Source organism: Pseudomonas sp. 273, assembly GCF_029201425.1.
Taxonomy (GTDB): Bacteria; Pseudomonadota; Gammaproteobacteria; order Pseudomonadales; family Pseudomonadaceae; genus Pseudomonas; species Pseudomonas delhiensis.
On record NZ_CP116775.1, the window covers coordinates 6,428,351 to 6,485,246 of the forward strand.

The following is a 56,896-nucleotide window of genomic DNA, read 5'->3' on the forward strand; positions in this document are numbered from 1 at the left end:
CGCGCAACTGGCGAAGGTGCCGCTGCTCAACCGCCTGAGCGTGATCGCCGCCTGAGGCGCCCTCCGGAACCCCCGCCACGGCGGGGGTTTCCGTTATTCCTGGTCGTCGAGGAAGTGCAGCAGCTGGCGGCGCTGCTTCTTGCTCGGCCGGCCGTCGGTCTGCACGCCCAGGGCGCCGGCCTTGCGCAGGGCCGCGGCTTCCTCGCGGCGCTTCAGGCTCTCGGCGGTTTCCTCGTAGAGCAGTTGGGCGTCCGGCGCGCCACGGCGCACGCCCGACAGCGCCTTGACCACCACCGTGCGCTCGTCGAACCCCGTGCGCAGCACGTACTCCTCGCCGACCTTCGGCTCCTTGCTCGGCTTGCAGCGCTCGCCCCGGCAATGCACCTTGCCGCCCTCGATGGCCGCCTTGGCCAGGCCGCGGGTCTTGTAGAAGCGCGCTGCCCACAGCCACTTGTCCAGGCGTACCCTGTCGTCGTCTTTCTCGCTCACGGCCTCATCCACACGTCTGCAACCTGGCCAGTCTACCCTCGGCCCGGCGTTCCCGGCAGGCCCCTGGCGGGCGCCGATGGCCCTGCTAGAATGCCGCAAAACCCTGGGACGGCTCCTTTTGAAGACCTTCGACCACCTGTCAGTGATCGGCCTGCGCGAATGGATCGGCCTTCCCGACCTGGGCATCGTCGGCCTGCGCGCGAAGATCGACACCGGCGCCAGCACCTCCAGCCTGCACGCCAGCGACATCGTCACCTTCCACCGTGACGGCCGCGACTGGGTGCGCTTCACCGCCCACCTGGGCACCCAGGTGCAGCGCCGCCACCGCTGCGAGGCGCCGCTGGTGACGATGAAGACCATCCGCAGCTCCAACGGCCAGGCCCAGACCCGCTATGTGATCCGCACCACCCTGGCCCTGGGCGACCGCGCCTGGCCGGTGGAATTCACCCTGGCCTGCCGCAAGACCATGCGCTACCGCGTGCTGCTGGGCTCCAAGGCGCTGGTCCAGGGCCAGCTGGTGGTCAACCCGGCGCTGACCTACGTCCAGGACAAACCCCTCATCATGGTTACCCCCGCCCTTTCAGGTGCCCAATGAAAATCGCCGTGCTGTCGCGCAATCCGCGCCTGTATTCCACCCGTCGGCTGGTGGAGGCCGGGCAACAACGCGGGCATGAGATGGTGGTGATAGACACCCTGCGTGCCTACATGAACATCGCCAGCCACAAGCCGCAGATCCACTACCGCGGCCAGCCGCTGGAAGGCTTCGACGCGGTGATCCCGCGCATCGGCGCATCGGTCACCTTCTACGGCTGCGCGGTGCTGCGCCAGTTCGAGATGATGGGCGTGTTCCCGCTCAACGAGTCGGTGGCCATCGCCCGCTCCCGCGACAAGCTGCGCTCGCTGCAGCTGCTCTCGCGCAAGGGCATCGGCCTGCCGATAACCGGCTTCGCCCACTCCCCGGACGACGTGCCGGACCTGATCCAGATGGTCGGCGGCGCGCCCCTGGTGATCAAGCTGCTGGAGGGCACCCAGGGCGTCGGCGTGGTGCTGGCCGAGACGCAGAAGGCGGCCGAATCGGTGCTGGAAGCCTTCATGGGGCTCAAGCACAACATCATGGTGCAGGAATACATAAAGGAAGCCGGCGGCGCCGACATCCGCTGCTTCGTGGTGGGCGACAAGGTGATCGCCTCGATGAAGCGCCAGGCCGCCCCCGGCGAGTTCCGCTCCAACCTGCACCGCGGCGGCAGCGCCAGCCTGATCAAGATCACCCCCGAGGAACGCATGACGGCGATCCGCGCGGCGCGGATCATGGGCCTGAAGGTGGCCGGTGTCGACATCCTGCGCTCGCACCACGGCGCGCTGGTGATGGAGGTGAACTCCTCGCCGGGCCTGGAAGGCATCGAGACCACCACCGGCAAGGACATCGCCGGGGTGATCATCGAGTACCTGGAGAAGAACGCCGGGCCGCATATGGTCAGAACCAAGGGCAAGGGGTGAGCCGGGCGGCCACCTCACCACCTACGCCGTTTTCTGGGTTATTCCCCTTCGGGCCAGCACAAGCGTTGTTCGCGATGGAGCCGCGTCCCGCGTTCGCGGGAATGACGGGGTTTGAGGATGGTGCCAGCCTTCCAGGCCACTCCGAACGGCCCCCTCTCCCTTCAGGGCGGGGCGCGCAGCCGAGGGCTGGGGAGAGGGTACGGAGGTGACCTCATTCACCGCTGTGACCGGGAAACTCCGTTCGCGAGCAAGCTCGCTCCTACAATGTCGTTCGTCACGCCGTCCCGGATTTCGTTTATGCCCAAATCCCCCCGCCCCTCCGACCTGACCTGGTCCCCCTTCGAAGGCCGCGTCGCCCTGGTCGCCCCGGCATCCTCCATCGCCGAGGAGGTCTTCGAGGCCACCCTGCGCCAACTGGAGGTGCTGGGCATCGACTACCACCTGGGCGAGCACGCCGAAGCCCGCTACCGCTACCTGGCCGGCACCCTTGAGCAGCGCCTGGAGGACTTCCACCGGGCCTTCGAGCTGCCAGACGTCAGCGCCGTCTGGTGCCTGCGCGGCGGCTACGGCTGCGCGCAGCTGGTGCCCGGGCTGAATTGGGCGCGGCTGAGGGCGGCCTCGCCGCGGCCGCTGATCGGCTTCTCCGACATCTCCATCCTGCTCAGCGCCTTCCACCGCCACGGCCTGCCGGCGATCCACGGCCCGGTGGCCAGCGCCCTCGGCCTGCAGCCGCTGAGCGCCCCCAGCGAACAGCGCGAGCGCCTGGCCTCGCTGGCCTCGGTCAGCCGCCTGCTGGCCGGCGAGGACGACCACCTGCCCTGCGCCCACCTGGGCGGCCCGAAGAAAACCGTCGAAGGCGAGCTGATCGGCGGCAACCTCACCGCCCTGGCCAGCACCGCCGGCACCGTCGCCGCGCTGCACGCCCCGGCCGGCGCCATCCTGGTGCTGGAGGACGTGGGCGAGCCCTACTACCGCCTGGAGCGCAGCCTCTGGCAACTGCTCAACAGCATCGACGCGGCAAGCCTGGGCGCGGTGGTGCTGGGCACCTTCACCGACTGCCCGCGCAAGAACGTGGCGCACAGCCTGGAAGAGATTTTCGTGGAGTACCTGAAGCCGCTGGGGGTGCCGCTGTACCACGGGCTGCCGAGCGGGCATGGGGCGCAGAATAGGGCTTGGCCTTATGGGAAGGTGGGGCGGTTGGGGGTGAAGGGGTTGGAGTGGTAGAGCCTGCGTCAGGCTCAACAGATCGCGGACGGTGCTTGCTCGAGACTCTGGTGCTGAATTCGAGAGCGCCCTCTCCCTAACCCTCTCCCTGAAGGGAGAGGGGACCGTTCGGAGCGCTCTGATATTTCGGCGTTAGCCGGCCAGCACAGAGATTACCGACTAAAACCACCCCCTCTCTCGGCACGGACTAGCCCCAACGGCGGATAACGCTGGCGCGTTATCCGCCCTACGTAGCGCCCCCTGTAGGAGCGCGCCCTGCGCGCGAATCGCGGGCAGGGCCCGCTCCTACACCCGCCGGGGATACCGCGGCTCAGGAAGCCCCGCGCGGCAGCATCAGCCCCAGCGGTAGGCACACCCGTGCCTCCACCCCGCCGCCCTCGCGGTTGCGCAGTTCCACGCTGCCGCCGTGCTGCGCGGCGATGCGCTTGACGATGGCCAGGCCCAGGCCGGTGCCCTTGCCGCCGCGCGCCTTGTCGCCGCGGATGAAGGGGTTGAAGATGCTGTCCAGCTCCTGCGGGTCGATGCCGGCGCCGCGGTCCAGCACGCTCAGCACCACGTAGGGCGCGCCGTCGCCGCCGGCCAGGTGGCTGGCCACCTCGACGTTGCCGCCGCCGTGGTTGAGGGCGTTGCCGATCAGGTTGCCCAGCAGGCGCTTCATCGACACCCGCCGCAGCGGGAACGGCGGCAGCGGCTGCAGGCTCAGGCGCACGTGCTCCTCGCCCTGGTTGTAGGGCGCCACCACTTCGCGGGTCAGCTCGTTGAGGTCGCCCGCCTCCACCGGCTCGTCGCGGCCGTCGCGGATGAAGGCGAGGAACTGGTCGAGAATCTGGTCCATGTCCTCGATGTCACGCACCATGTCCTCGACCATCTCGCGCTCGGTCTCGGGCATCAGCTCCAGCGACAGGCGCAGGCGCGTCAGCGGCGTGCGCAGGTCGTGGGACACCCCCGCCAGCATCAGCTCGCGCTCGCGCGCGGCCTGCTCGACGTCGTCGGCCATCTGGTTGAAGGCGCGGTACACCTCGGCCATCTCGCTGGGGGTGTCCTGCCCCAGCGGCAGGCGCACGCTGCGACCCTTACCGAACTCCCGCGAGGCCACCACCAGGCGCTTGAGCGGCTGGCCGAGCAGGCGCACGAAAATCCAGGCCGCCGCCGTGGACAGCAGGCCGATGCCGAGGAACCAGCCCAGCACGCTCCAGATCTGCTGGCCGCGCAGCGGGTGCGGGTACAGCGGCACACCCAGCCAGCCGTCGCCCAGGTTGGGCGCGTGGACCCAGAGCATCGACGGGTGGTGGATGCGCAGGCGCGTCTCGGTGTCCGGGCCCAGCTCGGTGCGCATCTGCCGCTGGAAGATGCCGCTGTAGGGCCAGTGCTGCTCTTCCGGCTGGCCGTTCTCGTGGGGCACCCAGGCCAGCCCGGCGGACCTGGCGATGGCCTCGCGCGAGCGCTCGTCGGCGGCCCAGTAGGCGCGCACGGTGAGGGCCGCGCCGTGGCTGTACTGGCGGTCGACCAGCATGTCCTCGTTCATCAGCAGGTAGACCAGCGTCAGCGCCTTGGAGAAGAGCACGACGATGAGCACCAGCCAGAGGGTGCGGGCGAAGAAGCTTTGCGGGAACCAGGGCGGGGTTTTCAAGATGAACTACCAGAAAGCACGGAGCGTAGGAGCGAGCTTGCTCGCGAACCAAATCCGCAGCGGGGCTGGTTCGCGAGCAAGCTCGCTCCTACAGGAGGATCATTTGCGGGCATTACCGTCCGGCACGAACACGTAGCCCACGCCCCACACCGTCTGGATGTAGCGCGGCTTGGACGGGTCGGGCTCGATCAGCCGGCGCAGGCGCGAGATCTGCACGTCGATGGAGCGCTCCAGGGCGTCCCACTCGCGGCCGCGGGCCAGGTTCATCAGCTTGTCGCGGGTCAGCGGCTCGCGGGCGTGCTGCACCAGCGCCTTGAGCACGGCGAACTCGCCGGTGGTGAGCATGTGCACCTCGCCGCCGTTCTTCTTCAGCTCGCGGGTGGCCAGGTACAGCTCGTAGTCGCCGAAGGTGACCACCTCGTCCTCGCCGGCCGGGGCGCCCGGCACCAGCGGCGCCTGGCGGCGCAGCACGGCCTTGATCCGCGCCAGCAGCTCGCGCGGGTTGAACGGCTTGGCCAGGTAGTCGTCGGCGCCCAGTTCCAGGCCCTGGATGCGGCTGGACTCGTCGCCCTTGGCGGTGAGCATGATGATCGGGATCTGGTTGTTCGCCTCGCGCAGGCGCTTGCACGCCGACAGGCCATCCTCGCCGGGCATCATCAGGTCCAGCACCACCAGCTGGAACAGCTCGCGGGCCAGCAGGCGGTCCATCTGCTCGGTGTTCTCCACGGCGCGCACGCGGTAGCCCTGTTCGTCGAGGAAGCGCTCCAGCAGGCGGCGCAGGCGGGCGTCGTCGTCGACGATGAGGATCTTTTCACCTTCGGGCAGGGTGGACGGGTTCGACATAGAAACTCCAGGTTCGGGTCAGGCCGGCAATTATCGCCCAGCCTCGGTTGGCCACGAATTGTCCATTGTTAGCAGATTTTTCCCCGACCGACCGCCCTCCCGCTCAATTTAGCCTGGGTATAATGCGGCGCTTTTGCGGCGGGGCGTTGTCATAGACGCCTGCCGGACGCCCGAGCGAGCCGGCCGGCGCTAGCGCCACACCCCGTATTCTCGTTGGTTTCACCAGGTGGATTCATGGACAGCATCAACACCCGTATCGCCGAAGAGCTCTCCGCACTGCCCTCCGGCCGTGTTCAACCGCAGCAGGTGGCCGCCGCCGTGGCCCTGCTGGACGAAGGCAGCACTGTCCCCTTCATCGCCCGTTACCGCAAAGAAGTGACCGGCAGCCTCGACGACACCCAGCTGCGCCTGCTCGAAGAGCGCCTGCGCTACCTGCGCGAGCTGGAAGAGCGCCGCGGCGCCATCCTCGCCAGCATCGAGGAGCAGGGCAAGCTGACCCCCGAGCTGGCCCGCGAGATCAAGCTGGCCGACACCAAGACGCGCCTGGAAGACCTCTACCTGCCGTACAAGCAGAAGCGCCGCACCAAGGGCCAGATCGCCCTGGAAGCCGGCCTGGGCGAGCTGGCCGATGCGCTGTTCAATGACCCGAGCCTGACCCCGGAAACCGAAGCCGCGCGCTTCGTCGACGCCGAGAAAGGCTTCGCCGACACCAAGGCCGTGCTCGAAGGCGCCAAGTACATCCTCATGGAGCGCTTCGCCGAGGACGCCACCCTGCTCGACCGCCTGCGCGTGTTCCTCAAGGACAACGCCACCCTCACCGCCCGCCTGGTGCCGGGCAAGGAAACCGAGGGCGCCAAGTTCAGCGACTACTTCGAGCACGACGAACCCTTCAAGGGCGCGCCGTCGCACCGCGCCCTGGCGATCTTCCGCGGGCGCAACGAAGGCGTGCTCAGCGTGGCGCTGAAGGTCGGCGAGGAACTGCCGGGCACCGCGCACCCCTGCGAAGTGATGATCGGCGAGCGCTTCGGTATCTCCAACCAGGGCCGCGCCGCCGACAAGTGGCTGGCCGAGGTGGTGCGCTGGACCTGGAAGGTCAAGCTCTACACCCACCTGGAGACCGACCTGCTCGGCGAGCTGCGCGAAGGCGCCGACCTTGAAGCCATCAACGTCTTCGCCCGCAACCTGCACGACCTGCTGCTGGCCGCCCCGGCCGGCCCGCGCGCCACCCTGGGCCTGGACCCGGGCCTGCGCACCGGCGTCAAGGTGGCCGTGGTCGACGCCACCGGCAAGCTGCTGGACACCGCCACCGTCTACCCGCACGTACCGAAGAACCAGTGGGACCAGACCATCGCCGTGCTCGCCGCGCTCTGCGCCAAGCACCAGGTGGAGCTGATCGCCATCGGCAACGGCACCGCCAGCCGCGAGACCGACAAGCTGGCCGCCGAGCTGATCAAGAAATACCCGGCGCTCAAGTGCACCAAGATCATGGTCAGCGAGGCCGGCGCCTCGGTGTACTCGGCCTCCGAACTGGCCGCCAGGGAATTCCCGGACCTCGACGTGTCGCTGCGCGGCGCCGTCTCCATCGCCCGCCGCCTGCAGGACCCGCTGGCCGAGTTGGTGAAGATCGAGCCCAAGTCCATCGGCGTCGGCCAGTACCAGCACGACGTCTCGCAGCTGCAGCTGGCGCGCAGCCTGGACGCGGTGGTGGAAGACTGCGTGAACGCCGTGGGCGTGGACGTCAACACCGCCTCCGCCGCGCTGCTGGCGCGCATTTCCGGCCTCAACAGCACTCTGGCGCAGAACATAGTGGCGCACCGCGACGCCAATGGCGCTTTCCGCACCCGCGACGAACTGAAGAAAGTCAGCCGCCTCGGCGAGAAGACCTTCGAGCAGGCCGCCGGCTTCCTCCGCGTGATGAACGGCGACAACCCGCTGGACGCCTCGGCGGTGCACCCGGAGACCTACCCGCTGGTGCAGCGCATCGCCGCCGACACCGGCCGCGACATCCGCTCGCTGATCGGCGACTCGGGCTTCCTCAAGCGCCTGGAGCCGAAGAAGTTCACCGACGAGCAGTTCGGCCTGCCCACCGTCACCGACATCCTCAAGGAACTCGACAAGCCCGGCCGCGACCCGCGCCCGGAGTTCAAGACCGCCGAGTTCCAGGACGGCGTCGAGAGCCTCAAGGACCTCAAGCCGGGCATGGTGCTCGAAGGCGTGGTGACCAACGTCACCAACTTCGGCGCCTTCGTCGACATCGGCGTGCACCAGGACGGCCTGGTGCACATCTCGGCGCTGTCGGAGAAGTTCGTCAAGGACCCGTACGAAGTGGTCAAGGCCGGTGACATCGTCAAGGTGAAGGTCATGGAAGTGGACATCCCGCGCAACCGCGTCGGCCTGTCCATGCGCATGGGCGACACCCCTGGCGAGAAGGTCGAAGGCCCGCGCGGCGGCAACCGCGGCAACGGCGGCCAGCGTGGCGAGCGCAGCGCACCGCGGCAGCAGGAGAAGGCCCCGGCGAACAACGCCATGGCCGCCCTGTTCGCCAACGCCAAGCAATTGAAGAAGAAGTAAGGAAAACCCATGAGCGAGATGCCCGGCCGCGACCGGATGATCAGCGCCTTCAGCGAGAACATCGGCCTCGAGCCGGTGCGCCTGGGCGACGGCGAGGCCGAAGTGAGCCTGAAGATGGCCGAGCACCTGCGCAACCGCGGCAATGTGATGCATGGTGGGGCGATCTTCTCGCTGATGGACGTGACCATGGGCCTGGCCTGCTCCAGCGCCCATGGCTTCGACCGCCAGAGCGTCACCCTGGAATGCAAGATCAACTACATACGCGCCGTCGCCGAAGGCGAGGTCCGCTGCGTGGCCAGGGTCCTGCACGCCGGGCGCCGCTCGCTGGTGGTGGAGGCGGACGTGCTCCAGGGCGACAAGCTGGTCGCCAAGGGACAAGGCACCTTCGCCCAGCTGTAAGCCCGGGCCCCTTTCCTGCACTATCCTGACCACCGGAGCCCGCGCCGCGCGCGGGCTCCGGCCGGTCGCAGCCCGCCAGGCGACAACGCCGGCCGCCCACCCCCTTGTAGACCGCCCGGTCCACCCCCATAGTGGGGCGACTGCCGCGTGAAGGACATCAAATTGAGCGACCTACTCTCCCGCCGCCTGGCGCTGCTCGGCGACGCTGCCAACCTGCCCCTGCTCAGCCAGTGTCTGCACGGCATCGAGCGCGAGTGCCTGCGGGTCGACGCCGACGGCCGGCTGGCCCTGACCCCGCACCCGCGCGCCCTGGGCTCGGCCCTGACCAACCCGCAGATCACCACCGACTATTCCGAGGCGCTGCTGGAGTTCATCACCCCCACCAGCACCGGCGTCGAGCAGACCCTGGCGTCCCTGGAGAGCATCCACCGCTTCGCCAGCCAGCGCCTTGGCGGCGAGCTGCTGTGGAGCCCGTCGATGCCCTGCGAGCTGCCCGACGAGGAGAGCATCCCTATCGCGCGCTACGGCAGCTCCAATATCGGCCGCCTCAAGTACGTCTACCGCAAGGGCCTGGCGCTGCGCTACGGCAAGACCATGCAGTGCATCGCCGGCATCCACTACAACTTCTCCCTGCCCGAGGGCCTCTGGCAGCTGCTGCAGCGGCACGAGGACGGCGGCATGGCGCTGCGCGACTTCCAGTCCGCGCACTACATCGCCCTGATCCGCAACTTCCGCCGCTACAGCTGGCTGCTGATGTACCTGTTCGGCGCCTCGCCGGCGCTGGACGCCGGCTTCCTGCGCGGGCGCCCGCACCAGTTGCAGCAGTTCGACGAGCACACCCTGTACCTGCCCTGGGCCACCAGCCTGCGGATGAGCGACCTGGGCTACCAGAACAACGCCCAGGCCGGCCTGACGCCCTGCTACAACGACCTCGACAGCTACGTCGAGAGCCTGCGCAGCGCGGTGGGCACGCCCTACCCGCCCTACCAGAAGGTCGGCACCAAGCAGGACGGCGAGTGGGTGCAGCTGAACACCAACATCCTGCAGATCGAGAACGAGTACTACTCCAGCATCCGCCCGAAACGCGTGACCTACAGCGGCGAGCGGCCGATCCAGGCCCTGGAGTCGCGCGGCGTGCAGTACGTCGAGGCGCGCTGCCTGGACATCAACCCCTTCCTGCCGCTGGGCATCGACGCCGCCGAGGGCCGCTTCCTCGACGCCTTCCTGCTCTACTGCGCGCTGCAGGACAGCCCGCTGCTGGCCGACGGCGAATGCGGCGCGGCCACCAGCAACTTCCTCAAGGTGGTCAAGGAAGGCCGCCGCCCGGGCCTGCACCTGCAGCGCTGCGGGCAGACCGTACCGCTGCAGGTCTGGGCCAGCGAGCTGCTGGAGCGCATCGCGCCCATCGCCGAGCTGCTCGACCGCGCCAGCGGCGGCGACGCCCATGCCCAGAGCCTGATGCAGCAGCGCGAGAAGGTCGCCGATCCGGAGCGCACGCCATCCGCCCAGGTCCTGGCGGAAATGCGCGAGCGCGGCGAGAGCTTCACCGCCTTCGCCCTGCGCAAGAGCCGCGAACACGCCGAAACCCTCGCCCGGCCGCTGCCGGCGGCGGAGCAGGAAGCCTTCGAGGGCATGGCCAGGACCTCGCTGGCCGAACAGGAAGAACTGGAACGCCAGCCGGAAGGGGATTTCGACACCTTCGTGGCGGCCTACCAGGCGAGCATCCTCGGAGTGATCGGCGTTTAAGCCCCGTAGGAGCGGACCTTGTCCGCGATAGCCGGACGTCCCGGCGCGATTCGCGGATAAGATCCGCTCCTACGCCACCCCACCCACGCCATTCCCTGTAGGAGCGGGCCCTGCCCGCGAATCGCGCGCAGGGCGCGCTCCTACAGATTGCCGGGGAGCACGATATTCCTCCCCCGTAGGAGCGGACCTTGTCCGCGATAGCCGGACGTCCCGGCGCGATTCGCGGATAAGATCCGCTCCTACGCCGCCCCACCCACGCCATTCCCTGTAGGAGCGCGCCCTGCGCGCGATTCGCGGGCAGGGCCCGCTCCTACGGTTCCAGGAAAGCACGGTCGTAGGAGGACTCCGTCCGCGATAGCCGGACGTCCCGGCGCGATTCGCGGATAAGATCCGCTCCTACGCCGCCCCACCCGCACCATTCCCTGTAGGAGCGCGCCCTGCGCGCGAAATCGCGGGCAGGGCCCGCTCCTACAGATTGCCGGGGAGCACGATATTCCTCCCCCGTAGGAGCGGACCTTGTCCGCGATAGCCGGATATCCCGGCGCCATTCGCGGATAAGATCCGCTCCTACGCCGCCCCACCCACGCCATTCCCTGTAGGAGCGAGTTTGCTCGCGAACGGATTCCGCAGCGGGTTTCATTCGCGAGCAAGCTCGCTCCTACGAAAGGCAGAGGGGCTGAACTACAGGCTCTTCTCGAACACCTGCGAATTGCGCTGGTAGTTGTACAGCGACGCCCGAGCCGCCGGCAGGCGCTCGACGCTGCTGGGCTGGAAGCCGCGCTCGCGGAACCAGTGGGCGGTGCGGGTGGTGAGCACGTAGAGGGTCTTCACGCCCAGGGCCCGGGCGCGCTTCTCGATGCGTTCCAGCAACTGGTCGCCGCGCCCACCGTGGCGGTACTCCGGGTTCACGGCCAGGCACGCCAGCTCGGCGGCGTCGGAATCGGCGATCGGGTAGAGCGCCGCGCAGGCGATGATCAGGCCCTCGCGCTCGACGATGCTGAACTGCTCGATCTCGCGCTCCAGCACCTCGCGCGAACGGCGCACCAGGATGCCCTGCTCTTCCAGCGGGCGGATCAGCTCCAGCAGGCCGCCGACGTCCTCGATGCCCGCCTCGCGCAGCTGCTCGAACTGCTCCTGGGCCACCAGGGTGCCGTTGCCGGCGCGGGTGAACAGCTCGCTGAGCAGCGCGCCGTCCTCGGTGAAACTGACGATGTGGCTGCGCCGCACCCCGGCGCGGCAGGCCTGGGCGGCGGCGTCGAGCAGTTCTGCCTGGTAGCTGTTGCCCAGGCGCTGCAGGTGCGCCGGCACCTGTTGCGGGCGCAGCTCGCGGACCAGCTTGCCGTCCTCGTCGAGCAGGCCGCGCTCGCCGCCGAACAGGATCAGCTTGTCGGCATCCAGCTCGATGGCCGCGCGCATGGCCACGTCCTCGCAGGCGAGGTTGAAGATTTCCCCGGTGGGCGAATAGCCCAGGGGCGAGAGCAGCACGATGGAGCGCTCGTCGAGCAGGCGGCCGATGCCCTTGCGGTCGATGCGCCGCACCTCGCCGGTATGGTGGTAGTCGATGCCCTCGACCACGCCGATCGGCCGCGCCGTGACCAGGTTGCCCGCGGCCACGCGCAGGCGCGCGCCCTGCATGGGCGAGGCGGCCATGTCCATGGACAGCCGCGCCTCGATGGCGATGCGCAGGCTGCCCACGGCGTCGATCACGCATTCCAGCGTGGGCGCGTCGGTCACCCGCAGGTCGCGGTGGAAACGCGGCGCCAGCCCGCGCGCGGCCAGGCGCGCCTCGATCTGCGGGCGCGAGCCGTGCACCAGCACCAGGCGCACGCCCAGGCTGTGCAGCAGCACTAGGTCGTGGACGATGTTGCCGAAGTTCGGGTCTTCCACGCCCTCGCCGGGCAGCATGACCACGAAGGTACAGTCCCGGTGGGCGTTGATGTAGGGAGAGGCGTGACGTAACCAGGTGACGTAGTCTTGCATTGTCCAGGCAGCCTGTGAGCGGGCGATGAAGGGTTGTCGAGTGCAGTTGGCCGGCAAGCGGCGGGAGCGGCGGTTATCGTCGTCGCATGCACATCGACGGGGTTCTCCTCTTCAGGGCGGTTACAGGCAGTAATGCTGGATCAAGCCGCGCAGCAGTTCCACGGTCGGCGGGATGCGAGCGAGTTCCAGGTGTTCGTCCGGCTGGTGGGCGCAGGCGATGTCGCCGGGGCCCAGGACCAGTGTCTCGCAACCGAGCTGCTGAAGATACGGTGCTTCGGTGCCAAAGGCTACCGCTTCCGCCGAATGCCCGCTCAGGCGCTCGGCCAGGCGCACCAGCTCGCTGTCCGCGGCCTGTTCGAAGGGTGGCACGGCGGGGAACAGCGGCTGGTAGTCCAGGCGCACCGAAAAGCGCTCGGCCACCGGCTGCAGGCGCTCGCCGATGGCCCGGCGCAGGGCTTGCGGGTCCATGCCCGGCAGCGGCCGCAGGTCGAACTCCAGGGCGCACTGGCCGCAGATGCGGTTGGGGTTGTCGCCGCCGTGGATGCAGCCCAGGTTCAGCGTCGGCTGGGGCACGCCGAACTGCGGGTTGTTGAACTCCTTCTGCCACTGCGCGCGCAGCGCCAGCAGCTCGCCGATGGCCGCGTGCATGGCCTCCAGGGCGCTGTGGCCGAGGCTGGGGTCGGAGGAGTGGCCGCTCTGCCCGAGGATGTCGATGCGCTCCATCATCACCCCCTTGTGCAGGCGGATCGGCCGCAGCCCGGTGGGCTCGCCGATCACCGCGGCGCGCCCCAGCGGCCGGCCGGCCTCGGCCAGGGCGCGGGCGCCGGCCATGGAGCTTTCCTCGTCGCAGGTGGCGAGGATCAGCAGCGGCTGGCGCAGGGGCTTCTCCAGCAGCGGCAGCAGCGCCTCGATGGCGATGGCGAAGAAGCCCTTCATGTCGCAGCTGCCCAGGCCGTACCAGCGGCCGTCGCGCTCGTCCAGGCGCAGCGGGTCGCTTTTCCACAGCGACGCGTCGTAGGGCACTGTGTCGGTGTGCCCGGCCAGCACCAGGCCACCGGGGCCGCTGCCCAGGCTCGCCAGCAGGTTGAACTTGCCCGGGGCGATCTCCTGCAGTTCGCAGGCGAAGCCGAGGTCGCCCAGCCAGGTGGCCAGCAGCTCCACCACCGGGCGGTTGGACTGGTCCAGGGCAGCCTGGGTACAGCTCACCGACGGCAGGGCGAGCAACTGGGCGAAACGGTCTTTCAGGCTCGGCAGGGGCATGGGCGTCTCCGGAGGCATCGGTCCCCATCATGGCCCAGGATGGCCGCCAGTTGAACCGCCATCCTTCGCCGGAACAGCGCCGACGCGGTGCTGTCCTGTACACTAACGGGCTTCGACGAGCGCCCCCACGCCAGGCCCTGCGGGCCCGTCTACCCTTTTCCTTCCCGGACTCCGCCATGCAGAAAGAAACCGAAATCAAGCTGCGCGCCAGCCGCGAGACCCTCGAGGCGCTGCGCGACCACCCGCTGCTGAAGAAGCGCAACAAGTCCGGCTGGCAACAGAGCGAGCTGTACAACCAGTACTACGACACCCCCGGCCGCGACCTGGCCCGGGCCAAGGTCGCGCTGCGCCTGCGCCGCGACGGCGAGCAGTTCATCCAGACGCTGAAGAGCCGCGGGCACAGCGTCGCCGGGCTGTCCGAGCGCAACGAATGGGACTGGTACCTGGACAAGCCCGAGCTGGACCTGGGCAAGCTCGACGACAACTGCTGGCCGGCGGCCCTGGCCGACCTGGACAAGGCGCAGCTGGCGCCGATCTTCAGCACCGACTTCACCCGCCAGCGCGCCGAGATCGCCTGGGGCCGCGGCAAGACCCGGGTGGTGATCGAGGCCGCCCTGGACCTGGGCAAGGTGGTGGCCGGGGAGCAGGAAGAGGAAATCTGCGAGCTGGAGCTGGAACTGCGCCAGGGCGAGCCCGCGGCATTGCTGGAACTGGCCGCGGAGCTTGCCGCCGACCTGCCGCTGATGCCCTGCGACATCAGCAAGGCCGAGCGCGGCTACCGGCTGTTCGACCCGGCCAGCTACACGGTGCACCCGGACACCCAGAAGCTGCTGGCGGAAACCCCGCTGGACGGCGCCTTCGCCGCCATCGCCTGGGGGCTGCTGGGCAGCAGCCAGCGCCTGGCCGAGCAGTACCGCTTCAACGGCCACTGGCGCCTGCTGCAGGAATGGCTGCAGCAACTGGTGGACCTGCGCGCCCTGCTCGGCAGCCTCGGCCAGGCCGCGCCGCGCGCCAGTAGCCGCGAGCTGCGCGCCGCGCTGGACGCGCTGATCGGCGACTGGCGCCCGCGCCTGGAACAGGGCGAAGCCGACGAAGCGGTGCGCCAGCAGGCGCCGGAAGCCTTCCGCGCCGAACTCGGCCAGGTCCGCTGGGGCCTGTTCTCGCTGCAGGCCTCGCGCTGGCTGCTGGCCCGCGCCTGGCAGGAAGGCCGCAACGAGCGCGGCAACCGCCAGGGTGCCGCGGCCCTGGGCAAGTGGCTGCCGCGCCTGCTCGCCGAGGAAGCCGAGGGCCTGCCCCTGGCCCGCGCCCAGCAGCAGCCGGAACTGCTGGTCGAGCAGCTTCCGCGCCTGCAGCGCCTGCTGGTCTGGCTGCGCCTGGCCCGCGGCGTGCTCGACCTGCCCGAGGCCGACCGCCTGTACGGTGAACTGGCCAAGCTGGAACTGGTCCTACACCAGCGCGACAGCGCGGGCCTGGATGCCCTGGCGGCCCAGGCCCATACTGTGCTGACCCTCAAGCCCTGGAAGGCAATTTTGAAATAAGCTGCAGGCGGCAGGCGAGAGTTCGCGCCTATGCGCTTGCAGCTTGCAGCTTGCAGCTTGCAGCTTGCAGCTACGACCAACGGGAGTCCGAATGTCCGTCTTCGCTTCGCCCGCCCAGGATCGCTGGCTCGACCTGGCCGATGTACTCCACGAGCTGGTCGCCCAGGGCCGCGTCGCGCAGAGCGACGCCGAGCAGTGCCTGGCGATCCGCCGCAGCGCGGTGAAGAACCAGCAGCACCCCCTGGAATTCCTCGCCGCCCAGCAGGTGCCGGACCTGCGCCACCCCGGCCGCCACCTGGACCTCGACACCCTGGTGCACTGGCTGGCCGAGTATTCCGGCCAGCCCTACCTGCGCATCGACCCGCTGAAGATCGACGTCGCCGCGGTTACCCCGCTGATGTCCTACGCCTTCGCCCAGCGCCACAAGATCCTCGCCGTGGCGGTGGCGCCGGACAGCGTCACCATCGCCAGCGCCCAGCCCTTCGTGCACAGCTGGGAAAGCAACCTGACCCACGTGCTCAAGCGCCCGATCAAGCGCGTGGTGTGCAACCCGCTGGACATCCAGCGCTTCACCACCGAGTTCTACCGCCTGGCCAAGTCGGTCAGCGGCGCCTCCGCCCAGGACATGAAGATCAGCGGCGTGAGCAACTTCGAGCAGTTGCTCAACCTGGGCGCCAGCGACCAGGAGCCGGACGCCAACGACGCGCACATCGTCACCATCGTCGACTGGCTGTTCCAGTACGCCTTCCAGCAGCGCGCCAGCGACATCCACATCGAGCCGCGGCGCGAGCAGGGCACGGTGCGCTTCCGCATCGACGGCGTGCTGCACAACGTCTACCAGTTCCCGCCGCAGGTCACCATGGCGGTGGTCAGCCGCCTGAAGTCGCTGGGGCGGATGAACGTCGCCGAGAAGCGCAAGCCCCAGGACGGCCGGGTGAAGACCAAGACCCCGGACGGCGCCGAGGTGGAGCTGCGCCTGTCGACCCTGCCCACCGCCTTCGGCGAGAAGATGGTGATGCGGATCTTCGACCCCGAGGTGCTGCTCAAGAGCTTCGACCAGCTGGGCTTCTCCCCCGAGGACCTGCGCCGCTGGCAGAGCATGACCAACCAGCCCAACGGCATCATCCTGGTCACCGGCCCCACCGGCTCGGGCAAGACCACCACCCTCTACACCACGCTCAAGCAGCTGGCCACGGACGAGGTGAACGTCTGCACCATCGAGGACCCGATCGAGATGATCGAGCCCTCGTTCAACCAGATGCAGGTACAGCACAACATCGAGCTGACCTTCGCCAGCGGCGTGCGCGCCCTGCTGCGGCAGGACCCGGACATCATCATGGTCGGCGAGATCCGCGACCTGGAGACCGCCGAGATGGCCATCCAGGCGGCGCTGACCGGGCACCTGGTGCTCTCCACCCTGCACACCAACGACGCCCCCACGGCCATCACCCGCCTGCTGGAACTGGGCGTGCCCTACTACCTGATCCGCGCCACCGTGCTCGGCGTCATGGCCCAGCGCCTGGTGCGCACCCTGTGCCCGCACTGCAAGGCACCGCTGGAGCTGGAGGAAAACGACTGGCAGGACCTGACGCGGCCCTGGAACGCCCCGCTGCCCACCGGCGCGCAGCAGGCGGTGGGCTGCCTGGAGTGCCGCGACACCGGCTACCGTGGCCGCGCCGGGGTGTACGAGATCATGCTGCTGACCGACAGCCTGAAGGAACAGATCACCCCCGACACCGACCTCATCCCGCTGCGCCGCCACGCCTTCAAGGAAGGCATGCGCAGCCTGCGCCTGTCCGGCGCGCAGAAGGTCGCCGCGGGCCTGACCACCATCGAGGAAGTGCTGCGGGTGACGCCGCAGAGCGAACAGAAATAGGAAATCTCCGAGCCCGATGGGGCTCGCGGGATGACACGGGAAAGCGTTAGGTTTTCCCGCTGCCCCACCCCTCGTGGGCCGGGGCGCCATGCAGGAAGTCCCAATCGACCAAGGAGTGCACCAGATGGAAACCGGCAGTGTCCTGATTCTCTTCGTCATCCTCGCGCTGGCGATCGTCTTCATGGGCTTCAAGGTGGTCCCCCAGGGCAACGAGTGGACGGTGGAGCGCTTCGGCCGCTACACCGGCACCCTCAAGCCGGGGCTGAACATCATCGTCCCGGTGATGGACCGCGTCGGACAGAAGATCAACATGATGGAGCGGGTGCTGGACATCCCCCCGCAGGAAGCCATCAGCGCCGACAACGCCATCGTGCAGATCGACGCGGTGTGCTTCTACCAGGTGGTCGACGCGGCCCGGGCGGCCTACGAGGTCAGCGGCCTGGAGAACGCCATCCGCAACCTGGTGATGACCAACATCCGCACCGTGCTCGGCTCCATGGAGCTGGACCACATGCTCAGCCAGCGCGACGCCATCAACGAGCGCCTGCTGCGCACCGTCGACGAGGCCACCGCACCCTGGGGCCTGAAGGTCACCCGCATCGAGATCAAGGACATCAGCCCGCCGGCCGACCTGGTGGAAGCCATGGCCAGCCAGATGAAGGCCGAGCGCCTGAAGCGCGCGCAGATCCTTGACGCCGAGGGCAAGCGCGCCGCGGAAATCCTCACCGCCGAGGGCGAGAAGCAGGCGCAGATCCTCAAGGCCGAGGGCCAGCGCCAGGCCGCCTTCCTCGAGGCCGAGGCCCGCGAGCGCCAGGCCGAGGCCGAGGCGCGGGCGACCCAGGTGGTCTCCGAGGCCATCGCCAGCGGCAACGTGCAGGCGGTGAACTACTTCGTCGCGCAGAAATACGTCGACGCCCTCGGCCAGCTGGCCGCCTCGAACAACAGCAAGATCGTGCTGATGCCCCTGGAGGCCAGCCAGGTGATAGGCGCGGTGGGCGGCATCGGCGAGATCGTCAGGGCCACCTTCGGCGACGGCGCCCCGGGCGCCAAGGGCCGGGGCTGAGGTCATGTGGGACTACCTGCAACACCTGAGCTTCTGGGACTGGCTGGCCTTCGGCACCCTGCTGCTGATCCTCGAGGTGTTCGGCGCCGGCGGCTACCTGCTGTGGATCGGCATCGCCGCGGCGGCCACCGGCGTGCTGGCCTTCTTCGCCCCGGCCCTGGCCTGGACCTGGCAGTTCCTCGCCTTCGGCATCCTGGCGCTGCTCACCGTGGCGTTCTGGTGGCGCTACCAGCACCGCCCGGGCGCCGGCGAAGCCGCCAGCGGCCTGAACCGCCGCGGCAGCGAGCTGGTCGGCCGGCAGTTCGCCCTGCACGACGCCATCATCGGCGGCCGCGGCAAGATCCGCGTCGGCGACAGCCTGTGGCTGGTCAGCGGCCCGGACCTGCCGGCCGGCGCCCAGGTGAAGGTCACCGGGCAGGACGGCGCCGTGCTGCTGGTGGAGCCTGCCTGAGCTGACGCCTCGCCCCACCCCCTGTAGGAGCGGACCTTGTCCGCGATAGCCGGCGCGAATCGCGGATAAGATCCGCTCCTACGCGCCATGCCCACCTCCGGCTCCACCTGTAGGAGCGCGCCCTGCGCGCGAATCGCGGGCAGGGCCCTACGTCCGTGCCTCCTGGAACCGTAGGAGCGGACCTTATCCGCCCTACGGGGAGCCCGGGAGCTTTGTGGTTTCGCCTCGCGCCGGACGGTCCCCTCTCCCGCTTGCGGGGAGGGTTAGGGAGGGGGAGCGGAGCCAGGGTTTGGCAGAAGTGCCAGAGCGAAGTCCGTCCCCTCTCCCCAACCCTCTCCCTGAAGGGAGAGGGGGCTGTCCCGAGCAAGCGGATAACACAGCGTCAGCCGGCAAACTCGTAGGGCAAATAACCGTTCGCGGTTATCCGCCGTTGACCAATGCACCGAGGTTCGACGCAAACGGCGCATAACGCCGTAGGCGTTATGCGCCCTACGAGCTATCGCGAACGCGGAAAACCAGGTTCGCGAGCAAGCTCGCTCCTACGAAGAGCATGCCCGCTCTTGCTCTGGTTTTTTTGGACTTCCAGAGAAACCTCCGCGCGCACCGGAACGCCCCTTCAGAAGGCCGAGCGAAACCGGCGCTCAGGAGGTCATGCGACATGGATGTCGCTAGAGCCCCGATCAGCACAGGGACGTGCTGTCGGGGCGGGCCTCCGTGGCGGGGGAGTTCGTGAGGGTAGCCCGGCTTCATCGGGCCCGTATGCGGGGCAAGCCTTTTTGGTTCCTTTTGTGGCGTTTGACAAAAGGGACTCGCCCGAGGGGCGAAACAAGAAGGTCGGGCAGACTCGGAGCGGCGCGCTACACCCAAACCCGAAGTTTCTGGGTTATTCCCCTTCGGGCCAGCGCAAGCGCTGTTCGCGATGGAGGCGCGTCCCGCGTTCGCGGGAATGGCAAGGTTAAGGGAGGAGCGAGAGGCCAGAGTTCGCTAGCAGGCTCGCTCCTACGAAGAGCATCTCGGCGCGGGCGCGAGACAGTTGCTCCTACGTTCCCGCCGACGGTGGGCAAGGCCCCGGGCAGGGCCTAAGATGGGCGCCTCGACCCCACGGAACGGACATCCCCTCGAATGCTGCGCCTGCTCAAAGACGAGAAATTCCTCCTCCTCGCCCTGCTCCTGGCCGTGCTGGCCTACGCCCTGGAGCACAGCCTGCTAGCCGGCGGCAAGGCCGTGGCCGGGGTGGCCGCCAGCGTGCTGCTGGCCTCGATCATCAGCGTCTCGCTGCGCGTGGCGCACCATGCCGAGGTGCTCGCGGAGAAGGTCGGCGAGCCCTACGGCACCATGATCCTGACCCTGGCGGCGGTGCTGGTGGAGGTGGTCATCCTGGCCATCATGATGGGCCACAACCATTCGCCGACCCTGGCCCGCGACACCATCTACGCCGCGGTCATGCTGGACATGAACGGCATCCTCGGCCTGGCCGCGCTGCTCGGCGGCCTCAAGCACGGCGAGCAGGCCTACAACGACGACTCGGGCAAGACCTACGTGACCATGATCCTCACCGCGGTGGGCATCTCCATGGTCATCCCCGAGCTGATCCCGGCCGCGCAGTGGAAGCTCTACTCGCTGTTCACCATCGGCTGCATGCTGATGCTCTACGGCCTGTTCCTGCGCATGCAGACCGGCCAGCACAGCTACTTCTTCAGCTACAACTACGCGGTGCGCAAGCAGCAGCCCCACGAGGCCGACGAGGAGCACGGCGGCACCCGCGGCTCCATGGCCCTGCTGGTGGTCGGCGTGGTGCTGATCGGCGCCCTGGCCGAGGTGATGTCCAAGGCCCTGGACGTCAGCCTGGAAGGCAGCGGCGTGCCGCCGATCGTGCCGGCGCTGCTGGTGGCGGCCATCTCCGCCAGCCCCGAGATCCTCACCGCCCTGCGCGCCGCCCTGGCCAACCGCATGCAGCCGGTGGTCAACATCGCCCTCGGCGCCTCGCTGTCCACGGTGATCCTCACGGTGCCGGTGATCGAGGCCCTGGCGCTGTTCAAGGGCCAGCCGTTCCAGATGGCCATGACCCCGCTGCAGACCGGGATGATGTTCATCACCCTGGTGGTGGCCGGGTTCAACCTGCACGATGGCAAGACCAACGCCATCGAGGGCATGACCCACTTCGTGCTCTTCGCCACCTTCCTGATGCTGTCGCTCATGGGTTTGTAAGCATGCTGAAGATCTACCTCGCCGGCCCCGACGTGTTCCGCCCCGACGCCGCCGCGTACGGCGAACGGCTCAAGGCGCTGTGCGCGGAATACGGGTTCGAAGGGCTGTTCCCGCTGGACAACCGGCTGCCGGAGGCGATCACGGAGCCGCACCAGCAGGCGATCTGGCTGTACCGCGCCAACCTGCGGATGCTCGCCGAGGCCGACGTGGTGCTGGCCAACCTGGCGTCCTTCCGCGGCAGCGAACCGGACAGCGGCACCTGCTTCGAGGTCGGCTACGCCGCGGCCCTGGGCAAGCCGCTGTACGGCTACCTGCCAGACGCCGGCAGCTACGCCGAGCGCATGCGCCGCAAGTACCCGGAATGGCTGGGCGAGCAACCCGGCCGCGACCGCGACGGCAACGTCCTGGAAGCCTTCGGCCTGCCGCTGAACCTGATGCTGGCGGTGCCCACCCAGATCGTCTCCGGCGGCCCGCGCGAGGCGCTGGAATTGCTGCGCCAGGATGTGCAGCCGGCGGAATGACCGTAACCGCGCCCATGTAGGAGCGCGCCCTGCGCGCGATTCGCGGGCAGGGCCCGCTCCTACACGACTGCGCCGAGGCGCTTTTCGTAGGATGGGTTGAGCTTGCGAAACCCATGCGGTCACGGTGATGGGTATCGCTTCGCTCAACCCATCCTACGGGAGCCCGGAATTGACGTAGGAGCGGACTCCGTCCGCGATGGGCCGGGCCCAGGCACGGCGATCGCGGATGAATCCGCTCCTACAAAAGAAGAAGAGAAGCCCGAGCGGCTCAGACCTTCTTGACGAATTCCGACTTCAGCTTCATGGCGCCGATGCCGTCGATCTTGCAGTCGATGTCGTGGTCGCCGTCCACCAGGCGGATGTTCTTCACCTTGGTGCCGACCTTGACCACCAGGGACGAGCCCTTGACCTTGAGGTCCTTGATCACGCTGACGGTGTCGCCGTCCTGCAGCACGTTGCCGACGGCGTCCTTGATCACCTTGGCGTCGCCCTCGCCTTCGGCGGCGGCATCGGCCGACCATTCATGGGCGCATTCCGGGCAGACCAGCAGCGCGCCGTCCTCGTAGGTGTATTCGGAATTGCATTTCGGGCAGGGTGGCAGGCTCATGATCGCTATCACTGACAGTGGAAAAGACCGTGCATTATATAAGGCTTTGCCCACTTCAGGGGTGCAATTGCTGCAGGTAGGCCGCCAGCGCCTCGATATCCCCGGCCTGCAGCTGCGACGCCACCGCCAGCATGGTCGAGCCGGCGCGGCGCGGGTCCTTGTCGCGGTAGGCCTCCAGCGTCCGCTGCAGGTAGGCCGCCGGCTGCCCGGCGATACGCGGGACGCCCTGCTGGCCCAGCCCCTGCGGACCATGGCAGGCCACGCAGACCCGCCCGAACAGCGCCTCGCCCCTGGCCCGCAGGGTATCGTCCACCGTGCCCTGGCGCGGCAGCACCGGCTGCTGGCTGTAGTACACGGCGATGTTCACCCGCTCGTCGAGGCTCAGCATCTTCGCGGCCTGGTTCATCACGAAGTCGGTGCGCTGCCCGCTGGCGTAGCGCTCGAAGGCGGTGAACAGGTAGCCCGGCGCCTGCGCGGCCAGGTTCGGGATGTAGTCGCGCCGGCTGTTGCCATCGTCGCCATGGCAGTTGCGGCACAGCACGATGCGCTCGTGGCCGGCGGCGTAGGCCTGCTCGCGCAGGGCGGGGTCGGCCATGATGGCGTCGAAGCGCGCCTGGGCGGCCTCGTCGCCCAGGGCGGTACAGCTGACGGTCAACAGCAGAGCAATCGCGAAACGCATCGCCTCCTCCCCGGAACTCGGCCTGCGGCTTGCCGTTTATAGGCGTGCGCGCGGCGCGGGGCCTGGATGCAGGTCAATGAAGCGGTGCCCCGGCCGCGCCGGAAGGTGATGGTTTTCGCAAAGACATAAAAAAGGGGGAGCATCGTGCTCCCCCGGGGACTGAACCTTGAGACCCGTCTGTCCGTCGGTCAGCCTTCAATCTCGATCAGCACCTCGCCCGGGTTGACGCGGTCACCCTTGGCTACGTGGATCGCCTTGACGGTGCCGGCGATGGGCGCCTGCACCTCGGTTTCCATCTTCATGGCCTCGGTGATCAGCACGGCCTGGCCGGCCTTCACGCTGTCGCCTTCCTTCACCAGCACGTCGACGATGTTGCCCGGCATGGTGGTGCTGACGTCGCCCGGCGCGCTGGCGTGCTTGCGCTTGTTGCCGCCGCCGCCGATGAACTCGTTGAGCGGCTCGAACACCACTTCTTCCGGCATGCCGTCGATGGACAGGTAGAAGTGGCGCTTGCCGTCGGTCTTCACGCCGACGCCGGTGATGTCCACGCGGTAGCTCTCGCCGTGCACGTCGACCACGAACTCGGTCGGCACGCCTTCGCCGCCGGCCGCGGCCACGCCGTTGCCGGTGGGGATCGGCAGCAGTTCCTCGGGCTTCAGGGCGCCGGCCTCGCGTTCCTCGAGGAACTTGCGGCCGATGTCCGGGAACATGGCGAAGGTCAGCACGTCCTCCTCGGACCGGGCCAGGGCGCCGATCTCGCCGCGCAGCTTGTCCAGCTCGGGCTTGATCAGGTCGGCCGGGCGCACGTCGATGACTTCCTCGTTGCCGATGGCCTGGCGCCGCAGCTGCTCGTTGATCTGGCCCGGGGCCTTGCCGTAGCGGCCCTGCAGGTACAGCTTCACCTCGTTGGTGATGGTCTTGTAGCGCTCGCCGGCCAGCACGTTGAAGAACGCCTGGGTACCGACGATCTGCGAGGTGGGGGTGACCAGGGGCGGGAAGCCCAGGTCCTCGCGCACCCGCGGGATTTCCTCGAGCACCTCGGCCATGCGGTTGAGGGCGCCCTGCTCCTTCAGCTGGTTGGCCAGGTTGGAGATCATGCCGCCGGGCACCTGGTTGACCTGCACGCGGGTGTCCACGCCGGTGAATTCGCTCTCGAACTGGTGGTACTTCTTGCGCACGGCGTGGAAGTACATGCCGACCTCCTGGATCAGCTCCAGGTCCAGGCCGGTGTCGTAGGGGGTGTTGCGCAGCGCCGCGACCATCGACTCGGTGCCCGGGTGGCTGGTGCCCCAGGCCATGCTGGAGATGGCGGTGTCGATGCGGTCGGCGCCGTTCTCCACGGCCTTGAGCTGGCACATGCTGGCCACGCCGGCGGTGTCGTGGGAGTGCACCACCACTTCCAGCGGCAGGGCGTCCTTCAGGGCCTTGACCAGGTCGCCGGTGGCGTAGGGGGTCAGCAGGCCGGCCATGTCCTTGATGGCGATGGAGTCCACGCCCATGGCCGCCATGGCCTTGGCCTGGGCGACGAAGGCGTCGATGGTGTGCACCGGGCTGGTGGTGTAGCAGATGGTGCCCTGGGCGTGCTTGCCGGCGGCCTTCACCGCCTCGATGGAGACGCGCAGGTTACGCACGTCGTTCATCGCGTCGAAGATGCGGAACACGTCGATGCCGTTGACCGCGGCCTTGGCCACGAAGGCGCGCACCACGTCGTCGCTGTAGTGGCGGTAGCCCAGCAGGTTCTGCCCGCGCAGGAGCATCTGCAGGCGGGTGTTGGGCAGCGCGGCCTTGAGCTTGCGCAGGCGCTCCCACGGGTCTTCCTTGAGGAAGCGCACGCAGGCGTCGAAGGTGGCGCCGCCCCAGACTTCCAGCGACCAGTAGCCGACCTTGTCGAGCTTGTCGCAGATCGGGAGCATGTCCTCGGTGCGCATGCGGGTGGCCAGCAGGGACTGGTGCGCATCGCGCAGGATGGTATCGGTGACGCTGATTTTCTTGCTCATCTCGTAATTCTCCTCTCCGCTGCAGCCTGCCGCTTGTAGCCTGCAGCCTGAAACCTCAAAGGCCCGCGTGGGCGGCGATGGCGGTGGCGATGGCGATGGCCAGGTGCGACGGGTTGCGCTTGATCGAGTACTGGGTCAGCTCCGGGTGGCTTTCCACGAAGCTGGTGTTGAACTCGGCGCTGCGGAATTCCGGATCCTTGAGGATTTCCTGGTAGTAGGGCGCGGTGGTCTTCACGCCTTGCACGCGCATGTCGTCCAGTGCTCGCAGGCCGCGGTCCAGGGCCTCTTCCCAGGTCAGTGCCCAGACGATCAGCTTCAGGCACATGGAGTCGTAGTACGGCGGGATGGTGTAGCCGGTGTAGATCGCCGTGTCGGTGCGCACGCCGGGGCCGCCGGGGGCGTAGTAGCGGGTGATCTTGCCGAAGGAGGGCAGGAAGTTGTTCTTCGGGTCCTCGGCGTTGATGCGGAACTGCAGGGCATAGCCGCGGTACTGGATGTCTTCCTGCTTGACCGAGAGCGGCAGGCCGGAAGCGATGCGGATCTGCTCGCGGACGATGTCGATGCCGGTGATTTCCTCGGTGATGGTGTGTTCCACCTGCACCCGGGTGTTCATCTCCATGAAGTACACCTCGCCATCGGCGAGCAGGAACTCCACGGTGCCGGCGTTCTCGTAGCCCACGGCCTTGGCCGCGCGCACGGCGAGGTCGCCGATGTAGGCGCGCTGCTCGGGGGTCAGCTGCGGGCTGGGGGCGATCTCGATGAGCTTCTGGTTGCGGCGCTGGATCGAGCAGTCGCGCTCGAACAGGTGCACGGTGTTGCCGAAGGCGTCGGCCAGCACCTGGGCCTCGATGTGCTTCGGGTTGACGATGCACTTCTCGAGGAAGACTTCCGCGCTGCCGAAGGCCTTGGTGGCCTCGGAGATGACGCGGGGGAAGTTCTGCTCCAGCTCCTCGCGGCTGTTGCAGCGGCGGATGCCGCGGCCGCCGCCGCCGGAGGTGGCCTTGAGCATCACCGGGTAGCCGATGCGCTCGCCTTCGCGCAGCGCTTCGGCGAGGTCGGCGACGTTGCCTTCGGTACCCGGGGTGCAGGGTACGCCGGCCGCCATCATGCTGCGCCGCGCCTCGGTCTTGTCGCCCATGCGGCGGATCACTTCCGCCGACGGGCCGATGAACTTGATCCCGCGCTCGGCGCAGATGTCCGCAAGCTCCGCGTTCTCGGAGAGGAAGCCGTAGCCCGGGTGCAGGGCGTCGCAGCCGGTCTCCACCGCCAGGTTCACCAGCGCGCGCGGGTTGAGGTAGCCGGCCAGCGGGTCGGTGCCGATGCTGTGCGCCTCGTCGGCGCGCTTCACGTGCAGGGCGTGACGGTCGGCATCGGAGTAGACGGCCACCGAACGGATGCCCATCTCGGCGCAGGCACGCACGATGCGGACAGCGATCTCCCCACGGTTGGCGATCAGGATTTTCTTGATCACTTGCGGTTTCCCTCGACCGGGGCTGATGGACCCGGCACTTGAACCAATCGGCAATCCGCCGCGGCGTTCGATCCGCGTCGGCTCGGCACGTGCCGGAGCAGGGTTCCGGCGTTTTTTTACCCTACGCGGGATCGAGGATTACCCAAAATCAATATTTATTGGGATAGCCATAACTTTTGCCTTATAGTCGAACGCAACCACCCCGTTCGGGAGCCGTCCGAATGCGTAAGTCCTTGATGCGAATGACACTTCGCCAGCTGCAGGTATTCCGTGCGGTGTGCGAGAGCCGTTCCTACAGCCGCGCCGCGGAGGAAATGGCGCTGACCCAGCCGGCGGTCAGCCTGCAGATCCGCCAGCTGGAGGAACTGGTCGGCCAGCCGCTGTTCGAGTACATCGGCAAGAAGCTCTACCAGACCGACGCCGCCGACGCCCTGCTGCGCGCCAGCACGGACATCTTCCAGCGCCTGGAGGTGCTGGACATGCAGCTGTCCGACCTCAAGGGCTCGCTGCAGGGCCAGTTGCGCCTGGCGGTGGAGTCCAGCGCCAAGTACATCACCCCGCACCTGTTCGCCGCCTTCCAGGCCCAGCACCCGGACGTCAGCCTGCACCTCACGGTGGTCAACCGCGCCCAGGTGATCAAGCGCCTGTCGGACAACCGCGACGACCTGGTGATCATGTCCCTGGTGCCCCAGGACATGGCCCTGGAGTTCCTGCCCTTCCTGAACAACCCGATAGTCGCGGTGGCGCCGCCCGAGCACCCGCTGTGCAGCGCCGCCAAGCTGTCGCTGAAGGACCTGGAATCCTGGCCGCTGCTGATCCGCGAGCCTGGCTCGGGCACTCGCAAGGCCTGCGAGGAACACTTCCAGCAGAAGCGCGCGCACTTCCCGCAGACGCTGGAATTCGCCTCGCTGGAGGGCTCGCGGGAAGGGGTGCTGGCCGGCCTCGGCCTGGCCCTGCTGCCGCGCCACGCGGTGAGCCGCGAACTGCGCGCCGGGCTGCTGCGCGAACTGCCGGTGGAGGAACTGCCGCTCTACCGCAGCTGGTGCCTGGTGCACGCCCGTGGCAAGCGCCTGAGCCCGGTGGCCCAGGCATTCGTCGCGTTCATCCGCGAGGAGCGCGCGCTGATCAGCCAGTTGGCTGAGCGCTTTTCACCGACGCCCGTGCAGAATTGAGGTAGTTGGCGGCGATCAGGTCGGGATAATCGGACATCTCGCGGTCGAGACGTTGCGCCTCGAGGCGCTCCTCGATGGCCCGGCGGAACTGCATGCGGCGCTGATCCTCGAGCTTGCGGCGGGTCCTGCTGTCCAGGTGCTGGGTGTCGTCGATATGGCGTGGCATCTCGCATCTCCCAAGGCCGAAGGGCTGGAGACGCCAGCATGCTGACGACGGATGACAGTTTGAGGGCGCGGCGGTGAAGCCGCGGTGACGCCGACGGGCGGTCGGCGCCGGCTCAGGACGCCTCTTCCGGGCGCGGCTCCTCGTGGCTCTTCACCACCTTGGGCGACAGGCGCAGGCTGCGCAGGCTGCGCTTGACGCTCTTGAGGTGGTTGACCAGGTCCGGTCCGCGGGCCATGGCCACGCCCATGGCCAGCACGTCGATCACCACCAGGTGGGCGATGCGCGAGGTCAGCGGGGTGTAGATGTCGGTGTCCTCGTGCACGTCCACCGCCAGGTTCACCGTGGCCAGGTCGGCCAGCGGGGTCTGGCTGGGGCACAGGGTGATCAGGGTGGCGCCGGCCTCGCGGACCAGGTTGGCGGTCACCAGCAGGTCCTTGGAGCGGCCGGACTGCGAGATGCAGATGGCCACGTCGCTGGGCTTCAGGGTCACCGCCGACATCGCCTGCATGTGCGGGTCGGAATAGGCCGCCGCCGACAGCAGCAGGCGGAAGAACTTGTGCTGGGCGTCCGCGGCCACCGCGCCGGACGCGCCGAAGCCGTAGAACTCCACGCGCTGGGCGTGGGCGATGGCGGCGATGGCGCGTTCCAGGGCGTGGGTGTCGAGGTTCTCGCGCACCTCCATCAGCGAATGCAGGGTGGTGTCGAAGATCTTCAGGCTGAAGTCGGTGACCGAGTCGTTCTCGTTGATCGCGAACTGGCCGAAGCTGGCGCCGGCGGCCAGGCTCTGCGCCAGTTTCAGCTTGAGGTCCTGGAAGCCGCTGCAGCCGATGGCGCGGCAGAAGCGCACGATGGTCGGCTCGCTGACGCCCACGCCGTGGGCGAGGTCGGCCATGGAGCTGTGCATGACCGAGGCGGGGTCCTGCATCACGTGATCGGCGACCTTCAGTTCCGACTTGCGAAGCAGATGACGCGACTGGGCAATGTGCTGCAACAGGTTCACTGGGCTGGACTCGGCTATGATCGGCGGATGGGATGTAGTCTGCTTGTAGTTATACTACAAGTCAGGCGGTCACGCCCAGGCAATAAGTGGTGGAGCAGTATCCGATGATGTCCGAAACTTCCGCATTTCCCCTTTCCTGCGACATCCTGGTGTTCGGCGGCACCGGCGACCTGGCCCTGCACAAGCTGCTGCCGGCGCTCTACCACCTGCACCGCGAGGAGCGCCTGCCGGCCGACACCCGCATCCTCGCCCTGGCCCGCAGCCAGCGTACGCAGGAGGCCTACCTGGCGCTGGCCGAACGGCATTGCCGGGCACAGGTGGCGCGGGCCGACTTCAGCGTCGCCGACTGGCAGAGCTTCGCCACGCGCCTGGACTACCTAGCCATGGACGCCTCCCAGAGCGCCGACTTCAGCCGGCTGCGCCAGCGCCTGAAGTTCGGCCACGAGCGCGTGCTGGTGCACTACCTGGCCACCGCCCCGGACCTCTTCGCGCCCATCGCGCAGAACCTCAAGGTCGCCGGCCTGGCCGGGCCCAACACGCGCATCGTGCTGGAGAAGCCGCTGGGCCATTCCCTGGAGTCGGCACGGGCGATCAACCAGGCCATCGGCCAGGTGTTCGACGAGTCGCGGGTGTTCCGCATCGACCACTACCTGGGCAAGGAGACGGTGCAGAACCTGCTGGCCCTGCGCTTCGCCAACACCCTGTTCGAGCCGCTGTGGCGCAGCGCCTACGTCGACCACGTGCAGATCAGCGTCAACGAGACCCTCGGCGTGGAGAACCGCGGCGCCTACTACGACCACGCCGGGGCCATGCGCGACATGGTGCAGAACCACCTGCTGCAGCTGCTGTGCCTGGTGGCCATGGAGGTGCCGGTGCACTTCGACGCCGAGTCGGTGCGCGACGAGAAGCTGAAGATCCTCCAGGCCCTGCGCCCGATCGGCGGCCTCGACGTGCAGGACCGCACCGTGCGCGGCCAGTACGGCGCCGGGCGGATCGGCGGCCAGGAGGTGCCGGCCTACTGGTTCGAGAAGAACGTGGACAACGACAGCGACACCGAGACCTTCGTCGCCCTGCGCGCCGAGATCGACAACTGGCGCTGGGCCGGCGTGCCCTTCTACCTGCGCACCGGCAAGCGCATGGCGAAGAAGTGCTCGGAGATCGTCATCCAGTTCAAGCCGGTGCCCCACGCCCTGATCGGCGACGGCAGCGGCCCGGCCAACCGCCTGTGGATAAGGTTGCAGCCGGAGGAGCGCATCAGCCTGCAGCTGATGACCAAAACCCCCGGCAAGGGCATGCGCCTGGAGCCGGCCGAGCTGGACCTCAACCTGGCCCAGGCCTCCAGCCCCGGCAAGCGCCGCTGGGACGCCTACGAGCGCCTGCTGCTGGACGTGATCCAGGGCGACTCGACGCTGTTCATGCGCCGCGACGAGGTGGAGGCGGCCTGGCGCTGGATCGACCCGATCATCGCCGGCTGGCAGGAGCACTACCAGCGCCCGCGCCCCTACCCCGCCGGCAGCAACGGCCCGGAGCAGGCGCAGATGCTGCTGGAGCTGCAGGGGCGGCGCTGGTTGGAGTGAGGTTGCTTGCGAATGGGGGTTCGCCGGCAATTTCGGCGCTTGACCTGAAGAGCGCCCTCTCCCTAACCCTCTCCCTGAAGGGAGAGGGGACCGTCCGTGCCAAGCGTCATACCGGCGCTCGCCGGCAGCCTCGGCGTTGCAATGAGTTTCGACATTACGCTTCACGCCATACGGCCCCCTCTCCCTTCAGGGAGAGGGCTGGGGAGAGGGAGCGGAGTCAATCCAAAGCTCCGCTGCAGCCAGGAAACCCCATTCGCGAGCAAGAACTAGGCGTCCCCCTCGCTCCTACGAAACGCCCACCAGCAACATTGACCCCGCTCAGGGCACCGAGCCCCCGGCCCGGCTAGAGTGCGGCGTTTTATCCACAAGCGTCCCGCCACCATGCTCCAAGCCCCCGAACTGCTCTGCCCCGCCGGCTCCCTGAAAGCCATGCGCCACGCCTTCGCCTACGGCGCCGACGCCGTCTACGCCGGGCAACCGCGCTACAGCCTGCGGGTGCGCAACAACGAATTCGACCTGGCCAACCTGGCCATCGGCATCGCCGAGGCCCATGCCCTGGGCAAGCGCTTCTACCTGGTGGTGAACATCGCCCCGCACAACGCCAAGCTGAAGACCTTCCTGGCCGACCTGGAGCCGGTGCTGGCCCTGGGGCCGGATGCGCTGATCATGTCCGATCCCGGCATGATCATGCTGGTTCGCCAGCATTTCCCCCAGGCGAACATCCACCTCTCGGTGCAGGCCAACGCCGTCAACTGGGCCAGCGTGGCCTTCTGGCGCGACCAGGGGCTGAGCCGGGTGATCCTCTCCCGCGAGCTGTCGCTGGAGGAGATCGGCGAGATCCGCGAGAAGGTCCCGGACATGGAGCTGGAGGTGTTCGTCCACGGCGCCCTGTGCATGGCCTACTCCGGGCGCTGCCTGCTGTCGGGCTACATCAACCGCCGCGATCCCAACCAGGGCACCTGCACCAACGCCTGCCGCTGGCAGTACCAGGCGCACCCGGCCCGGGAGGACGAACTGGGCCAGCTGGTGCGCGAGCCGACCCTCGGCGAAGGCGCGCCCACCGACGCGGTCTTCCTGCTGGAGGAAGGCAACCGCCCCGGCGAATTGATGGAGGCCCACGAGGACGAGCACGGCACCTACATCATGAACTCCAAGGACCTGCGCGCCATCCAGCACGTGCAGCGCCTGGCCGAGATGGGCGTGCACTCGCTGAAGATCGAGGGCCGCACCAAGTCCCACTACTACGTGGCGCGCACCGCCCAGGCCTACCGCCAGGCCATCGACGACGCCGTGGCCGGCCGGCCCTTCGACCGCGGCCTGATGGACGAGCTGGAGTCCCTGGCCCACCGCGGCTACACCGAGGGCTTCCTGCGCCGCCATGTGCATGACGAGTATCAGAATTACCTGTACGGCAGCTCGCGGGTGGAGCGCCAGCAGTTCGTCGGGGAGTTCACTGGCGGGCGGCGTGGCGACCTCGCCGAGGTAAGGGTGAAGAACCGCTTCGCGGTGGGTGACAGCGTCGAACTCATGACTCCAGCCGGCAACCGTACGCTGCGGCTGGAACGTCTGGAGAACGTTCGTGGTGAAGTCATCGAGGTCGCGCCGGGTGATGGGCACGTCGTGTATCTGCCGGTGCCGGAGGAGGTGGGGCTGGATTATGGGTTGCTGATGCGGGATCTGCTGGAGCGGCCGGCTAAGGCGGGGTGTGGGGGGAGTTGTGGTTGCGGAGGTTTTTCGTAGGAGCGAGCTTGCTCGCGAACGGGACTTCGCCGGTAATCTCGGCGCTTGACCTGAAGAGCACCCTCTCCCTAACCCTCTCCCTGAAGGGAGAGGGGACCGTTCGGCGTGCTTGGGTATTCCTGAGTCAGCCGGCAGCTCCGCAGGTTTCAGGTGAAACCACACCCTCTCTCGGCACGGACTAGCCCCCTCTCCCTTCAGGGAGAGGGCTGGGGAGAGGGGACGAGGTCAATCCAGGGCTCCGTTGCAACCGGGAAACACCGTTCGCGAGCAAGCTCGCTCCTACAATCGCCCCCGCCCAGCAACTCACGGATTCTGCAAGAACACCACATACCCCCGGAACCACGGGCTGCGCTCCAGGTAGCCCGGCGCCTGCCACTGCCCGTACTGCGCCAGGCCGATGCGGAACGGCAGCTGCAGGCGCGCCACCCTGGGCAGGTAGCGTTCGTAGTCGGGGATGGTCCGCCGCCCCTGGTAGGTCTGCACCACCACCTCGTCCACCACGTCGCGCAGCTGGTTGATGGTCGCCGGCTCCGCGTTGCTGCTCCAGTCCAGCAGGCCGGTGATGCTCAGGCGGTACTCCAGCGGCAGGCGCCGGCGGAAGTCGCGCAGGAAGGCCACGTATTCGTCGAGGTAGCGGGTGCGTGCGTCGAAGTCGATCTGCACGCCCAGCAGCGGGTTGCCGGCGCGCTGCCAGCGGCGCAACTGGGCCAGCAGGGTCGCGTAGCTGTCCTCGCTCCAGCGCAGGCTGTGGGCGCGGTAGACCACCCAGACCTGGCCCGAGCGCAGGCGCGGCATGGCGATGCCCTGGGCGTGCAGGCGCGCCGGTTGCTCGGGGGCGCCGCGCGGGGCGCTGACCTGGCCCTGCAGCACGTAGAGGGTGCGCGCCTGGCGCAGCACCGGCTGGGCCTGGACCCCGCCCCACAGCCAGAAGGCGTCGTAGTCGGCGGCGTCGACCACCCCGGCGCTGGCCGTGGCGCCCCATAGCGCCAGCAGGCCCAGCGCCAGGCTCTTCGCGGCCAGGCCCATGGCGGCGCTACCAGTAGTACTTCAGCGATTTCGACCAGGGCGTGTCGGCGTACTGCGTCTTCAACGTGCGGAACCAGCGCTTGCGCTGCGCCGGGGCGATGTCCTGCTTACCGCAGCCGTTGTAGCCGCTGGGGGCGTAGCAGTTGATGGCGCGGTACAGCGCGTAGGCCTTGTCGTCGCTGCCGGCCTGCGCGTCGGCGATCACCTTCAGGTAGCCGTCCAGGCGCGAGTAGGGCTCGCCCTCGAACAGCGACGGGCTGCCGCCCAGTTCGCGCACGCCGGGCTGGTTGTCCAGCGGGAAGCTGTCGAGGTTGTTGCGCAGGATGAACTCGCCGAAGCAGTTCAGCGCCTGCGGCGGCTGCGGCTCCTGCTGCAAGGCCAGGGCGAGGTCGCGCAGCGCCGGGCAGTCGTAGCTGGAGCTGCCCTTGCCGCCCGGCCACTGGAACAGGCTCAGCGGCTGCCCGCCGCCGTAGACGAAGCCCAGGCTTGCGCTCAGCGGCTTGGTCGAGGGCTCGGCCGGCAGCAGCGCGAGGTCGTTGACGAAGTTGGCGTAGCGGCCGTGCAGCAGGTCCTTGTACAGCAGGGTGAAGAGCGCGGTGTCGCGCTCCTCGGCCGGCGCCGTCTCGGACTTCACCTGCTGGCGCAGCAGCTCGGGGCCGGCGATGTGGCGCAGCAGCAGCTCGCGGATGGCCGGGGTGCGCACCGGCGAGTTCTCGGCATAGACCTTCACCAGGCGGTCGCTGCGCTCGTAGTTGAAGGCCAGCGCCAGTTCCAGCTGCTCGCGCTGCAGCGGCTGGTGGGCCAGCGGCAGCAACTGCAGCCACAGCTTCTCCGCGCCCAGCCAGTCGTTGCCGGCCTCCAGGGCGAAGCCGCGCAGGGTCTGCTGGCTGAAGGCGAGGTAGTCGAGCTTCTGCGGCAGGGCCTTGGGCAGTTGTTCGGCCGCCTTGCCCGGCTGCTCCTCGACGTACAGCTGCCAGGCCGCCAGCAGGTAGTCGTGCAGCCCCGGCAGCTCGGCGAACAACGGTTTCTGCGCCTGCAGCCCGGGCAGGTCGAGGGCGCGGCCCTCGCCGGCCTCATGGTGACGCATCTGCATCAGGTCGAGCACCGCCAGCAGGCGCGGGTTCTTGACCTCCGCCGGGTGCGCACTGACCAGCAGCTTGTTGTCCACCTCGGCGATCAGCTGGGCCTGGTCGGCGTTGCCCTGGGCCGCCTCCGGCTGGGCGAACAGCCAGGCGTATTCCGCGGCCAGGCGCCCGGGGTCGTTCATCAGCCAGTACACGCGGCGCATCAGGCCCTTGGCCGAAGTGGCATAGCGGCCCTGTGGATAAGCCTGCAGGTAGGCCTTGAAGTCGCTTTCGGCGACCTTGAGCGCGGCCTGGTCGACCTTGCGCAGGTCGGGGTAGCCCATGTCGTCGAAGGCGTTCTGCTGCGCCTGGTTGAGCTGGCTGCGGCCGAGCATGTAGCGCGCCGTCTCGCGCAGCCAGGGCAGGCGGCTGTCGCGCAGGGCCTGGAAGCTCTTGCGCGCGGCCGGGAAGTGGCCGCTGTAGAAGGCGGCGATGCCCTGCAGGTAGCCGGCGAACTCGCGCCCGCCGGGGGAGTCCACGTCGCCGGGGAACAGGCCGGCGAGCTGCGCCTCGTCCCACTGGCAGCCCTGCAGCAGGGCCAGGCGCGCCCGCGCCAGACTCTGCCGCTCGGCCGGCGGCAGGTCGGCGGCGAGCAGCTGGGCGAGGAAGTCCTGGGCGGTGGCCGGGTTGTTGCTGCGGCAGCGGCTTCCCTCGCCGCTGGCGAAGCGCTCGCCCTCGGCCGGCACCGCGTCCGCCGGCAGGCCGATGCGCACCGCCAGCTCCGCCAGGGGCGCCGCCGGCTTGGCGTCGGCAGCCGTCGCGGCCTCCGGGGCCAGGGGCTCGTCGAACAGGCGCGTCAGCGGGAAGGGCACCAGGCCGTAGCCCAGCTGCTGCTCGTCATCGGACAGCGCCTTGACCGGCAGGCTGGCACGCCCGGCGTCGGCCAGCAGCAGTTGCAGGTTGACCCGGCTGTCATTGCCGGGGCTCAGGAACGGCAGGCTGTTGCACACGTCCAGGGTGTCGCGCTTGAGGTTCCAGCTCGGGTAGCAGGAATCGTCGCTGCTGGCGTAGGCCTGCTGCGCGGCAAGCACGCCGAAGGTGAGGGCCAGGAGGGGGAGTCCACGCGGGCGCATGCAAGGTCCTTGTCCGTTGGGGCCCGCGCCTTGGCGCGGGAGATTCGCTCATTGGGCAGGAATCTTACCTCGGCGCACCGGCACTTGCCGCATTCACACAGGCGTCGAAGGAAAAACCTGATGGCGCGCTGCGGCAGATTGTCCAGCTGCGCCGCTATTTGCTTCCGCGCAAAGAAGGTTTTCGCCCAAGGGAGTTCCCTGTGGACAACGAAATCTCGTCCATTAGGAGATGTACCCATGCCTGACCTGGAAAAAATGCCCTTCTCGCGCCGCAGCCTGCTCGCCGGAGCCGTCGCGCTCGGCGTCGCCGGTTCGGTCCTCGGCAGCGGTCTGGCCTTCGCCAAGGAGTCGGCGCCGCTGCAGACCGGGCCGGCGCCGGACCTGTCGAAGCTGGCCAGGAGCAAGGTCGAGCTGCTCGTCCCGCCGTTCGTCCATGCCCACGAACAGCGCACCAGCAGCAAGCCGCGGGTGGTGGAGTTCCGCATGGTCATCGAGGAGAAGGACCTGATCATCGATGACGACGACACCCACATCCACGCCATGACCTTCAATGGCTCGGTGCCCGGGCCGCTGATGGTGGTGCACCAGGACGACTACGTCGAGCTCACCCTGGTCAACCCGGCCAGCAACACCATGGCCCACAACATCGACTTCCACGCCGCCACCGGCGCCCTGGGCGGCGGCTCGCTGACCGTGGTCAACCCCGGCGAGCAGGTCAAGCTGCGCTTCAAGGCCACCCGCCCCGGCGTGTTCGTCTACCACTGCGCGCCCGGCGGGATGATGATCCCCTGGCACGTGGTCTCCGGCATGAACGGCGCGATCATGGTGCTGCCGCGCGACGGCCTGAAGGACCGCGAAGGCCGGCCGCTGAAGTACGACAAGGTGTTCTACGTCGGCGAGCAGGACTTCTACGTCCCGCGCGACAAGGACGGCAAGTTCAAGCGCTACGCCAGCCCCACCGAGAGCTTCAACGACACCCTGCAGACCATGAAGGGGCTGATCCCCAGCCACGTGGTGTTCAACGGCCGGGTCGGCGCACTGACCGGCAAGAACGCCCTGACCTCCAAGGTCGGCGAGACCGTGCTGATCGTCCATTCCCAGGCCAACCGCGACACCCGCCCGCACCTGATCGGCGGCCACGGCGACCACGTCTGGGCCACCGGCAAGTTCGGCAACCCGCCGGAGGAAGGCCTGGAGACCTGGTTCATCCCCGGCGGCGCCGCTGGCGCTGCATTGTACACCTTCCGCCAGCCGGGCCTGTACGCCTACCTCAACCACAACCTGATCGAAGGCGTGGCCCTGGGCGCCACCGCGCACTTCCAGGTCGAGGGGCAGTGGGATTCCGACCTGATGAGCCAGGTCGAACCGCCCTCCCCCATCAAGTGACGCCACCGGCCGGCCCGCGAGGGCCGGCCCCGCCACGAGGGAACGCCCATGCGCAAGGCGCTGACCATCGCCCTTCCGCTGCTGCTGGTGGCCATTGCCCTGGGCGCATGGCTGCCGCGCACCGACCCGAGCCTGGCGCCGGAGACCGTCAGCCTGACACCACGGGAATACCGCTTCCGCCCCGCCGGCGACTACTGGCGCGACGCCCGCCCGGTGGATGCGCCGCTGCGTAGCGAACGCCTGGCGCCACGCTTCGCGGTGATGAAATACCAGGTCAGCCAGGTCGAATACGCCCGCTGCGTGGACGCCGGCGCCTGCCTGGCGCTGGAGGGCCAGGCCGCCGCCCCCGGCGAAGACCTACCGCTCACCGGCGCCAGCCTGCTGGATGCGCAGCGCTATGCCGACTGGCTGTCAAAGCGCACCGGCCAGCGCTGGCGCCTGCCCAGCGACGCCGAATGGGCATTCTTCGCCGGCTCGCGCTGGGCCGACGACGCCCTGCGCATCGACGACGACGGCCGCAACCCGGCGCGCCGCTGGCTGGCGCGCTACCGCTTCGAGGCCGCGGCGGCCCGCGAAGGCCCGGCCCGGGCGCAGCCGCGCGGCAGCCACGGCCTCAACGAACTGGGGGTGGCGGACCTTGCGGGCAACGTCTGGGAATGGACGCAGAGCTGCCACACGCGGGTCAGCCTGGATGCCGGCGGCACGGAAAAGACCCGCGTCGAGGCCTGCTCGATCCGCATCGCCGAGGGCCGCCACCGCGCCGCCATCAACGAATTCGTCCGCGACGCCCGCGGCGGCGGCTGCAGCGCCGGGCAGCCGCCGGACAACCTGGGGTTCCGCCTGGTCAGAGAGCTGCCTTGACTTGATCCCACTCAAGTTTCGCCACAGCGCGATGCAGGTATGCTGCGGCGGGCCCCAGGGAATCCTGACCGTGAGCGACAAGCCACCGATCAACCGCGCCTGGCTGGCGAACCTGCCGCCGTTCGCCAACTGCACCCGCGAGGAACAGGACGACATCCTTCGCCCGGCCAGCGTGCTGCCGCTGCACTGCGGCGCCACTGTGTTCGAGCAGGGCGAACCGGCCGAGGCCTTCTACCTGCTGGTCCACGGCCGCCTCAAGGCCACCCAGGTGACCTGCGACGGCCAGCGCGTGCTGGTGCGCCTGGTCAACCCCGGCGACCTGTTCGGCTTCGTCCGCGCCCTGGGCCGCGAGGACTACCCCGCCACCGCCAGCGCCACCCAGGAAAGCCTGGCCCTGGCCTGGCCGACCGCGCTGTGGGAGCCGCTGCTGGCGCGCCACCCCGGCTTCGCCCTGAACACCGTGCAGGCCATTGGCGTGCGCCTGCAGGAAGCCCACGTGCGCTTCTGCGAGCTGGCCACCGAGGAGGTCGAGCGCCGCGTCGCCCACGCCGTACTGCGCCTGGTGCGCAACAGCGGCCGCGCGGAATCCGAGGGCGTGCGCATCGATTTTCCCGTCAGCCGCCAGGACATCGCCGAGATGACCGGCACCACCCTGCACACCGTCTCGCGCATCCTCAGCGCCTGGGAAGGGCGCGGCCTGGTGCGCGGCGGCCGGCAGAAGCTGCTGGTGCGCAACCCGCAGCAGCTGCTGCACATCGCCGAGGGCGACGACGAGCGGGAACCCGCGCACTGCGACGCTTGACCGCAATCAAGGAGCCCGGGGCCGCGCCCTTCCTAGACTGGCGCCAGCCCCCACACCGACTCCCGAGGCCGCCGCCATGCACGACAACCTGACCGAACGCACCCTCAGCGACCTGGCCTGCAGCCTGCCCGGCAGCACCAGCCTGCTGCGCGACTACAAGCTGGACTTCTGCTGCGCCGGCCAGCGCAGCCTGCGCGAGGCCGCCAGCGAACTGGGCCTGGACGCCGAACGCATCGCCAGCGAACTGCGCGCCCTGCGCCCGGCCAGCGAAGAGCGCGACTGGCGCCAGGCGAGCAACACCGAGCTGATCGAACACATCCTCGAACGCTACCACCAGCGCCATCGCCAGCAGTTCCCCGCGCTGCTGCCGCTGGCCCAGCGCGTGGAACGCACCCACGCCGCGCACCCGCACTGCCCCCACGGCCTGGTGGCGCTGCTGGAGCAGATGCAGGAAGAACTCGAGTCGCACATGTGCAAGGAAGAGAACATCCTGTTCCCCTGGCTGAGCCAGGGCGTGCCGCTGCTGCACGTGCAGGGGCCGATCGGGGTGATGCGCCACGAGCACGACGAACACGCCCAGAGCCTGGCCGCGCTGGCCGAGCTGACCGACGACCTGACCGCCCCGGCCAACGCCTGCACCAGCTGGCGCGCGCTCTACGCCGGGCTGGAGGAGCTGCGCCGCGACCTGATGCAGCACATCCACCTGGAGAACAACCTGCTGTTCATCGGCGCCAACCGCCCGCAATGACCGCCCATCGGCCGGAGCCCGACGTGACAGCATGCCTCACCCACCAAGCCGGGCATGGCGAGCATACTGACCGGATACCCACGGTTCAGGAAGGCTCCGCCATGCAGTCCCAGCGCGTCCACCAGCAGATCCTGCGCGGCCACCACCTGTTCGATGCCCTCGAAGAGGCGCAGCTGGAACAGTTGCTCGCCACCTGCCAGCTGCTCAACCTCGACAAGGGCGACAAGCTGTTCCACCAGGGCGAGCCGGCCCATGCCTTCTTCTTCGTGATATCCGGCGCGGTGAAGATCTTCCGCCTGACCCCGGAGGGCCAGGAGAAGGTCCTGGAAGTGGTGGTCGGCCGGCAGACCTTCGCCGAGGCCATGATGTTCATGGACACCCCGGACTACGTCGCCTCGGCCCAGGCGCTGGAGCCGACGCAGGTCTACCGCTTCGCCAACCGCACCTACCTGGAGCTGCTGCACAGCAACCCGCAGCTGCCCTTCGCCCTGCTCGGCACCTTGTGCATCCGCCTGCATAGGCGGATCAACGAGATCGAGACGCTGTCGCTGAAGAACTCCACCCACCGGGTGGTGCGCTACCTGCTGACGCTGCTCAACCGCCACGGCGACGCCGACCTGCGCTTCGAGCTGCCGATGGCCAAGCAACTGGTGGCCGGGCACCTGTCGATCCAGCCGGAAACCTTCTCCCGCGTGCTGCGCCGGCTGATCGACGAACGCATCATCGACCTGCAGGGCCGCACCGTCCAGGTCCTGGCCCCGCTGCGCCTGGAGCAGTTCGAGTAGGCATGCGCCAGTGCCTGTACTGCCAGCAGCCCAGCGCCGACGACCAGGCCGACTGCCCGCACTGCGGCATGCCGCTGCCGGTCGAACAGGCCCTGGCTAGGCAGAGGCGCCTGCGCCGGTTCAAGCTGTTCTGCATGGCCCTCGCCCTGTTCTGCCTGGCGATGGCGCTCTGGTTGCCGCGCTGACAGGCACCTGCGGCGGATAACCGCGAACGGTTATTCGCCCTACGCTCGATGAATGCCCCCCTTGTAGGAGCGGGCCCTGCCCGCGATTTCGCGCGCAGGGCGCGCTCCTACAGGGGAACGGCATATGTGGGGTGGTGTAGGGCGCATAACGCCCCAAGCGTTATCCGCCGTTCCAGTGCCACGGGCTGAGCAGTCGGGAAATCCGGAGCCATCCTGATACTCCTGGCTACTCTCACCGTAGGGCGCATAACCGTTCGCGGCTATCCGCCGTTGGCCGTTCCGGCGTGGCCGGTAAATCCAGTCGCGAACGGGTCCCGCTGCGGGGGTTGGTTCGCGAGCAAGAACTAGGCGTCCCCCTCGCTCCTACGAAGAGCTGTCCACCGCGTCACTCACGGCGCCGCGTCAGCTGGCGGTAGAGCTGCGGCAGGCGCAGCGGCAGCTGGGCCGGGTCGCGCAGCATCAGGTAGCCCTGGTGGCCGAACAGGTGCGGCAGGTAGTCCGCCGCCTCGCGGTCGATGGTCAGGCAGAACGGCAGCACCCCGGCGCGCCGCGCTTCCAGCACCGCCTGGCGGGTGTCCTCGACGCCGTAGCGGCCCTCGTAGCAATCCAGGTCGTTGGGCTTGCCGTCGGTGAGGATCAGCAGCAGGCGCTGGCGTTCGCCGCGCTCGAGCAGCAGTTGCGTGGCCCGGCGGATGGCCGCGCCCATGCGCGTGTAGTAGCCCGGCCGCAGGGCGCGGATGCGACCGCGCACGGCGTCGCCATGGCGTTCCTCGAAGCTCTTCAGCTGGGTCAGGCGCACGTGGTGCCGGCGCAGCGAGGAAAAGCCGTACAGCGCGAAGCGGTCGCCCACCGCCTGCAGCGCCTCGCCGAACAGCAGCAGGCTGTCGCCGATCAGGTCGATGACGCGGTGGCGGTCGTCCAGGTGCGCGTCGGTGGACATCGACAGGTCGGCCAGCAGCAGGCAGGCCAGGTCGCGGCGGGTCTGCCGGCGTTCGAGGAACAGGCCGGTCTCGGCGCAGGCGCCCAGGCGCCGCTCGACGCTGAAGTCCAGCCAGGCCTGCAGGTCCGGCTCGCTGCCCTGGGGCTGGCGGCGCAGCCACTGCGGCTGCTGGCGCAGGCCTTCGAACTGCCGGCGCAGGCGCCGGGCGATGGGCGCGAGCGCGTCCGGCAATGGCGCCGGCGCGGCATCGCGCGGCAGCATCGGCTGCAGGCAGACGTGGTCGGGCAGCAGGCATTGGCGCCGGTAGTCCCACTCCGGCAGGCGGATGCCCTCGCCCAGCGGCAGGTCGTCGTACTCGGCCGCCGGCAGGTCGAGGTCCAGGCGCAGGCCGCCGCCCTTGCGCTGGCGTTGCCGGGACAGGCTCAGGTGGTCGAGGTCCTCGGCCACCCGCGCGGCGTCCAGGTCCTCGCTGTCGTCGCCGGCGCGGTCCAGCTCGACGTGCTCGGACCAGCTGAACAGGTTCTCCAGACGGAACAGCAGCAGGCCGCCGCGCCCCGGGTCCTGCCCGGCGCGTTCGGCGCGCTTGCGGGCGGCGCCGTTGCGCACCTCGCCCTGCGCCCTGCCCTGCTCGCCGCCGTCGACCAGTTCGGTCCGCTGCGGCGCCGCCAGCTGCTGCGGCGGGTACAACCACAGCGGCAACGGCCAGGGCGCGCGCTCGCTACGCGGCAGGCCGCTGACGCTGCCGGGCTCGCGCAACGCCTGGCGCAGCGCACGCTCCAGCGCCGCCTCGGCCGGCGGCAACTGGGCCGGGTCCGGGCGCAATGGTAGCAGCGCTTCCACCAGCCGTTCGTAGCGCGGGCGCAGCAGCGGGTAGCGCTGCAGCACGGCGAGGGTCCAGGCCTGGTTGTCGCCGGCCCAGTGCCGCAGCGGCTGGCTGTGCGCCGCGAGCAGCGCCAGCCAGCGGTAGAGTTCAAGGTTCAGGTGCGCCTCGGGGTAGACCGCGAGGCTGGCCGGCAGGCGCAGGGAGTCGGCGTCGAACCAGGCCACCGGCAACTGCTGGCAGGTGCCGGCCACCTGTTGCAACAGGCTGCGGCGCACCAGCAGCTCGCGCGCGCTGGCCGCCTCCACGCCGACGCCGGCCTCGCCGCCGGTGGCGCGGAACAGCAGCAGCAGGCTGCGCCGGACCTCGTCCAGGCTCACCGCCGCGTCCTCGAACGTCGGGCTGGCGCGGCGGGTGATGAAGCGGTGCCAGGCGCGGCCGAAGCCTTCTTCCAGCTCCAGGTGAAGGGTCATCGCGACCTCGCGAAAAAAAGGGCCCGCTGCCAGGCAGACGGGCCCCGGGGGAGGGAACTCAACCGGCCTGCTGCGCGACGCCAACCGCCAGGCGGCCGCGCTGGCGGAAGCTCAGCAGGTAGCAGACCAGCCCGGCGAAGAAGCCGACGCCGGCATACAGGCGCAGCCAGAAGAACACCTTCAACTGCTCCACCGTGGCCATGAACGGCATGGCCGCGCCGTCGGCCGGCAGCCGCTGCAGCCACACCTGCACCACGCCGGCGGCGGTCAGCATCAGGGTGATCAGCAGCATCGACACGGTCATCAACCAGAAGGCCCAGATCTCCAGGCTCTGCGCCCGGGCGTCAGGCGCCTCGCCGATCCCGCGCAGACGCGGCATGGCATAGCTGATCAGGGTGATCACGATCATCACGTAGGCGCCGTAGAAGGCCAGGTGGCCGTGGGCGGCGGTCAGCTGGGTGCCGTGGGTGTAGTAGTTCACCGGTGCCAGGGTGTGCAGGAAGCCCCACACGCCGGCGCCGAGGAAGGCGGTGACGGTGGTGCCCAGCGCCCAGAGCGCGGCGGCCTTGTTCGGGTGCTCGCGGCGACGGCGGCGCACCATGTTGAAGGCGAACAGCACCATGGCGAAGAACGGCAGCGGCTCCAGCGCCGAGAAGATCGAGCCGAGCCACAGCCAGACGCCCGGCGCGCCGATCCAGAAGTAGTGGTGGCCGGTGCCGATGATGCCGGTGATCAGGGCCATGGCGATGATCACGTAGAGCCACTTCTCCACCACCTCGCGGTCGACGCCGGTGATCTTGATCAGCACGAAGGCCAGCATCGAGCCCATGATCAGCTCCCACACGCCTTCCACCCACAGGTGCACCACCCACCACCAGTAGTACTTGTCGCGGGCCAGGTTCTCCGGGTTGTAGAAGGAGAACAGGAAGAACACCGCCAGGCCCACCAGGCCGGTCATCATCACCACGCTGACCACGGTCTTGCGGCCCTTGAGCAGCGTCATGCCGATGTTGTAGAGGAAGCCCAGGGCGACCACGACGATGCCCATCTTGGTGATGGTCGGCTGTTCGAGGAACTCCCGGCCCATGGTCGGCAGCAGCTCGTTGTGGGTCAGCCGCGCCAGGCCCGCGTAGGGCACCAGCAGGTAGCCGAGGATGGTCAGCACGCCGGCGACGGCGAACACCCAGAACAGCAGGATCGCCAGTTTCGGGCTGTGCAGCTCGCGGTCGGCCTCCTCCGGCACCAGGTAGTAGGCCGCGCCCATGAAGCCGAACAGCAGCCAGACGATCAGCAGGTTGGTGTGCACCATGCGGGCGACGTTGAAGGGGATGGCCGGGAACAGGAAGTCGCCGACCACGTACTGCATGCCCATGACCAGGCCGAAGACGATCTGCCCGACGAACAGCATCAGGGCGAACACGAAGTACGGCTTGGCCACCGCTTGCGAAGCGAATTTCAGATGGGGATTGCCCGGGTTCATGCTCAACCCTCCTTGTTCGGCGGCCATTTGTTGGTGTCGATCTTCGAGGTCCAGCGCAGGAAGGCCGCCAGGTCCGCCACCTCCTGGTCGCTGAGGTGGAACTGCGGCATCTGCCGGCGCCCGGGGATGCCCAGTGGCTGCATCTTCATCCAGGCGGCGAGGAAGCTGTCGAAGGCCGCGTCACCGCCGCGGCGGCCGATCACGTTGCCCAGCTCCGGCGCGAAGTAGGCGCCCTCGCCGAGCAGCGAATGGCAGCCGACGCAGTTGTTCTGTTCCCACACCAGCTTGCCGCGCACCACCGACTCGGTCAGCTCGGCCTGGTTGGTGCGTTTGGGGAAGGTGGTTTCGCTGTGGTAGGTCAGGGCGAGGAACACCAGGAAGAAGAAAACGCCTCCCCCAGGTAGATGTTCCTCGCCATGCCCTTGGTGAAGGTGTCTGACATGGGGTCCTCCTCGGTCTCGATTTGCGGCCATTCTAGGAAGCCCCCCGGGCCGATCCGCTTGATGGCGATCAAGAAAGACCAATGCTTCTTGTCAGGTATTTATCCCAAGGGAAATCAGTAGCTTGCGTGGACGGCCAGGAGCAGGACGGCCAGCGCCAGCGGCCAGCCCAGGAGCAGCCGGCGCCACAGCGCCGGGCCGTGGCCCAGCTCCATGAAGCGCAGCACGATGAGCCAGGCCTTGCCCAGCGCCAGCAGCAGGATGCTCGCCACCGGCAACAGCGCGCTGGCGGCGTGGTTGCCGAGCCAGATGCCGGCCAGCGCCAGCGGCACCAGCAGCGCCCAGGCCAGGGCCAGCGACCTCATGGCAGCGGCGCCAGCACGTAGACCAGCGGGAACAGCATCACCCACACCAGGTCGACCATGTGCCAGTACAGCGCCCCGGACTCCAGCCCGCCGAGGCCGCCCACGGCATAGGCGCCGCGCAGGCAGCGCAGGGCCATCCAGCCGAGGATCGCCAGGCCCAGCCAGACGTGCAGGAAGTGGAAGCCGGTGACCAGCCAGAACAGCGTGAAGAAGGTGCTGTGTTCCAGGTCCAGCCCGCGCTGCGCCAGGTGGTGGTACTCGCCGGCCTTCAACGCCACGTGCAGCAGCCCGAGCGCCAGCGCCGCCAGCAGCAGGGCCCCGGCGCGGCGCTGGTGGCCACGGCGCACCAGCTCCACCGCGGCGGCGGCGAGGAAGCCGGCGGTCAGCAGGCTCAGCGTCAGGGCCAGGCCGAGGGACAGGTCCAGCTCCGCGCGGCCGGCGCGGAAGCTCTCGGCGTCCAGGCGCTGGGCCACGGCGAAGACCAGCAGGAGAATGGCGAAGACGCTCAGCTCGGCGAGGATGAACAGCCACATCGCCAGGTCGCCCGGCAGCCGCCGGGTGCCGGCCAGGGTCTCAGGCGAAGTGGACATCGACCAGGTCCATCAGCGCGGCGACGGTGCCCTCGTCGTCGGACAGCGGCTCGGCCAGCCCGGCGCGGCACGCCTCGCGCGGCGCCAGCCCGGCGTGGATCAGCCGCGCGGTGAGCACCAGCAGGCGCGTCGAGCAGACTTCCTCCAGCTCCTGCCGCCCCAGGCGGCGCAGGGCCACGCCCAGCTGCGCCAGGCGCTGGGCCAGCTCGCGGTCGACGTTGGCCTCGCGGGCGATGATACCCGCCTCCACCTCCGCCGCCGGGTAGTCGAAGCGCAGCGCCACGAAGCGCTGGCGGGTGCTGGGCTTCATGCCCTTGAGCAGGTTCTGGTAGCCGGGGTTGTAGGACACCACCAGCATGAAGCCGGGCGGCGCCACCAGCGATTCGCCGGTGCGCTCGATGAACAGCTCGCGGCGGTCGTCAGCCAGCGGGTGCAGCACCACCACCGTGTCCTGGCGCGCCTCGACCACCTCGTCGAGGTAGCAGATGCCGCCCTCGCGCACCGCGCGGGTCAGCGGGCCGTCCTGCCACCAGGTGCCGTCGCTGCCGATCAGGTGGCGGCCGACCAGGTCCGCCGCCGACAGGTCGTCGTGGCAGGCCACGGTGTACAGCGGCCGGCCCAGGCGCTGCGCCATGTGCTGGACGAAGCGCGTCTTGCCGCAGCCGGTGGGGCCCTTGATCAGCACCGGCATGCCTTGCGCCGCGGCTTCGCCGAACAGCGTCACCTCGTTGCCACTGGGCTGGTAGAAGAGCGGAAGTTCCTGGGCGGGGGCGTTCATGGGCGGGGTTCTCCATCGGGTTCCACGGCTTGGCACGCTAGCCAGCGCGACGATCCGCCTCAAGCGCCGCGCCGGCAGTTCTTGATTCCCATCAAGCGTTTGCGCCATGGGCCCCTCCTAGAATCGCAGCCATCGCCGGGGGACGCCGGCACCTGGATCCGGCGCTGCGGCGCCAAGCCTGCGAGGAAAGAGAACCATGAACAAAGCAATGGCCGCACTGCTGGCCGCCGGGTTGCTGGCACAGGCGCCAGCCTTCGCCAGCAGCGCCGAGGACCTGTTCAAGGCCAAGGCCTGCGTGGCCTGCCACACGCTGGACAAGAAACTGGTGGGTCCGGCCTTCCATGACGTGGCGAAGAAGTACGGCGACCAGTCCGACGGCGTGGCCCACGTGATGCACAGCATCCGCAAGGGCAGCCAGGGCGTCTGGGGCGCGATGCCGATGCCGCCCAACCCGGTCAGCGAAGAGGAGGCCAAGACCCTTGCCGAGTGGATAGTCACGCTCAAATGATCCACTGCTGAGGAGAACAGATCCGATGGCCGCCGCGCAGGACGCCCACTGGAACACGGGGCCCGACACCGTCCGGTACTGCGTCGGCGGCCTGCGCCTGCTGCTGGGCTGGCTGCTGCTACTGGTCGGCCTGGCCGCCCAGGGCGCCGAGCTCAGCGACCTGGAACGCACCCGCATCACCCAGGTATTCCCCGGCGTCGAGCGCATCGGCGAGGCCGAGGGCGAGTTCGGCGTGCGCCGCCTGTTCAAGGGCGACGAGCTGCTCGGCTATGCCTTCCAGAGCATCCGCGTCACCCAGATGCCGGCCTATTCCGGCAAGCCGATCAACCTGCAGGTGATCCTCGATCCCCATGCGGTGATCCGCGACGCCTATGTGCTCGAACACCACGAGCCGATCCTGCTGATCGGCATTCCCGTAGAAAAACTGCATGCCTTCACCGCCGGCTATGCCGGCGTGCGGGCCGACCAGCGCGTGGTGGTGGGGCGCTCCAGCGACAAGCAGACCACCACCATCGATGCCGTCGCCGGCGCCACTGTCACGGTCATGGTGGTCAACGAGATCGTCATGCGCGCCGCCCACACCGTGGCGGTGTCCCTGGGGCTGATCGAGGACGGCGGCAGCGTGCGGCCCAAGCCTGCGCAGGTGCGCCTGGACGCGTTCCAGCCGGCGACCTGGACCGAGCTGACCGGCAGCGGCGCGATCCGCCGCCTGCAGCTGAACCGCGGGCAGATCGACGACGCCTTCAAGGGCACCGAGGCCGCCAACGTCGGCGCGGCCGATGCGGCGCACCGGGCGGACGACTTCATCGACCTCTACACCGCCCTGCTCAACCCGCCGAGCATAGGCCGCAACCTGCTGGGCGAGCGCCAGTACCACGAGCTGATGGACTCGCTGAAGACCGGCGAATACGCCATCGCCGTACTGGGCAACGGCCAGTATTCGTTCAAGGGCTCGGGCTACGTGCGCGGCGGCATCTTCGACCGGGTGCAGCTGCGCCAGTTCGGCGACATCCTCAGCTTCCGCGACCTCGACTACCAGCGCCTGTCCGACGTCTACGCCGAGGGCATGCCGGCCTTCGCCGAGATGGCCATCTTCATCGTCCGCGCCCAGCACCGCTTCGACCCCGGCACGCCGTGGAACCTGGAGCTGCTGGTGCGCCGCCAGACCGGCCCGGTGGCCAGCCTGTTCACCAGCTTCGCCCTGCCCTACCAGACGCCCGAGGCCTACCTGCTGCGGCCGCAGCCGACGGCCGAGGAGCTGGCGGCCCTGGAAGAGGCCAAGCGCCCCATGTGGCTGCGCATCTGGTACCAGAAGAGCTTCCAGATCGGCGTGCTGCTCGGCGCCCTGGCGCTGCTCGCCACCATCCTCTTCCTGCAGGACGCCCTCACCCGCCGGCCGCACCTGCTGCACTGGGTGCGCCGCGGCTACCTGGCGTTCACCCTGGTGTTCGTCGGCTGGTACTGCCTGGGCCAGCTGTCGGTGGTCAACGTGCTCACCTTCGTCCACGCGCTGTTCGAAGGCTTCCGCTGGGAGCTGTTCCTCAGCGACCCCATCCTGTTCATCCTCTGGACCTTCACCGCCGCCAGCGTGCTGCTCTGGGGACGCGGCGTGTTCTGCGGCTGGCTGTGCCCGTTCGGCGCCCTGCAGGAGCTGCTCAACGAGGCCGCGCGCAAGCTGCGGGTGCCGCAGTTCGAGCTGCCCTTCGCGGTCCATGAGCGGCTCTGGGCGCTCAAGTACATCATCCTGCTGGCGCTGTTCGGCCTCTCCCTCGAATCGCTCGCCACCGCCGAGCGCGCCGCCGAGGTGGAGCCGTTCAAGACCGCCATCACCCTGGGCTTCGCCCGCCAGTGGGGCTTCGTCGCCTACGCCGCCGGCCTGCTGCTGGTCAACCTGTTCACCCGCAAGGTCTATTGCCGCTACCTCTGCCCGCTCGGCGCGGCCCTGGCCATCCCCGGCAAGGCGCGCCTGTTCGACTGGCTCAAGCGGCGCAAGGAATGCGGCCAACCCTGCCAGCTGTGCGCCCGCGAATGCGAGATCCAGGCCATCCACCCGGACGGCCGGATCAACGCCAACGAGTGTCACTACTGCCTCGACTGCCAACTCACCTACCACGACGAAAACAAGTGCCCGCCGCTGGTGAACAAGCGCAAGAAACGTAGCAAGCAGGCACCGGCGGACGACGGCGAGCGGATCGCCGTGCGCCAACTCTGAATAGCAACTTGGGAGGATCGGACATGAACGAGAAGAAACACCCGCAACCCGAAGACGCCAGCGGCTTCAGCCGCCGTGACTTCCTCGGCGCCTCGGCGGTCACCGGCGCCGCGGCGCTGGTCGGCGCCAGCGCCCTGGGCAGCGCGGTGATCCCGCGCGAGGCCTGGGCCGACACGGTCAAGGCGGCGCAGGCCAAGGCCCACGTCGGCCCCGGCGAGCTGGACGAGTACTACGGCTTCTGGAGCGGCGGCCACTCCGGCGAGGTGCGGGTGCTGGGCATCCCCTCGATGCGCGAGCTGATGCGCATCCCGGTGTTCAACGTCGACTCGGCCACCGGCTGGGGCCTGACCAACGAGAGCAAGCACATCCTCGGCGACAGCGCGCGCTTCCACAACGGCGACTGCCACCACCCGCACATCTCGATGACCGACGGCAAGTACGACGGCAAGTACCTGTTCATCAACGACAAGGCCAACAGCCGCGTCGCGCGCATCCGCCTGGACATCATGAAGTGCGACAAGATCGTCACCGTCCCCAACGTCCAGGCCATCCACGGCCTGCGCCTGCAGAAGGTGCCGCACACCAGGTACGTGTTCTGCAACGCCGAATTCATCATTCCCCACCCCAACGACGGCTCCAGCTTCGACCCCGGCGCGGACAACGCCTTCACCATGTACAACGCCATCGACGCCGAGACCATGGAAGTGGCCTGGCAGGTGATCGTCGACGGCAACCTGGACAACACCGACATGGACTACACCGGCCGCTTCGCCGCCTCCACCTGCTACAACTCGGAGAAGGCGGTGGACCTGGCCGGCATGATGCGCAACGAGCGCGACTGGGTGGTGGTGTTCGACATCCCGCGCATCGAGGCCGAGATCAAGGCCAAGCGCTTCGTCACCCTGGGCGACTCCAAGGTCCCGGTGGTCGACGGCCGCCGCAAGGACGGCAAGGACAGCGCGGTGACCCGCTACATCCCTGTGCCGAAGAACCCCCACGGCCTGAACACCTCGCCGGACGGCAAGTACTTCATCGCCAACGGCAAGCTGTCGCCGACCTGCAGCATGATCGCCATCGACAAGCTGCCGGACCTCTTCGCCGGCAAGCTCAAGGACCCGCGCGAGGTCGTAGTCGCCGAACCGGAACTGGGCCTGGGCCCGCTGCACACCACCTTCGACGGCCGCGGCAACGCCTACACCACGCTGTTCATCGACAGCCAGCTGGTGAAGTGGAACCTGGAGGACGCAGTGCGCGCCTACAAGGGCGAGAAGGTCGACTACATCCGCCAGAAGCTCGACGTGCACTACCAGCCGGGGCACAACCACGCCTCGCTCTGCGAGACCCGCGAAGCCGACGGCAAGTGGGTGGTGGTGCTGAGCAAGTTCTCCAAGGACCGCTTCCTGCTCACCGGCCCGCTGCACCCGGAGAACGACCAGTTGATCGACATCTCCGGCGACGAGATGCAGCTGGTCCACGACGGCCCCACCTTCGCCGAGCCGCACGACTGCATCATGGCCCGCCGCGACCAGATCAAGCCGCGCAAGATCTGGTCGCGCGACGACCCCTTCTTCGCCCCGACCGTGGCCCGGGCGAAGAAGGACGGCATCGACCTGCTCAAGGACAACAAGGTCATCCGCGACGGCAAGCAGGTGCGCGTGTACATGACCTCCATGGCGCCCACCTACGGGATCACCGAGTTCACCGTGAAGCAAGGCGACGAGGTCACGGTGACCATCACCAACCTCGACGAGATCGAGGACGTGACCCACGGCTTCGCCATGGTCAACCACGGCGTGAACATGGAGATCAGCCCGCAGCAGACCTCGTCCATCACCTTCGTCGCCGACCGGCCCGGGGTGCACTGGTACTACTGCAGCTGGTTCTGCCATGCCCTGCACATGGAAATGGTCGGCCGCATGCTGGTGGAAAAGGCCTGATACGGGCCGCGGGCGCTGCCGGGCCCGGGGGCCCGGCAGCGCCACCTGCGAACGCCCCCGGAGGATGCTTCCGCGTGCCCACTTCCCGCGCCTGCCTCGCCCTGCTGCTGACGCTCGCCGGCCCCGCGCTGGCCGCGCTCCAGCCGATCGACGAGCTGCCCCTGCGCGCGGCGGGCGAAGGGCTGTGGACGCTGGCGGCCGGCACCTACGCCGGCCACTTCCTCATCGACCGGCCAATGCACCTGCGCTGCGAGGACGGCGCCACCTTCGACGGCCAGGGCCAGGGCAGCACCCTCACCGTGCGCAGCGCCGAGGTCACCCTCGAAGGCTGCCGGGTGCGCAACTGGGGCCGCAACCTGACCGACATGGACTCGGCGATCTTCGTCGAGAAACGCGCCCGCGGCGTGATCCTGCGCGGCAACCGGCTGCAGGGCCCGGGTTTCGGCATCTGGCTCGACGCCAGCGAAGACGCCCAGGTGCTGGACAACCGCGTCGAGGGCGATGTGCAGCTGCGCTCCCAGGACCGCGGCAACGGCATCCACCTCTACGCGGTGCGCAACGCCCTGGTGCGCGGCAACCGGGTGCGCCACACCCGCGACGGCATCTACATCGACACCGCCAACGGCAGCGCCATCGAGCACAACCGCCTGGAAGACCTGCGCTACGGCGTGCACTACATGTTCACCAACGACAGCCGGGTGATCGGCAACCTGACCCGCCGCACCCGCACCGGCTACGCGCTGATGCAGAGCCGCAAGCTCAGCGTGATCGGCAACCGCTCGGTGGACGACGAGAACTACGGCATCCTGATGAACTACATCACCTATTCGACCCTCGCAGGCAACCGCGTCGAGGGCGTGCGCAGCGGCAGCGGCGTGACTGGCGAAGGCATGATCGCCGGCGCCGAGGGCAAGGCCCTGTTCATCTACAACTCGCTGTACAACCGCATCGAGGGCAACCGCCTGGCCGGCAGCGCCCTGGGCATCCACCTGACCGCGGGCTCGGAGGAAAACCGCATCGCCGGCAACGCCTTCGTCGGCAACCGCCAGCAGGTGCTCTACGTGGCCAACCGCACCCAGGAATGGTCGGTCGACGGCCGCGGCAACTACTGGAGCGACTACCTGGGCTGGGACCGCGACGACGACGGCCTGGGCGATGTCTTCTACGAGCCCAACGACAACGTCGACCGCCTGCTGTGGCTGTACCCGCAGGTGCGCCTGCTGCTTGCCAGCCCCTCCATCGAACTGCTGCGCTGGGTGCAGCGCGCCTTCCCGGTGACGCGCTCGCCGGGGGTGCGCGACAGCCATCCGCTGATGCGCGAACCACAAGCGGAGGCGCGCCCATGAAGCTGCTGGAAATCCAACGCGCCAGCCTGCGCTACGGCGCCTTCACCGCCCTGCACGGGCTCGACCTGGACCTGGCAGCCGGCGAAGTGCTCGGCCTGCTCGGCCACAACGGCGCCGGCAAGACCACCAGCATCAAGCTGATGCTCGGCCTGCTGCGCCCCGACTCAGGCAGCGTGCGGGTGTTCGGCCACGCCGCCGACGCCCCCGCGGTGCGCCGCCAGCTCGGTTTCCTCCCGGAGAACGTCACCTTCTACCCGCAGCTGACCGGCCGCGAGACCCTGCGCCACTTCGCCCGCCTCAAGGGCGCCGCGCCCGCCGAGGTGGACGCGCTGCTGGAACAGGTGGGCCTGGCCCAGGCCGCCGACCGGCGCCTGAAGACCTACTCCAAGGGCATGCGCCAGCGCCTCGGCCTGGCCCAGGCGATCCTCGGCCGGCCGCGCCTGCTGCTGCTCGACGAGCCCAGCGTGGGCCTCGACCCGGTGGCCACCGTCGAGCTCTACCGCCTGCTCGACCGCCTGCGCAACCAGGGCACCGGGGTCATCCTCTGCTCCCACGTGCTGCCCGGCGTCGAATCCCACATCGACCGCGCCGCCATCCTGGCCAACGGCCGCCTGCTGACCTGCGGCAGCCTGGCCGAGCTGCGCCGCGAGGCCGGGCTGCCGACGCGCATCCGTATCGCTGGCCCGCGCAGCGAACACTGGCTGGAGCATTGGCGCGCCAGCGGCTACGCCGTCCGCGCGCTGGACGGCGGGCGCATCGAACTGCTGGCCGCCGAGGAACGGCAGCGCCGGCTGCTGCAGGCGCTGCTGGAAGAACAGCCCCTGGGCCTGGAGGTGCTGCCGCCCTCGCTGGAGGACCTCTACCTCCACCACATGCAGGGCGCCGGGCGCGCCTGCGGAGAAACGCCATGAAGCCGGTCTGGCACATCGCCCGCAAGGAACTGGCCGACGGCCTGCGCAACCGCTGGCTGCTGGCGATCAGCCTGCTGTTCGCCCTGCTCGCCGTGGGCATCGCCTGGTTCGGCGCCGCCACCGCCGGGCAGGTGGGCTTCACCTCGATCCCGGCGACCATGGCCAGCCTCGCGAGCCTGGCCACCATCCTCATGCCGCTGATCGCCCTGCTGCTGGCCTACGACGCCATCGTCGGCGAGGAGGAAGGCGGCACCCTGCTGCTCCTGCTGGCCTACCCGCTGAGCCGTGGCCAGCTGCTGCTGGGCAAGTTCCTCGGCCACGGCCTGATCCTCGCCCTGGCCACCCTGCTCGGCTTCGCCGCCGCCGCCCTGTCCATCGCCGTGCTGGTGGAGGACATCCAGCTGCCCCAGCTGCTGTGGGCCTTCGCCCGCTTCATCCTGTCGTCCACCCTGCTCGGCTGGGCCTTCCTGGCCATGGCCTACGCCCTGAGCAGCCGCGTCGGCGAGAAGTCCACCGCCGCCGGCCTGGCGCTGGGCCTGTGGTTCTTCTTCGTGCTGCTGTTCGACCTCGCCCTGCTGGCCCTGCTGGTGCTGGGCAAGGGCCGCCTCAGCCCGGAGCTGCTGCCCTGGCTGCTGCTGCTCAACCCCACCGACATCTACCGCCTGATCAACCTCTCCGGGCTCGGCCCGGAAATCGACGGCGTACTGGTCCTGGGCCGCGACCTGCCGGTGCCCGGCGCCCTGCTCTGGCTGGCCCTGGCCGCCTGGACGCCGGCGGCGCTGGCCCTGGCCTACCGGCTGTTCCAACGCCGCCCGGCCTGATGCCTCACCCCAAGGAGCCCCCGATGCCGCTGCCCCGCCCGCCCCGCCTCTACCTCGCCGCCCTGCTCGGCCTGCTGCTCGCCGGCTGCGGCGACGGCCGCCAGGACGCCGCCGACCTCGCCCCGGTGCCCTTCCACAGCGGCGACGAATGCCACGTCTGCGGCATGCTCATCGACGGTTTCCCCGGGCCCAAGGGCGAGGCCGTGAGCGCCGGCAAGGTGCGCAAGTTCTGCTCCACCGCCGAACTGCTCGGCTGGTGGCTGCAGCCGGAGAACCGCCACGACGGCCAACGCCTGTACGTGCACGACATGGCCCGCAGCGACTGGAACCACCCCGACGACCGCCACCTGATCGACGCCACCGGCGCCTACTATGTGGTCGGCATCCAGCGCCCCGGGGCGATGGGCGCCACCCTCGCCTCCTTCGCCAGCCAGGCCGACGCCGAGCGCCTGGCCAAGGCCGAAGGCGGCCGCGTGCTGCGCTTCGCCGAGATCGACCAGGCGGTGCTGCAGGGCGTGGGCGGCGACCACCCGCACCAGGCGCACTAGCCCGCCGGCTGGCCGTAGGCCTCCAGGAGGGCGGCGAAGGGCGCCGGCGCCAGCGGCGGGCTGATCAGGTAGCCCTGGATCTCGTCGCAGCGGTGCTGGCGCAGGAAATCCAGCTGCTCCTGGCGCTCCACGCCCTCGGCCACCACCTTCAGCTCCAGGCTGTGGACCATGGCGATGATGGCGCGGGTGATGGCGGCGTCCTCGCCCTGGGCGGACAGGTCGCGGATGAAGGTCTGGTCGATCTTCACGTAGTCCACCGGGAAGCGCTTGAGGTAGCTGAGCGAGGAATAGCCGGTGCCGAAGTCGTCGATGGCCAGCTTCACGCCCATCTCGCGCAGCTGGCGGAAGGTGGCGATGACGCTCTCGACGTTCTCCAGCAGCTGGCTCTCGGTGATCTCCAGCTCCAGCAGCCGCGGCGCCAGGCCCGTCTCGTCGAGCACGGTGCGCACCAGGCTGGCCAGGTTGCCCTGGCGCAGCTGGTGCACCGAGAGGTTCACCGACACCCGCAGGTCGGCCAGCCCCCGGGCCTGCCAGGCACGCGCCTGGCGGCAGGCGCGGCGCAGCACGAACTCGCCGATGGCGCCGATCAGCCCGGTTTCCTCGGCCAGCGGGATGAACTCGCTAGGCGGCACCATGCCCAGCTGCGGATGGCGCCAGCGCACCAGGGCCTCGGCGCTGTCCAGGCGGCCGTTGGCCAGGTTCAGCTTGGGCTGGTAGTGCACCTCCAGCTGGCCGTCCTCGACGGCCTTGCGCAACTGCACTTCCAGCTGCAGGCGCTCCAGGGTGCAGGCCTGGAGGTTGTCGGTGAAGAACTGGAAGGTGTTGCCGCCCAGGTGCTTGGCGTGCTGCATGGCCATGTTCGCCTGGCTCATCAGCGCGGAAATCTCCCGGGCGTTCTCCGGCAACAGGCTGATGCCCAGGGAGGCGCTGAGCATCAGCTCCTGGCCGGCGACGCTCATCGGCATGCGCAGCCGCGTCAGCAGGCGGCTGGACAGGCGCGCCAGGGCCGAGAGGCTGGAATAGGAGTCCACCAGCACGGCGAATTCGTCGGCCGACAGCCGGGCGATGGTGTCCGCCTCCGGCACCGCCTGGGTCAGGCGCCGGGCGATCTGCCGCAGCAACTGGTCGCCGACCTCGTGGCCGAGGCTGTCGTTGAGCAGCTTGAAGCGGTCCAGGTCGATCAGCAGCAGGGCCAGGCTGCGCCCGCTGTGCCGCGCGCGCTGGCCGGCGTCGTGCAGGCGCTGCTTGAACAGGCCGCGGTTGGCCAGGCCGGTGAGCTCGTCGTAGTGCGACAGGTAGCGCAGGCGTTCCTCGGCGTCGCGGCGCGCCGTGAGGTCGGCGAAGAAGCCCACCACGTGGGACGGCTGGCCGCGGTTGTCGCGCACCATGTTCAACTGCAGCCACTGCGGGTACGGCTCGCCGTTCTTGCGCGTCTCCAGCAGCTCGCCCTGCCAGCTGCCGACGCGCTCCAGCTCCTCGCGGATCAGCAGGTACTGGCGGCGGGTCTCGGGGTTGCCGGAGAGGTTCGCGGCGACCTCGCCGATCACCTCTTCCGGGCGGTGTCCGGTGACGCGGCTGAAAGCCTGGTTGACCGCCAGCAGGCGGTAGTCGGCATCGAGGATGACGATACCCTCGCTGGCCGCCTCGAACACGGTGGCGGCCAGGCGTTGTTCTTCCTCGCGGCGCTTGCGCGCGCTGACGTCGCAGCGGGTGCCGAGCATCCGCGTGACCTTGCCGCGGGCGTCGCGGGCCATCACCCGGCCGCGGTCCTCCACCCACACCCAGTGGCCGTCGGCGTGGCGCACGCGGTATTCGACGCGGTAGCCGTCGGTGCGCCCCCGCAGGTGGTCGGCCAGGGCCCGGCGCAGCAGCGGCACGTCGTCCGGGTGCAGCAGCGGGCGCAGGTCGGCGCGCATGCTGCGCACCGCGTCCTGGTCGAGGCCGAAGATTTCCCGCAGGCGCGAGTGGTGCACCTCGTCGGTACGCAGGTTCCAGTCCCACAGCCCCAGCTCGCTGGCCTCCAGGGCCATGGCCAGGCGCGCCTGGCTGTTGCTCAGCTCGACGCTGCCGGCCTCGACCCGCGCCTGCAGCTGGTCGCGGGCCTCGCGCAGGGCGCGTTCGGCGCTGCGACGCTGCTCGACCTCGCGGGCCAGCTCCTGGTTGAGACTTTCCGCGCGGCCCTTGGCCTGCTCCAGGTGGGCCACCAGGGCGAGGGTCTGGAAGCGCCGCAGCAGGCTGCCCTGGACCAGCCGGTTGACCTGCCAGGCCACCACCAGCAGGGCCGACAGCAGGATCGAGCCGAGCAGGCCCCAGCCCTGCTGCAGGTTGCTGCCGTTGAGCAGCAGGTAGCCGATGGACGGCAGCAGGCAGGGCAAGGCGAAGGTCAGGAAGGCCGGCAGGCTCACCGCATAGGCGACGCTGGCGGAGAGGATGGCCGCGGCGATCAGGCCGAACACCAGGGCCTGCTGCAGGAAGGCATCCGGCGGCACCAGGGCGATGGCGGCGAAGGCCAGGGTCAGCCCCGAGGCGCCGGCGCCGAAGAGGAACGCCCGCTGCCAGTGCGCCTCGGCCTGGCGCGGCGGCTCGGCGTTGTGGAAGGCGGCGACCTGGATCAGCCGCATCACCGCCAGCAGCACCAGCCACACCAGCCAGCCGGCCAGCAGCAGGCCGTCCTGGCTGCGCCAGAGCAGGCCGGCGCAGGCCAGGCCGTTGAGCAGCATGAGCAGGGTCGGCACCCGCGAGCCCTGGTAGAGCAGGCGGGTGCGCTCGATGGCGAGTTCGTGGGCGTACTGCTGGCGGATCTCGGCATGGCTGAACGGCACTGCCGAGGTATCCAGGTATGCGGTCATAGGCGGCTTTTTCTTGTAGTGGTCGGCCTTGGCGTGGCCCGAGCATAACCGAGGCGGCAGGGTCGCCCAAGCTCGGCAAAGCGGCAATATGCCAGCAATTGGCTGAACTTTCGTCGGGCAGGTGCCGGACGGCGCTTCGGTTTGCCGGGCTTTCCCCGCCATCGGTAGAATGCCGCCCCATGA

Annotated in this window: 49 protein-coding genes and 1 pseudogene (2 of these 50 cut by a window edge); 30 read left to right on the top strand and 20 right to left on the bottom strand. The window is 69.0% G+C overall.

Translation table 11 applies throughout. From position 1 onward, the window contains the following. Window positions 1–55, top strand: partial view of a phosphatase PAP2 family protein gene (locus tag PKO50_RS29485; protein WP_275627998.1) — the 3' portion only. Its footprint begins 746 nt before the window's first position; the window shows 55 of its 801 coding nt (coding positions 747–801); its start codon lies off the left edge, out of view; the stop codon is at window positions 53–55. Window positions 56–93: 38 nt separating this feature from the next. Here PKO50_RS29485 and PKO50_RS29490 read toward each other — a convergent pair whose 3' ends face one another. Then, complete coding sequence (locus PKO50_RS29490; RefSeq protein WP_275627999.1) at window positions 94–489, bottom strand: S4 domain-containing protein; 396 nt, start codon at window positions 487–489, stop codon at window positions 94–96. Window positions 490–607: 118 nt separating this feature from the next. Between PKO50_RS29490 and PKO50_RS29495 the strand changes: the two genes are divergently transcribed. The 3 genes from PKO50_RS29495 to PKO50_RS29505 all read left to right on the top strand — a co-directional run bounded on the left by PKO50_RS29495 (window position 608) and on the right by PKO50_RS29505 (window position 3,210). Further along, window positions 608–1,084, top strand: coding sequence for an ATP-dependent zinc protease (locus tag PKO50_RS29495; protein ID WP_089393864.1), 477 nt, complete (start codon window positions 608–610; stop codon window positions 1,082–1,084). After that, window positions 1,081–1,986, top strand: coding sequence for a 30S ribosomal protein S6--L-glutamate ligase (gene rimK, locus PKO50_RS29500; protein ID WP_089393863.1), 906 nt, complete (start codon window positions 1,081–1,083; stop codon window positions 1,984–1,986). The genes PKO50_RS29495 and rimK overlap by 4 nt, the downstream gene beginning before the upstream one ends. 297 nt (window positions 1,987–2,283) lie before the next feature. Further along, window positions 2,284–3,210 carry an LD-carboxypeptidase gene (locus PKO50_RS29505; protein ID WP_275628000.1) on the top strand — a complete coding sequence of 309 codons (927 nt, stop codon included), beginning with the start codon at window positions 2,284–2,286 and terminating at the stop codon, window positions 3,208–3,210. A gap of 310 nt (window positions 3,211–3,520) precedes the next feature. Here the strand turns inward: PKO50_RS29505 and PKO50_RS29510 are convergent, their stop codons facing one another. Together PKO50_RS29510 and ompR are read right to left on the bottom strand one after the other, a co-directional pair. Next, complete coding sequence (locus PKO50_RS29510; RefSeq protein WP_074978160.1) at window positions 3,521–4,840, bottom strand: ATP-binding protein; 1,320 nt, start codon at window positions 4,838–4,840, stop codon at window positions 3,521–3,523. A gap of 99 nt (window positions 4,841–4,939) precedes the next feature. Then, the gene (gene ompR, locus PKO50_RS29515) at window positions 4,940–5,683 is read right to left on the bottom strand and encodes a two-component system response regulator OmpR (protein WP_109935050.1); all 744 of its coding nucleotides are present in this window, start codon (window positions 5,681–5,683) and stop codon (window positions 4,940–4,942) included. 234 nt (window positions 5,684–5,917) lie between these two features. Between ompR and PKO50_RS29520 the strand changes: the two genes are divergently transcribed. From PKO50_RS29520 to gshA, 3 genes are all read left to right on the top strand, one after another. Continuing rightward, a complete protein-coding gene (locus tag PKO50_RS29520) occupies window positions 5,918–8,254 on the top strand; it encodes a Tex family protein (RefSeq protein WP_275628001.1) in 2,337 nt (778 codons plus the stop codon). Window positions 8,255–8,263: 9 nt separating this feature from the next. After that, the gene (locus tag PKO50_RS29525; protein WP_089393859.1) at window positions 8,264–8,653 is read left to right on the top strand and encodes a PaaI family thioesterase; all 390 of its coding nucleotides are present in this window, start codon (window positions 8,264–8,266) and stop codon (window positions 8,651–8,653) included. 162 nt (window positions 8,654–8,815) lie between these two features. Continuing rightward, entirely contained in the window at window positions 8,816–10,399 is a 1,584-nt protein-coding gene (gshA, locus tag PKO50_RS29530) for a glutamate--cysteine ligase (protein WP_275628002.1), read from the top strand. Window positions 10,400–11,080: 681 nt separating this feature from the next. Here the strand turns inward: gshA and argA are convergent. Then, window positions 11,081–12,379 (bottom strand): amino-acid N-acetyltransferase, encoded by a 1,299-nt coding sequence (gene argA / locus PKO50_RS29535; protein WP_275628003.1) that lies wholly within the window; start codon window positions 12,377–12,379, stop codon window positions 11,081–11,083. Between the two features lie 120 nt (window positions 12,380–12,499). Next, on the bottom strand, window positions 12,500–13,639 hold the full coding sequence (gene argE / locus PKO50_RS29540) for an acetylornithine deacetylase (RefSeq protein ID WP_109933880.1): 1,140 nt from the start codon (window positions 13,637–13,639) through the stop codon (window positions 12,500–12,502). Window positions 13,640–13,815: 176 nt separating this feature from the next. On the opposite strand from argE, the gene PKO50_RS29545 reads away from it, so the two are divergent. From PKO50_RS29545 to PKO50_RS29570, 6 genes are all read left to right on the top strand, one after another. After that, window positions 13,816–15,177: an inorganic triphosphatase gene (locus tag PKO50_RS29545; protein WP_275628004.1), complete on the top strand. Its 1,362-nt coding sequence runs from the start codon at window positions 13,816–13,818 to the stop codon at window positions 15,175–15,177. Between the two features lie 91 nt (window positions 15,178–15,268). Continuing rightward, the gene (locus PKO50_RS29550; protein ID WP_109933882.1) at window positions 15,269–17,053 is read left to right on the top strand and encodes a GspE/PulE family protein; all 1,785 of its coding nucleotides are present in this window, start codon (window positions 15,269–15,271) and stop codon (window positions 17,051–17,053) included. A gap of 124 nt (window positions 17,054–17,177) precedes the next feature. After that, window positions 17,178–18,116 (top strand): SPFH domain-containing protein, encoded by a 939-nt coding sequence (locus PKO50_RS29555; protein ID WP_089393853.1) that lies wholly within the window; start codon window positions 17,178–17,180, stop codon window positions 18,114–18,116. Window positions 18,117–18,120: 4 nt separating this feature from the next. Then, on the top strand, window positions 18,121–18,567 hold the full coding sequence (locus tag PKO50_RS29560; protein ID WP_109933883.1) for an NfeD family protein: 447 nt from the start codon (window positions 18,121–18,123) through the stop codon (window positions 18,565–18,567). Between the two features lie 1,122 nt (window positions 18,568–19,689). Continuing rightward, a complete protein-coding gene (locus tag PKO50_RS29565; RefSeq protein ID WP_275628005.1) occupies window positions 19,690–20,775 on the top strand; it encodes a calcium:proton antiporter in 1,086 nt (361 codons plus the stop codon). A 2-nt stretch (window positions 20,776–20,777) separates the two neighbouring features. Beyond that, on the top strand, window positions 20,778–21,296 hold the full coding sequence (locus PKO50_RS29570; RefSeq protein ID WP_275628006.1) for a nucleoside 2-deoxyribosyltransferase: 519 nt from the start codon (window positions 20,778–20,780) through the stop codon (window positions 21,294–21,296). A 268-nt stretch (window positions 21,297–21,564) separates the two neighbouring features. Here PKO50_RS29570 and PKO50_RS29575 read toward each other — a convergent pair whose 3' ends face one another. The 4 genes from PKO50_RS29575 to PKO50_RS29590 form a co-directional block, all read right to left on the bottom strand. Then, window positions 21,565–21,906: a zinc ribbon domain-containing protein YjdM gene (locus PKO50_RS29575; protein ID WP_177412054.1), complete on the bottom strand. Its 342-nt coding sequence runs from the start codon at window positions 21,904–21,906 to the stop codon at window positions 21,565–21,567. A gap of 52 nt (window positions 21,907–21,958) precedes the next feature. After that, window positions 21,959–22,582 carry a c-type cytochrome gene (locus PKO50_RS29580; protein WP_275628007.1) on the bottom strand — a complete coding sequence of 208 codons (624 nt, stop codon included), beginning with the start codon at window positions 22,580–22,582 and terminating at the stop codon, window positions 21,959–21,961. Between the two features lie 188 nt (window positions 22,583–22,770). Further along, window positions 22,771–24,579, bottom strand: a complete 1,809-nt coding sequence (gene oadA, locus PKO50_RS29585) for a sodium-extruding oxaloacetate decarboxylase subunit alpha (protein ID WP_109933887.1) — start codon at window positions 24,577–24,579, stop codon at window positions 22,771–22,773. A gap of 55 nt (window positions 24,580–24,634) precedes the next feature. Continuing rightward, window positions 24,635–26,050 (bottom strand): acetyl-CoA carboxylase biotin carboxylase subunit, encoded by a 1,416-nt coding sequence (locus PKO50_RS29590; protein WP_109933888.1) that lies wholly within the window; start codon window positions 26,048–26,050, stop codon window positions 24,635–24,637. Window positions 26,051–26,286: 236 nt separating this feature from the next. Between PKO50_RS29590 and PKO50_RS29595 the strand changes: the two genes are divergently transcribed. Beyond that, window positions 26,287–27,222, top strand: a complete 936-nt coding sequence (locus PKO50_RS29595; protein ID WP_275630544.1) for a LysR family transcriptional regulator — start codon at window positions 26,287–26,289, stop codon at window positions 27,220–27,222. Here PKO50_RS29595 and PKO50_RS29600 read toward each other — a convergent pair. Continuing rightward, window positions 27,176–27,388: a transcriptional regulator gene (locus PKO50_RS29600; RefSeq protein ID WP_275628008.1), complete on the bottom strand. Its 213-nt coding sequence runs from the start codon at window positions 27,386–27,388 to the stop codon at window positions 27,176–27,178. The two genes, PKO50_RS29595 and PKO50_RS29600, sit on opposite strands and share 47 nt — an antisense overlap. A gap of 112 nt (window positions 27,389–27,500) precedes the next feature. Beyond that, window positions 27,501–28,388: a transcriptional regulator HexR gene (gene hexR / locus PKO50_RS29605; protein WP_089393839.1), complete on the bottom strand. Its 888-nt coding sequence runs from the start codon at window positions 28,386–28,388 to the stop codon at window positions 27,501–27,503. 107 nt (window positions 28,389–28,495) lie between these two features. On the opposite strand from hexR, the gene zwf reads away from it, so the two are divergent. Further along, on the top strand, window positions 28,496–29,965 hold the full coding sequence (gene zwf / locus PKO50_RS29610; RefSeq protein WP_275628009.1) for a glucose-6-phosphate dehydrogenase: 1,470 nt from the start codon (window positions 28,496–28,498) through the stop codon (window positions 29,963–29,965). Window positions 29,966–30,346: 381 nt separating this feature from the next. Beyond that, window positions 30,347–31,705, top strand: coding sequence for a tRNA 5-hydroxyuridine modification protein YegQ (gene yegQ, locus PKO50_RS29615; protein WP_275628010.1), 1,359 nt, complete (start codon window positions 30,347–30,349; stop codon window positions 31,703–31,705). A 303-nt stretch (window positions 31,706–32,008) separates the two neighbouring features. Here the strand turns inward: yegQ and PKO50_RS29620 are convergent, their stop codons facing one another. After that, complete coding sequence (locus PKO50_RS29620) at window positions 32,009–32,731, bottom strand: DUF3142 domain-containing protein (RefSeq protein WP_275628011.1); 723 nt, start codon at window positions 32,729–32,731, stop codon at window positions 32,009–32,011. Window positions 32,732–32,738: 7 nt separating this feature from the next. Continuing rightward, window positions 32,739–34,928, bottom strand: coding sequence for an outer membrane assembly lipoprotein YfiO (locus PKO50_RS29625; RefSeq protein WP_275628012.1), 2,190 nt, complete (start codon window positions 34,926–34,928; stop codon window positions 32,739–32,741). A 237-nt stretch (window positions 34,929–35,165) separates the two neighbouring features. On the opposite strand from PKO50_RS29625, the gene nirK reads away from it, so the two are divergent. The 6 genes from nirK to PKO50_RS29655 all read left to right on the top strand — a co-directional run bounded on the left by nirK (window position 35,166) and on the right by PKO50_RS29655 (window position 39,695). Then, complete coding sequence (nirK, locus tag PKO50_RS29630; protein ID WP_275628013.1) at window positions 35,166–36,314, top strand: copper-containing nitrite reductase; 1,149 nt, start codon at window positions 35,166–35,168, stop codon at window positions 36,312–36,314. Window positions 36,315–36,362: 48 nt separating this feature from the next. After that, on the top strand, window positions 36,363–37,175 hold the full coding sequence (locus tag PKO50_RS29635; protein WP_275628014.1) for an SUMF1/EgtB/PvdO family nonheme iron enzyme: 813 nt from the start codon (window positions 36,363–36,365) through the stop codon (window positions 37,173–37,175). A gap of 70 nt (window positions 37,176–37,245) precedes the next feature. Continuing rightward, window positions 37,246–37,977, top strand: a complete 732-nt coding sequence (locus tag PKO50_RS29640) for a Crp/Fnr family transcriptional regulator (protein WP_244160984.1) — start codon at window positions 37,246–37,248, stop codon at window positions 37,975–37,977. Between the two features lie 76 nt (window positions 37,978–38,053). Then, window positions 38,054–38,725 carry an iron-sulfur cluster repair protein YtfE gene (ytfE, locus tag PKO50_RS29645; RefSeq protein ID WP_109933897.1) on the top strand — a complete coding sequence of 224 codons (672 nt, stop codon included), beginning with the start codon at window positions 38,054–38,056 and terminating at the stop codon, window positions 38,723–38,725. Window positions 38,726–38,826: 101 nt separating this feature from the next. Then, the gene (locus PKO50_RS29650) at window positions 38,827–39,510 is read left to right on the top strand and encodes a Crp/Fnr family transcriptional regulator (RefSeq protein WP_109933898.1); all 684 of its coding nucleotides are present in this window, start codon (window positions 38,827–38,829) and stop codon (window positions 39,508–39,510) included. Window positions 39,511–39,512: 2 nt separating this feature from the next. Then, window positions 39,513–39,695 (top strand): protein DnrP, encoded by a 183-nt coding sequence (locus tag PKO50_RS29655; RefSeq protein ID WP_275628015.1) that lies wholly within the window; start codon window positions 39,513–39,515, stop codon window positions 39,693–39,695. Window positions 39,696–40,080: 385 nt separating this feature from the next. Here the strand turns inward: PKO50_RS29655 and PKO50_RS29660 are convergent, their stop codons facing one another. The 6 genes and pseudogenes from PKO50_RS29660 to PKO50_RS29685 all read right to left on the bottom strand — a co-directional run bounded on the left by PKO50_RS29660 (window position 40,081) and on the right by PKO50_RS29685 (window position 45,581). Continuing rightward, the gene (locus PKO50_RS29660) at window positions 40,081–41,928 is read right to left on the bottom strand and encodes a VWA domain-containing protein (RefSeq protein WP_109933900.1); all 1,848 of its coding nucleotides are present in this window, start codon (window positions 41,926–41,928) and stop codon (window positions 40,081–40,083) included. A 58-nt stretch (window positions 41,929–41,986) separates the two neighbouring features. Beyond that, on the bottom strand, window positions 41,987–43,408 hold the full coding sequence (locus tag PKO50_RS29665; RefSeq protein ID WP_275628016.1) for a cbb3-type cytochrome c oxidase subunit I: 1,422 nt from the start codon (window positions 43,406–43,408) through the stop codon (window positions 41,987–41,989). Between the two features lie 2 nt (window positions 43,409–43,410). Next, window positions 43,411–43,850 (bottom strand): annotated as a pseudogene (locus tag PKO50_RS29670) (cytochrome c). 114 nt (window positions 43,851–43,964) lie between these two features. Further along, window positions 43,965–44,213 (bottom strand): cytochrome C oxidase subunit IV family protein, encoded by a 249-nt coding sequence (locus PKO50_RS29675; RefSeq protein ID WP_009614890.1) that lies wholly within the window; start codon window positions 44,211–44,213, stop codon window positions 43,965–43,967. Then, window positions 44,210–44,803 (bottom strand): cytochrome c oxidase subunit 3, encoded by a 594-nt coding sequence (locus PKO50_RS29680; protein WP_275628017.1) that lies wholly within the window; start codon window positions 44,801–44,803, stop codon window positions 44,210–44,212. Before PKO50_RS29680 ends, PKO50_RS29675 begins: the two co-directional genes overlap by 4 nt. Continuing rightward, window positions 44,787–45,581 carry a CbbQ/NirQ/NorQ/GpvN family protein gene (locus tag PKO50_RS29685; RefSeq protein ID WP_009614887.1) on the bottom strand — a complete coding sequence of 265 codons (795 nt, stop codon included), beginning with the start codon at window positions 45,579–45,581 and terminating at the stop codon, window positions 44,787–44,789. Before PKO50_RS29685 ends, PKO50_RS29680 begins: the two co-directional genes overlap by 17 nt. A 196-nt stretch (window positions 45,582–45,777) precedes the next feature. On the opposite strand from PKO50_RS29685, the gene PKO50_RS29690 reads away from it, so the two are divergent. The 7 genes from PKO50_RS29690 to PKO50_RS29720 all read left to right on the top strand — a co-directional run bounded on the left by PKO50_RS29690 (window position 45,778) and on the right by PKO50_RS29720 (window position 53,864). Continuing rightward, the gene (locus PKO50_RS29690; protein ID WP_089393946.1) at window positions 45,778–46,089 is read left to right on the top strand and encodes a c-type cytochrome; all 312 of its coding nucleotides are present in this window, start codon (window positions 45,778–45,780) and stop codon (window positions 46,087–46,089) included. Between the two features lie 112 nt (window positions 46,090–46,201). Then, window positions 46,202–48,301 carry a NosR/NirI family protein gene (locus tag PKO50_RS29695; RefSeq protein WP_275630545.1) on the top strand — a complete coding sequence of 700 codons (2,100 nt, stop codon included), beginning with the start codon at window positions 46,202–46,204 and terminating at the stop codon, window positions 48,299–48,301. Window positions 48,302–48,324: 23 nt separating this feature from the next. Then, window positions 48,325–50,238 (top strand): TAT-dependent nitrous-oxide reductase, encoded by a 1,914-nt coding sequence (nosZ, locus tag PKO50_RS29700; protein ID WP_275628018.1) that lies wholly within the window; start codon window positions 48,325–48,327, stop codon window positions 50,236–50,238. 101 nt (window positions 50,239–50,339) lie between these two features. Beyond that, complete coding sequence (locus PKO50_RS29705; protein ID WP_275630546.1) at window positions 50,340–51,584, top strand: nitrous oxide reductase family maturation protein NosD; 1,245 nt, start codon at window positions 50,340–50,342, stop codon at window positions 51,582–51,584. After that, window positions 51,581–52,495 (top strand): ABC transporter ATP-binding protein, encoded by a 915-nt coding sequence (locus tag PKO50_RS29710; RefSeq protein ID WP_275628019.1) that lies wholly within the window; start codon window positions 51,581–51,583, stop codon window positions 52,493–52,495. The genes PKO50_RS29705 and PKO50_RS29710 overlap by 4 nt, the downstream gene beginning before the upstream one ends. Further along, window positions 52,492–53,316 carry an ABC transporter permease subunit gene (locus PKO50_RS29715; RefSeq protein ID WP_109933908.1) on the top strand — a complete coding sequence of 275 codons (825 nt, stop codon included), beginning with the start codon at window positions 52,492–52,494 and terminating at the stop codon, window positions 53,314–53,316. Before PKO50_RS29710 ends, PKO50_RS29715 begins: the two co-directional genes overlap by 4 nt. Window positions 53,317–53,339: 23 nt before the next feature. After that, a complete protein-coding gene (locus tag PKO50_RS29720; protein WP_275628020.1) occupies window positions 53,340–53,864 on the top strand; it encodes a nitrous oxide reductase accessory protein NosL in 525 nt (174 codons plus the stop codon). On the opposite strand, the gene PKO50_RS29725 is transcribed toward PKO50_RS29720, so the two are convergent. Next, window positions 53,861–56,713, bottom strand: coding sequence for an EAL domain-containing protein (locus PKO50_RS29725; protein ID WP_275628021.1), 2,853 nt, complete (start codon window positions 56,711–56,713; stop codon window positions 53,861–53,863). The genes PKO50_RS29720 and PKO50_RS29725 overlap by 4 nt on opposite strands. Before the next feature lie 179 nt (window positions 56,714–56,892). On the opposite strand from PKO50_RS29725, the gene uvrD reads away from it, so the two are divergent. Continuing rightward, a protein-coding gene (gene uvrD, locus PKO50_RS29730) for a DNA helicase II (protein ID WP_275628022.1) crosses the window boundary here: on the top strand, window positions 56,893–56,896 show its 5' portion. Its footprint extends 2,177 nt past the window's final position; the window shows 4 of its 2,181 coding nt (coding positions 1–4); the start codon lies at window positions 56,893–56,895; its stop codon lies beyond the right edge, outside the window.

Bases quoted from the DNA above. Each gene is read 5' to 3' on its own strand.
- rimK (WP_089393863.1), top strand. From the start codon at position 1,081: ATGAAAATCGCCGTGCTGTCGCGCAATCCGCGCCTGTATTCCACCCGT.
- PKO50_RS29505 (WP_275628000.1), top strand. From the start codon at position 2,284: ATGCCCAAATCCCCCCGCCCCTCCGACCTGACCTGGTCCCCCTTCGAA.
- ompR (WP_109935050.1), bottom strand. From the start codon at position 5,683: ATGTCGAACCCGTCCACCCTGCCCGAAGGTGAAAAGATCCTCATCGTC.
- PKO50_RS29520 (WP_275628001.1), top strand. From the start codon at position 5,918: ATGGACAGCATCAACACCCGTATCGCCGAAGAGCTCTCCGCACTGCCC.
- PKO50_RS29525 (WP_089393859.1), top strand. From the start codon at position 8,264: ATGAGCGAGATGCCCGGCCGCGACCGGATGATCAGCGCCTTCAGCGAG.
- argA (WP_275628003.1), bottom strand. From the start codon at position 12,379: ATGCAAGACTACGTCACCTGGTTACGTCACGCCTCTCCCTACATCAAC.
- argE (WP_109933880.1), bottom strand. From the start codon at position 13,639: ATGCCCCTGCCGAGCCTGAAAGACCGTTTCGCCCAGTTGCTCGCCCTG.
- PKO50_RS29545 (WP_275628004.1), top strand. From the start codon at position 13,816: ATGCAGAAAGAAACCGAAATCAAGCTGCGCGCCAGCCGCGAGACCCTC.
- PKO50_RS29550 (WP_109933882.1), top strand. From the start codon at position 15,269: ATGTCCGTCTTCGCTTCGCCCGCCCAGGATCGCTGGCTCGACCTGGCC.
- PKO50_RS29555 (WP_089393853.1), top strand. From the start codon at position 17,178: ATGGAAACCGGCAGTGTCCTGATTCTCTTCGTCATCCTCGCGCTGGCG.
- PKO50_RS29560 (WP_109933883.1), top strand. From the start codon at position 18,121: ATGTGGGACTACCTGCAACACCTGAGCTTCTGGGACTGGCTGGCCTTC.
- PKO50_RS29565 (WP_275628005.1), top strand. From the start codon at position 19,690: ATGCTGCGCCTGCTCAAAGACGAGAAATTCCTCCTCCTCGCCCTGCTC.
- PKO50_RS29570 (WP_275628006.1), top strand. From the start codon at position 20,778: ATGCTGAAGATCTACCTCGCCGGCCCCGACGTGTTCCGCCCCGACGCC.
- PKO50_RS29580 (WP_275628007.1), bottom strand. From the start codon at position 22,582: ATGCGTTTCGCGATTGCTCTGCTGTTGACCGTCAGCTGTACCGCCCTG.
- oadA (WP_109933887.1), bottom strand. From the start codon at position 24,579: ATGAGCAAGAAAATCAGCGTCACCGATACCATCCTGCGCGATGCGCAC.
- PKO50_RS29595 (WP_275630544.1), top strand. From the start codon at position 26,287: ATGCGAATGACACTTCGCCAGCTGCAGGTATTCCGTGCGGTGTGCGAG.
- PKO50_RS29600 (WP_275628008.1), bottom strand. From the start codon at position 27,388: ATGCCACGCCATATCGACGACACCCAGCACCTGGACAGCAGGACCCGC.
- zwf (WP_275628009.1), top strand. From the start codon at position 28,496: ATGTCCGAAACTTCCGCATTTCCCCTTTCCTGCGACATCCTGGTGTTC.
- yegQ (WP_275628010.1), top strand. From the start codon at position 30,347: ATGCTCCAAGCCCCCGAACTGCTCTGCCCCGCCGGCTCCCTGAAAGCC.
- PKO50_RS29620 (WP_275628011.1), bottom strand. From the start codon at position 32,731: ATGGGCCTGGCCGCGAAGAGCCTGGCGCTGGGCCTGCTGGCGCTATGG.
- PKO50_RS29625 (WP_275628012.1), bottom strand. From the start codon at position 34,928: ATGCGCCCGCGTGGACTCCCCCTCCTGGCCCTCACCTTCGGCGTGCTT.
- nirK (WP_275628013.1), top strand. From the start codon at position 35,166: ATGCCTGACCTGGAAAAAATGCCCTTCTCGCGCCGCAGCCTGCTCGCC.
- PKO50_RS29635 (WP_275628014.1), top strand. From the start codon at position 36,363: ATGCGCAAGGCGCTGACCATCGCCCTTCCGCTGCTGCTGGTGGCCATT.
- ytfE (WP_109933897.1), top strand. From the start codon at position 38,054: ATGCACGACAACCTGACCGAACGCACCCTCAGCGACCTGGCCTGCAGC.
- PKO50_RS29650 (WP_109933898.1), top strand. From the start codon at position 38,827: ATGCAGTCCCAGCGCGTCCACCAGCAGATCCTGCGCGGCCACCACCTG.
- PKO50_RS29655 (WP_275628015.1), top strand. From the start codon at position 39,513: ATGCGCCAGTGCCTGTACTGCCAGCAGCCCAGCGCCGACGACCAGGCC.
- PKO50_RS29660 (WP_109933900.1), bottom strand. From the start codon at position 41,928: ATGACCCTTCACCTGGAGCTGGAAGAAGGCTTCGGCCGCGCCTGGCAC.
- PKO50_RS29665 (WP_275628016.1), bottom strand. From the start codon at position 43,408: ATGAACCCGGGCAATCCCCATCTGAAATTCGCTTCGCAAGCGGTGGCC.
- PKO50_RS29675 (WP_009614890.1), bottom strand. From the start codon at position 44,213: ATGAGGTCGCTGGCCCTGGCCTGGGCGCTGCTGGTGCCGCTGGCGCTG.
- PKO50_RS29680 (WP_275628017.1), bottom strand. From the start codon at position 44,803: ATGTCCACTTCGCCTGAGACCCTGGCCGGCACCCGGCGGCTGCCGGGC.
- PKO50_RS29685 (WP_009614887.1), bottom strand. From the start codon at position 45,581: ATGAACGCCCCCGCCCAGGAACTTCCGCTCTTCTACCAGCCCAGTGGC.
- PKO50_RS29690 (WP_089393946.1), top strand. From the start codon at position 45,778: ATGAACAAAGCAATGGCCGCACTGCTGGCCGCCGGGTTGCTGGCACAG.
- nosZ (WP_275628018.1), top strand. From the start codon at position 48,325: ATGAACGAGAAGAAACACCCGCAACCCGAAGACGCCAGCGGCTTCAGC.
- PKO50_RS29710 (WP_275628019.1), top strand. From the start codon at position 51,581: ATGAAGCTGCTGGAAATCCAACGCGCCAGCCTGCGCTACGGCGCCTTC.
- PKO50_RS29715 (WP_109933908.1), top strand. From the start codon at position 52,492: ATGAAGCCGGTCTGGCACATCGCCCGCAAGGAACTGGCCGACGGCCTG.
- PKO50_RS29720 (WP_275628020.1), top strand. From the start codon at position 53,340: ATGCCGCTGCCCCGCCCGCCCCGCCTCTACCTCGCCGCCCTGCTCGGC.
- PKO50_RS29725 (WP_275628021.1), bottom strand. From the start codon at position 56,713: ATGACCGCATACCTGGATACCTCGGCAGTGCCGTTCAGCCATGCCGAG.